This is a genomic window from Chryseobacterium sp. 2VB, from assembly GCF_005503635.1.
GTDB lineage: Bacteria > Bacteroidota > Bacteroidia > Flavobacteriales > Weeksellaceae > Chryseobacterium > Chryseobacterium cupriresistens.
Genome location: NZ_SCNC01000007.1, coordinates 1 through 57671 on the forward strand (window position 1 = coordinate 1; position 57671 = coordinate 57671).

Genomic DNA, 57671 nt, shown 5'->3' on the forward strand with positions numbered 1-57671 from the left:
GCTTTCTACAGTAGCAAAAACGATTTTATTTGTTTCCATAATTCTTGTTTTAAAGTGCCACCCTAAGATGGCACGGGGTTAATCTTTGTACTTTGGAGAGTTTTTAAGCCACTCGATAGCTTCTTCACGTTCAACAAGCATCCATTCAGCATAATTATAGGCCGTTTTAGCTAATTCTTTTTTAAAGTCAGCTAAATCATCTGAACTTATCTTATTCCCATATTCTCCATTCTTATCAAAAAAAGGTGACTTTTCTATTAAAGCTTGTAGCGCCTGTCCTGCAAATTGATCTAATAATTGTATGTCTTTTTCCATTTCTTTATTATTTATTGGTTAAAGTTGCTTTGTTGATCATAAAATCCTTTTTAATTTTTTCTCCAGTAAAGCCTTCTCTTGTTTATATGAATTATTTTTAGCTACTTGTAAATTATGATCAAATTCATCAATTATCTTAAACAGATCCTCTCTTTCTTGTTCTGTATAACTGTATAAATACAAAGTAACCTGCCCTTTACTTAAATCATTTGATGAAGACGGCGATTGACTCATAACATCAATATTATCATTCAAGTATTTTAATCTTTCAATTATTTCGTCTTTATTCATTGTTTTGTTTTTATAAGTGAGTGAAGGAATTTTATTAGTTCGGGGGATTGGTCTTTGAGATCTGTTTTTTTTAAGCTCCAAACATACCTTGCAGGATCTTCTTCTCTATAATCAATAAATACTCCTGCCGGATATATTTCTCCATTGTCAACTATGTTAAATACTTCAAAGTGACTGTTTTTTGAATAGTATTTTGAATGCCATTCCAACACATCGTTAATCTTGATTTCATAATCATTAATATGATTCACTACATATTTTGATAATTCATTATTACTGGTTGTCCCCATGAATATACCTCCCATAAAGATCCTCCAACAATTGTTCTTGCTGTCTTGCAGTCTTTCAGCCTTTATTGAGTTTTTCAGCCTCGGAAGCTTCTCCCGTATATCGGCTGTTAGTTCTTCTAGTTCTTTCATAGTGTCAAATATTCGTTGTCAAATAAGCTGTTAATAATGCGTTTAGGCTCTTTTCGCAGTACACATTCAAAAATTGTTTTTCCAGCTTCATAGTCTACAAGGTTTCTGCCTATCTTATCTATTCTCTGCTCGCCTTTGTATTGATAGAAATCATAATCATGGAATTCACAAAGCCTTCTCACCTCTTCTTTTCCTGACATTTTAAATTTTCTTTCACCTAATTCTGCAGGAAGATTAATATTTGACCAATACAGGTGTCTCCCTCGTTTTTGCGCATCTATTAAAGGCTCATAATATGGAATTACATTTTCAACAACATATTTTCCAGTTTTGAAGTAATGATGAAGAAAAATTATTTCCTGGTACAATACCATATCGGGATATACTGGTTCTGTAGTAGTGTCATAATTTGAAGCATTCCAATAACGCGCTCTTGAATGAGTTGGACACGGTGGTGAGCTCCATATAAAATCAAACTCTTTGTAATGATCTAATAAATACTGGTGAGCATCTTCTACTATTACAATATCATTTGGAAATCTTTCCTGATACAACCTTGCAAGTTCCGGATCTAATTCAACAGCTGTTACCTGCATTTCTATTCCTGCAGCATTGGCGACTTCATCCCACTTATACCGATTTCCACCTAAGCAAGCGTATAGATTAAGTATTTTCATGATATAAGATTTTCGGGATTAATGATTGAGGCTTTGTCAACTACAAAAGATTCAATATCCGACCTGCCTTCATTTAGATCTATCATTTTAATGTTTTCTGAAATAATTTTCTGCTGTTTCTCTTGGTGACTCATGATTCTTTATTTGGTATAACTATTAAACTTTGTTTCAAATATTCAGAAGTAAATATTATGTGATCTGAATTATCATGGTAATCTATAGTAGGATATTCCACGGGGTATTTAATGCAATTGTTAATTGCTTCAGTCATTTTTGATCTTTTTTCAAAAGTTGAAAACTGAAGAATAATTTCCCTGAATCTATTTTGTATTTTTATTGTAAACATTTATTATCTTTTTTTAAATTTGACATATGACGGGTGCATTCGCTGTTTTTTACGAACTGTTTTTGCACTGAAAATTGTCTTTGATTTTTCCCGGGAGAACGGTCCGGGTTCCGTTTATTTTAGTAGTTAAATAGGTTTATTTCCTCCGGTGAAGTACTACTTTGCTCGGTCTGTGTAAAATCAATATCTATTACTTCACACATGGGACTAACTCCATTCCAATCATTAAGATATACGCTTGTATCAATTCCGATAGGTAATTGCATTTCTAAACCAGTTTCTTTCAAGAACTTTGATAATTTAGAAGTTGGTTGTACTTCTTGGTAATTTCGCTCACCTGAATATTTGAAAGGCGTACTTTGTTGTGGCAAGATAAATGATCCTTCTTCAGCAATTTTTGAAGCAATATCAATGGTTAAGAATTCAAACTCACTACCTTTATACTTCAAATCAATATCTCCATACAATCCAGTCTTTATTTTTCCAAAAGGAGGGTTTGAAATTGCTTGCTGAAACTTTGGCAGATTATACTTCTGCAATTCCGTAATTGAATCATTGATCCAGCTTGCTTCCGGCAATACTTTTTTACCAACTCTTACATAATCAGGGTTTAATTCAATACAAGTAACTTTGCAATTTCTATAGTGATAAGCGAAGAAAGAAAGCATTCCAATTCCGGCACAAAGATCAACTATATTTGCTTTTTCGTAAATAACCAAACTGAAATCTTTAGCCAAATCAACTGGTGTAAAAAAAGCACCTGCAGAAGAATTTATATTTGTTGCTGCTTCATTCCAATTTTCAAGAACAAAAAGCTTTTCATCAAAAGTCAAAACATCTTTTTTAAGATATTCTTCAGCTTGATTATGTAACTTTATTTTTTCTTTTGAAAGCTTCATGATTCTGTTTTTAGTTTGGTTATAAGGGATTTTGTTTCTTTATAAACATCCTGTAGCCATTCATACGGTTTGTCAACTATTTCTCCATCAACTACATAATCTGTTTCAAAAGCATTGATTACTCTTTCCAGCATCTTCTTCATCTCATCCTCATAGTCTGGCTTTTCTTCTAACCAGTATTCAGACGTTTCTTTCCACCATTCTACATCAGCAGGATCTTCTGGGTCAAAGGAGAAAAACCCCGCAAAGTTTGTTTCTGGATCAATAACTGCAATGTATTCTCCTTTTTCAGATGGAAGCCTGTCAGAAGGCTTTATTTCTACGTATTTTGTCTTTTGCATAACTTTATTTTTGATTTTGGTTTTACTTCTTCTGGTGCGCGGGCCTGAATAATCCAAGAACCGCCCGTACGCGTATCATTTTCCACGTAATTTATATTCATTGAGGCTTTACCTCTATCTAATCCATTAGCCCCGCAAATGAGGTCTAAAATTTGATTCTCGTCCAAAAGGATCATTGATATCTTTGGTTTCATTTTAATTTTTGTTTTTTATTGTAACTCCTTGACTTAAATTCCCGGTTTTTCTGATACATGATTTTGAAGGAAGCCATACTTTCCGTATTTTTCAATTTATTATCTTCGTAGTGTGACTCCCTGGAGTTCAAGTACGTTATACGATTCATAGAATCTGTCATGCATTCGGTCTCCGTATCTTGTTTTAAATTCATGTAAAGTGCTTCTGACATCATCTCCATAGTAGTTTAAGGTTAAAATAGTTCTTGCCTGGTTTACATATCGTTCGCTTAATATTTTTTTCATAATATCAACGCTTCCGTAATTTTTTGCCATGTCCTCTGACAGAAGATCATCAAAAGCATTAAAACCACGTTCATATCTTTTGTAGAAAAGAGAAAGGTGATAATCTCTTTCAGCGTCTTTGCTGTGTCGGTTAGCTGCTTCGTAATGCTTTACAACTTCATCAACAGAATTATATTTGAAGCGCAAATCATATCTCCTTAATAACTGATCAGTGCCTTCAATGTCTTTCACTAAAAGAGGGTTTTCCGAACCGTATTTGAAAATTTCATAGAAAGTTCTCAAAATCGCTGTTTTTCCTATTCCAGGCTCTCCAAATATCGCAATGCCTTTATCAAAGCTTGGAACACTAATTTTATTTAGCAAAGGGCTATTGAAAAAAGATTTTCGCTTTAAAAAGTATGCTATCAAAGTGTAAACGAGCGCTTCAGCTTCTCCATTGTTAGCCTTTTCATCAAATTCTTTCCTGTTTACAATGGGAAAATTCACTTTGAATACATCATACAGGCTTTTAGCTTTCATTGGCTTCAGTTCAGGCAATACAACCTCCTGTTTCTTTGGCAGCGAATCAATCATTTTATCAAAATCATTTTCATACTTGATCAGTAATTCTTTGTATTTCTGAACATAAGGATGCTCCGGGTTTTTGATAAGCAAATATTCTATCGCCCTTGTCATAATCGGTCCTTCATTCTCCTTTGACAGTAAATCATTTTCTTTCTTGCCAGCCAAAAGATCTTTTATCGTCTTTACAAGCTCTGGACGCTCGTTATCTTTCGACTGACTGCCTAAGCCCGGTGCCGTTTGCTCTTGTTTTTGAGTTGTTCGGTTGTCCATTGTTACTTTTTTGTTTTTTCAAATACCACTCATATTCAAATCCCTGCCATCCGTAAACCCTGCAGGCCTTAATTGCTTCTGAAAATTGGAAATTATGCTTTTCACACTCAGTTACTACCAGATTAATTGCATCTTCAGTGAAAACTGCTCTTTTCTGTTTCCGTACCTCCATCCATTTTTCAGCATCTTCTTCATCGGCTCCCAGTTCGATTATCTTTTTTTTGAAATCATCTTTGGTGAAAATCTTTCTTTTTTTTTCCGCAACTTTTTTTTCTTTTTTATAATCTGGAGGAATAACAAATAATTCTTCTGAAATTTCTTTTGTTATATTTTCTTCTTTTGATTCTTTTTTAAAAAGAATATCATTTACATTCTCATTTTCTTTTTCTTTATCCTTTTCTTTTTCTTTTTCTTTAGGGGTTTTTTGGGTTTCAATTAAACCCACTGGGTTTTTTGGGTTTTGTTCGGTTTCTTTGGGTTTTTGTTTTTCCGACTGGGTTTTTTGGGATTTTGACGGTCTACCACCTTTTAACCCGTTTTGCCTATTCCTATCAACCACTTTTTCCTTATAGCTACTCTTCATGTTATCCAACTGTTTTTTCACGAAATTCCAAGTAGGAGATACAATTGGATTGTCACATTCTTGATCTTTTCCGTATTCATAATTCGTGAACAATTCCCAGAATACTATCTGATTTTCAGCAGACATAGGAGTGATTAAAAAAAGCCAGTCCTTTAGAAAAATTACACTGTTATCCTTGTCTTTCATCGTTTAGTTTTTTTACTGTTCTTTCTGGAAATATAGCTGGTAGAATTTCCCTTTTTCGTCTTCTCCCTGTTCAAGTAATTTTTTGTCTCCGTGGATATGGATTTGAAAGTTTTTATCAAGCTTAATGACAGATTTAAAATGACGTTTTACTTTTTTCACTGCAGCAGTATTGATTTCAAATTCTTCTGAGATATTGACCTGCATATCATGTTCGTAATCGGTCTTGAATTCGGCAAAGCTTTCAATAACTGATTCATCAGAAAAAACCTCGTTCGTAAATTCATCAAAATCAAACTGTTCTTTTTCCATGAAGTACGTCAGGGAGCTTTTCAGGAAATTAACCTGGTCGACTTTTGTTACTTCATATTCCTGAGGAAGTTGTTTTGTTACGTAGTCTTTGAAGACCATTAACAACTCGTTTGTGTGAAAATAATCATCCTCTCTTTGTTTGATGTGAAGGAAATCTTCAAACCAGTAGTACATGTCTCCGTTTTTGTTGTTGTCAACAGCTGAAATGACATACCCAGTTTCTTTTCCTGTATTGTATATAAGTGCTGCTTTATCGATTTTGTTAAGACTTACACCTTGGTCTTTTTCAATTTCCAAAACATCGTTAGCATAAGAGAATTTTAAAATTGATTCTCTCTTTTCTGTTTTGAAAATTCCTATTTGGTTGTTTTCCGGTTTTTCGCTTTCAAAAAGAACCACAAACAATTCACCCCCTGCAATCCGTGGGTTTTCAGCTGCATCAAATAGTGTTTTAGCTATTGACTCCGATTCAAACAAGAAGGTTTCCGGATTTTCAAAAATTGCAGAAATTGATCTGTAAACGTCATTGTTTGACAAGTATGAATCGCTGTAGAACTGATATGTTTCATCTGATTTTAAAGAACTTAAAAAGAAGTCCTTTAGCTCTTCTGTAGTTTGTTCGTTTAATTGCAATTCTCGCTGGGAAAGAAGCATTCCTTCACCGTTTATTTTATTTCCTATTCTATGTGTGATAACTTTCATTTTGATTGATTTTTGATGGTTTAAAATTTGTTAGCTTAGTTTGCTAAATCCTTGTGTGTAATTTTCCATGCTGAAAGAGAATTGAAAAATTTTGATTCGCCGCTTGGATTTACCCATTCACGGCCCTTTATATTTATTCCTACTCTTACTTGATCACCTGGTTTGAAATGATCCAAAAGATCAACTCTATCTGCAGTTATTTCTATCAGTAACGGTTGTGGATATTGTTCTTCAGTGACTAATACAAATTCCCTTTTCTGGAAGTTATTTCCAAATGTTTGTGTTTCAGAAATTTCTCTGATTGTTCCTATTAATTCCATATCTAAAACTTGTTTTACTTCAGTTCGTAACTTTTTCCAAATTCCTTTAATTCTTTAGTTCCTACCGATAAATCAAATAGTTTTTCACCTTCAACATCAACACCTTTGAAAACAATTTTCTGAGCCCAAAAACCCTTCATTCTAACTTTATTTTGACCTTTATAGGCATATGTAAAACCATTGATTATAATCTGCTGGTCTATCTTTAATTCATTTACTTTCATGATTATCTTTTGATTATTTTTTTCTTTCCTGAAATTTTACTGAGTTGATATTTTTCAGATAATTCAGAATTTCTTTCTAATTCTAAGTTGTGGAAATTGCAGCAGGGTTTCCAGGTAGAAGTATCAAGGTAATTTTTTCCCCATCTTCCGGCTGTATGTTCTACTGTATCGGCTCTATTATTACATCCTTCAATAAAACATCTTTGATTTCCCGGCTGTGCTAAAAACTGAAGGCGCTTGATCAAATATTCCCGGTTCTCTTTCGTTCTTTTGGCTGAATATTTAGGAATTGGTTTTCTTGGAACTTTTTCCTTGTGTTTATTTTTTTCAGCATTGACTTTTGCTCGATGTAATTTGTAATGAAAACTATTACACCTTCCTGCTGTTATTGGTTGGTCCGGTGTTCCCGGAGGACAATCACAACATTGACCGATTTTTTGCTTTATAGTACTATTTGTCATGCTGTTTGTTCTTGTGGTTTCCAGAATGACTGAAATCTTATCAAATCGGGGCTGTCAGGGGTTTTTAATAGTCCGTCTCCCATACCTGCCAATGTTTCTGCTCCTGCATCATCAATCACAACCCGGCTGTCAATTTCTTTTGGCACTCTGAAACAAATCATAAGGGAGTAGTTTACTTTAGCGTCTCCAGTGATGATTTTTGTTGAAGCTCTTTGCGTTGCATCAATTCCTCTGAATCCTACTGATCGGCCTTTCTGCTTGATGATTCGCATATTTTCCTCTAAACTCTTAAGCTCACCTGTTTTTTGTCTTTGCATTTTAGGAGGGCCGGGAACCGGGAATCCAAAAGCGTCTTTAGTTGGTTTATAGTTTCCAACCTGGACCATACTGTAAATGTCAAGGTCTTTACCTTTTCTGGATGCAGCAATAGCATCGGCGAATTCATCAAACACAATAAGAATTTTCTTTTTCTTTCCTGCTTTGATAAGAGAGTTCATTTCTCTGACTAAGCTTTCAACCTTGTTTTCAATATCTAAAATTTCATTGTAAACTTCTATTTTCTCGTGCGAAGCATAATCCATGAACTCAAACTTTGGATCAAGAATTACAATCTGTTCTACTTCAGGGATTAATTTTGCATATTCTACGATACTTATTAATTCAACAGATTTTCCGGAACCGGCAGCACCGCAAGCTAACACAAATGGGGTTGACTGATTATCTAAATCCCAGTAAAGCGTTCTTTCAAAATTGTCTTTACCAATGGGTATTTTTTGCCCCTTTAATTCAGATTCGCACCAGATTAAATCTCTATCTCTTTTTTTGGCTGTTTCAACCTGCAGATAAGATTTGCCTTCGTAAACTTTCAGATCCTTTGGGATTCTGACATTGGGAACATTTAGAGCGTTCGCAATATCAAGTTTATGCCCTTGGATTGATGCTATTTTAGTTCCGGCGGAAACTTCCAGAAGGAAAGTGTTTGAGGAATATCCATTGAAGGTGTGAGCTACCTGTGTGTGAATTCCGAATGTTTTTAATATATGTTCTACTTTTTGTTGTGGTTCCATGTCTAAAGTGCTTAAATCGTATTTAATGAAGGATGCAGCGTTTGATTTGAACTGCTTTATAATTTTAGGTGTGATCATTTTAGTAGAAGAATCACGTATTTTTCGATGTCGCTTCTTAATCATTTCTTGATTTACATCAGTGTAATCAATGTCGAATTCATCAATCTCAGTTATTCTAGTTTTAGCCCAGAATTCATAAAGTTCAGCACGATCTACAAGAGTATCACTGTCATTAATCAGATATACGTAATCAGGATTAGAAACAGCCTCAATAAGTCTTTTCACGTTTTCGTATAGTAAATCTTCATACAATGCTCTTGTGTCTTCAGTTAATAAAACTCTAAACATGTTTAATTGATCTTCACCTGATCTGTTTTGAGAATACTTATTTTCACAGAACCAAACTTCATCTACTACACGCCCCGTATACGCTTCATAAGCTTTTACGTATGTAATACCTTGTTTCCCAATTGATAGACGTAGCTCCTCTTCGGATGTAAAACTATTTTTACTTTTATGATCAATAATTATTACCTTTCCCTCATGATCTTCAATAACCTGATCAATTACTACATTACATGGCAAAGGAATATCAACACCGTTAATTGTTACATAAACAGTAATGACTAATTCAACATCTAGTATTTTCGCTATATGATCTTCGTACTTCGATTTTTCTTTATAAAAATTACTTAAGAGGGCCGTTGTAGTTTTGATTGCCTTTATCTTTGCCTCAGCTATTGTTGGAGTAGTTTTCTGTAACTTCCATTTATTTGCAGGAACTTCTTCAATGTATTTAAAGGCAATCTCTTGAAGTTCAGGAAGACTTAAAGTAAGTCCCTTTTGCTTTGCTTTCCAGTAATCACTTATTAAATGATATGCATTACCAGATACGCCAGAAGCAGCTGATTTGTTTTGATATCCATAAATGTAAATCATTTCAAATGCCTTCTCATTCCTTACATATTGATTTAGCTTGGAAAATGACCACGATTTGATGATGAAATTACTAAAGTGTTCCTCCAATTGATCTGGAGTATATGAATTATAAATACTCATGGCATAATGATTTTAGGTTCTGCTTTCTTGCGTCTTGATTTTTTCTCTTCAGGCTTAACAGTAGCATTGTTAATTGTTCTCGGTAAAACATTTTTATCAAAAATTAATTCTGATTTACCCGAAGCAATTCTTTTGCATTCTGTCAAAATTTGCTCACCTTTTAAAATATTTCCTGCTTCATCACATGGCGCTGGACATCCATTATCCATTTTACATTTTATCGTTATTTCGCCAAGTTCATAAGCTTCTTTATTAATACCCCAATGAACCGCAGCACGCTTAACGCTATCTGACGTTTCTCCTTTTGATGGGTCCGCAAAAGTTTCAGTTCCAGAATCTCCTTTCCAAATCCATTCATCACCAATCTTGATTCCTATCTTACAAAACTGTTTTCCCTTGCATTCAAAATAATCTTCCTGCCAGTTTTCAGGTCTAACCACCTGATCAAGCCTTTCATAAACCTGTCTTGCATCTATGTACCCAACAATTACCATATGTGTAGGATTTACATTATCCGGAAGCAGGCCCTTTACTCTCCACTTCAATTTAAATGGCTCTTTTAATCTGTACAATTGATTTCTTTCTGCTCCCATCTTTACATGAATTTTTTGATTACTTTTTCCATATCTTCATTTTCAATCAATCCTCCCATCCTTGCAAACCACTGTTGAAATTCTACTGCATCATTTATTTCTCTTGCATGTGGAAGATTATCTTTTTTATTGTCGATAACCATTTTCTTCCAGCTTCTTTTTCTATGTATTTTTTTCATGTCTTATAGGAGTTTTTAAGTAGTGAAGAAATTCTTTGTGATAGTATCTTAGAAATCCAAAAAACACATAAATGAAAAGTGGAAATACAAAGGTTGCCGGATCTTGATTTTCTGAACACATAAGAACATAAATCGTATTCAGAAACAAAATGATGTTTAATGCTGTTTTCATAGTGAAATTAGATTAGGTTAAAATATTTAGCTTCATCAGGCTTTAACATTGGCTTTATAACCTCAATGTCGTTCTCAGATAACTCGGATAGCTTTTTTTTCAATGTCTTTTCTAAGTCACTCCAAAACCTCCAAGCTCTCCTATCGTCTAATCTTTGATAGTCTGTGTCCATCGCATTGATGTTTCTGGCTATCTTCTCAGCTCGTTGCTGTGAAATTTTTTGCCCTTTTGTTTGGTTGATAGGGTTCATTTGTCTTACATTTGTTCTCATAATTCAAAACTTTTGATTTTAAGGCCGTCTGCTGGAACAGATGGCTTTTTTATTTGTATGATGCCATTATTCGGGCTCTTCTTTCTTCAAGTTGCGTTGACTTGTGTCCTTCCGGTTGCTTCGCTTCAATTGCCACATTTCTGCGAAGCGCTCTAATTTCAGCTTTAACACGAGCGATATCTCTTTGGACACCTTTCTCTATTTGTTCTAATTGCGACAAAAGTGCTGATGCTTGTTCTTCTGTCATGATTTATATTACTATTTTATAAGTTCCTTTCTATTTTTTATCACTTGTTCCAGGGCATCAACCACTTTAAAATGATTTTTTTGATAAACTCTGAAAAAGGATTTCTTAACTGAATCTGCTGGGAGAGATATCATTTCCTCAACTAATTTCCAGTCGCCATGTCGTTTTTCTGCTAAAAGCTTGATTAACTTTTCCAAATATTTCGCCTCCCTATTGTTTTTTGGAGTAAGTAAAAATTTACTCCGCATGGGGGTTTTTACGGTATTTACGGTTTCTCTCATGTTTATGTCCATTTTTTGTATTACTTTTGTCCTGATAACAATACAAATGTATTCCAAATATTTGGAATCACAAGCACAATATCTAAAATATTGTGTAATTTGTAATTGTTCTAAATTACACAATAATGACAGGTAGAGAAATTATCGCTTATAGAAAGCAATTTAACCTAACCCAGCAACAGTTTGCTGATATGGTAGGAGTTAGTAAAAATACTATATCTAACTATGAGGGTGGAGGAGTTATTCCAAAAAGTAAGATCCCAATACTTAAAAATGTACTTAATAGTATTCCAAATATTGGTATTTCAAAAGAGGTCGTAAGAAATGAAGTAAAGCCAAAGGTATACCCGACACATTTTGAGGTTAGGTTAGTTACTAATAAAGCAAGGGGAGGGTATACAGATAGTTATTATGCAGATGAATATTTAAAAGATTTACCGGTGGTATTGGTAGAAGCAGATAAGGAGTATAAGGGTAAGTATTTAGCTTTTGAAGTAGATGGAGATAGCATGGAGCCGGAATATTACGCTGGTGATATTGTAATATGCAGAGAGGTTAAAAGAGATTTATGGCAATATAAACTACACTACAAAGATTATGATTTTGTCATAGCACATGGGACTAAAGGAATTATGCTTAAAGAAATTACTGAACATAATACTGAAACCGGAGACATTACCTGTCATTCAATAAATAATTCAGATGGCAAACACGGAGATTTTACTTTAAACTTGAAAGAAGTATCTTTTTTGTACAATATAGTAGAACATCGAAGAAGCGGAAAAGCCAAAAGAAGACATAGATAAATAGTGAAATCAGGGGTAACATTACGGGTAACTTTTGATAAAAAAAATAGCAGATCTTTAAAATAATAATTTTGTAAGAGTCTATCTTTCAGTACTATTCAAAATTCATGATGTAGGGGGCTGTGCCTCATAATCAGGTGGTCCCTGGTTCGAGCCCAGGTGGGACCACGAAAGTGAAGAATAAATTTCTTCAAAAAATTACAAAGCCTCTATTTTAGGGGCTTTTTTTATGCTTTGTTTCGTCACCATTCGTCATGGTTCATCACAAAATCGTCCCCCTTTTCGCCCCCTCTCTCTTTTTGATAAATTGTACAAGTGCAAATAAATGATAATTAATTTTTTTGCATAAATCATGCTAATTAATCACATTAACGTGAAGTTAACAAATTTTAACTTGATTGTAACTAGTTGAAAATCAAATAATTAATTTGATAATTCAATATTTTTATCTATCTTAGCTGATTTTTTAATTGTTACCGATGTATGAATAAGGAATAACAATTAAAAATATCAAGATTATGAGAAAGCCACCGATGAAAGCAATTATTAGAACTGACAAAGCTGATAAAACTGGTGCATGTCCTATATGTATTCAGATTTTAATAAATGGTGACAAAAAGCGAATATCAATTGGTGAAAAGATAAATCCTATTAATTGGGATACAAGTCTAGGAAGAGCTAAAGGAAAAGGATTTAGTGATTTAAATGATATTATTGATAAAAGAAAAAGCACTTTAAATGAATTTTTTAGCCAATGCATATTTGCAGGGAAACCAATATCAAGTAATGATATTGATAATTTTCTAAAAGGCTTTAAGAATATTGACTTTTATGAGGTTTATGATTTAGTGCTTCGGCAAAAAACGAAGTTAAGTGAAGACACTCGTTATAAATATGGAGTTTTGAGGAGGAGGTTGAAAAAATTTCGTCCCAAAATTTCAGTTTCTGATATTGATAATGATTTTATTGTACAATTTGATCTTTTCTTGAAAGATTTGGGAATTGGAGAAGGTGGAATTTATAACCACCATAAATGTCTCAAGAGTATAATTAATTATGCTAAAATAAAAAAAACGATTAGCATAGAAAATCCATATCATTTTAAGTCAGTTATAGTAAAGTCACCTGAACATCGGAGTACTTTTTTAGATACAGACGAGGTAATTAAAATTACAAATTATAAATCTGAAGATGAAAATGATATTAATGCTAGAGATATGTTTTTGTTGTCATGTTATACGGGTTTAAGATATTCTGATCTGTTTACATTGAAACTTTCAGATATTAACTTCAAATCAGGAGTTTTAAGCAAGGTACAAGTTAAGACTAAAGAAAAACTAGAAGTTCCTTTAAGCCAGCAGGCGATAAACTTATTAAAAAGTTATTCCATAAATAAAGAAAACGGCGAAAAATTGTTTAAAGAGGTTAGTAATCAGGTAGGCAATAGGATTCTGAAAAAGATTGCAAAAGAATGTGCAATTAATAAGAATGTGAGTTTTCACGTAGCACGCCATACTTTTGCTTCGTACTTATCAAATGGAAATTATGCCTCGGTCATAAATATAAGTAAGCTTTTAGGTCATAAAAATATTGCTAATACTCTCGTTTATACAAACACCAGTATTAATAATTTAAAAAGCGTAATGAATAACGTTCATTTCGGATAAATTAATAAATTTGTAAAAGATAAAAATATAATTAACATAAAAGCGTAAGCTATCGTATTGGTTACAGAAAACCGCTAATCTTCTATAAACCCAAATTCGATAGGCTTACGCCCGTGTCATCTATTGGCGTGGGCGATAAGTCATATCTGGGTTTAGGGTTCTTAGCGGTACCTCTGTAACGGATTGGCTTAAAGTTCCACGCTTTTCTATGCATTAAATTGCCGTTTTGGAACTGGGCGGTTGACTATTAATCATGGGAAACTTTTCTTATCTGATTCAGAAAAAATTTCGAGACCTGAATTCAGAACAACAACGAATCTTTATCAACGAATTTGAAAGACGAAAGAAATCCGTAGGAGTAGCTTACCTGCTTTGGTTTCTTTTAGGATGGCATTACGCCTACCTTAAAAAATGGGGCTGGCTTATACTATATATTCTTACCGTGGGAGGATTTTTTATCTGGGCAATCATTGATCTCTTCAGAATTCCTAAAATCGTTGAACAATACAATAATGATCTTGCTTTAGAAACATTACGGGATATTTCAATAATGTTTCCTGATGAGGTTCGGGATTCAGGTGATAAAGATGTTAATAAAAAGGCTGTAAATGATCTTTACATCACTCAAAAAATGCAATCAGGAGAAAGTTATTCATTTTATATAATCGTTGGTATAATCATATTGTTTAGCGTTTCTGCTTTTTTCTTAAAGCCTGATCGGGCTAAAATGCAGAATGCTATTGTTGATAAAATCTTACTACAAAAACCTCAGATTTTTAAAACGATGAAAAACTTCTTTTTAGGAGAAGAAATGACGGAGAAATATTCCCAAAACTTTATTTCCAATACACTTTCTAAAAAAGGTTATTCCAATCTTGGGATATATGAGGAAGATTTTGTTTTGGCAAGAAAACTGGATTACCGCAACGAGGATTCCAAAGAAAACCTAATCACAGCTTACGGCTTTTTAGGTTTTACAAAAGTCTTTTATCTGGCAGAAGATAACTTCAGCAACAAACAAAATGAAAATATCAAAGATCACGATTCTCAAAGAACTGATATAACAAGGGTCGAAAGTTATAAACCCAGCACGGGATATAATTATTATGAAGAACAAGCTAAAATTAGAGAAAAAAATAAAGTATCCCAGCATTCCGAAGCTGAAACTAACGCTCCCAATCAGCAGGGAGATTCAATACAAATCAATTAATCATGAAAAAATTAATAACATTCATTTTATTCATTAATTATATTCTGATTTTTAGTCAGAAAAATATCAATGAGAAACTTGCGGAAGCTGAAAAGTTTGCCAATAAAATAATAGAAAATAATCCCGATAAAATTTTAAGCTATTATAAACTGAATAACGGCATTCTCAAAAAAGTAAACCCTAATAATGAGAATGAGGACGATGATAGTGAGATCATGATGTCATACAGAATCATAAAAAAAAATGATAAGATCATTTACATCAGCAAATCTGATAGTTTTTGGGGAATGGGAGACTGGAATAGTTCGCAGGATTTTTATTTTGATGAAAATGGAGTTTTGCTCGGAGCTGTAAAAAAGGAGGACTGGTTTTTAGAAAACAAATGTGCAAGGCAGATCAGATACCGTGGTATTTATAAAAATTATGGAAAACCGAAATTACAAAGGATTGATAAGTTTTATAACGAAAATGATAAAGAGATCGATTTAGATTCCCCCAATTGTAAAAAAAGTAAAAAGGAGGCATTAGAAAATGCTGAAAGAACTGATAAAATCACCTTCAGAAATTTGGCGGGATTTATGAAAGCTGAGAGAATCAAATACTATAAATAAGATTCTAAGAAAAATAAAACAAGTCGAAAGCAAATAAAAGCATAATACTTTGGCACTATAATAATCAAGTAAAAACATGAGTCAGAATACAAGAAGAAGCAAGTAATGGGTATATGAAAAGGTTCTATGAAGTCCGAAAGAGGAAAAGCTCTAATACAAGGGAAAATTGCGATTTTTAAGCCTGTTAGAGATTAGGCAATACAAGTGAAATATTTTAAAAATGCTGAAAATCCAATTTAAAATAATTTTGTATAAAATATATTCATTCTATTTTCGGAAAACAAATTTATGTTACGACATCTTTTGTCGCTTCGACGAAATAGATTTGTAAAAGAAATAAATTAATTCAAAATATAGGGAAAATACCAATGAGCGAATCGCTGATTTTTCCGAAATTGCGTATCTTAAATTTAAGTGTAATTTGTTGTTAGTACAAAAACAAATGATGATTTTAAATAATGAAAATTAAGTTTACTGTTTTGATTTTTATTCTCTTTGGGATAAGAGGAGTTGCACAAATACCAGACTTTCTTGGTATCCCAAATCCTACTCCTTCTGTAAATAAAAATCCTGCTCCCAAATCTTCAAGTTCTGTAATTGTTAATTCCACTGTTCTACCTACGGAAAAACCCTCTTTTGATGTAAAATCTTCCCGTCGTGAAAATATTCATTCCCAAACTGAAAAAATGATTGCGGAAGATATGAGACAAATGACGAAAGATGAAGGGATAAGAATACAAAAGGAGAACTACGAAAAAGCAGAAGAAAAAGAAAACGCTATCTATAACTTTCCTTCGCTTTCAGGGAAAGCTGGTGCAAAATCCTATTATGAAGCATTCGATAAGCTTTCTTCTTTAGATAATAATAATTATTCTGTCGGAGAGGCAAACTTTATTGTAGAGAATGCCTATTTTGATAATAAAAAAAGTTTTGCGAAATTCCTTTCCCAGACCAAAGAAACTGTAAAACTGTTGAAACGGAAAATGAAAGAGCTGAAGTTCGATACATTGAGCAATAGCTCTAAAAATCTGATGCTTTTTAAGTTTCTTTCCGAAGACATGAATATTAAAGGGAAATCTCATAAAGCCCTGAAATATGATTTCGAAGATTATATGGGAAGGAAAGACTGGACGAAAACGTTTGTTCATAAGCTCATTGAAAAAGGTAGTGGACAATGCCATTCAATGCCTTTGTATTATTTAATTCTTGCCGAAGAATTGGGAGCCGAAGCCTATATGTCCTACGCCCCCAACCATAGTTATATCCGTTTTATGGATGAAGAGGAGCAATGGATCGATGTAGAGCTTACTAACGGAATGTTTACTGGAAGCTCTTTGATTTTGGAATCGGGTTATATAAAATCCGAAGCCCTTCAAAACAAAATCTATATGAATAACCTTAGTAAAAAAGAATTGTTATCCCAGTTTTATACCGATTTAGCAAATGGATATATTCATAAATACGGTTATGATAACTTCGTATTTAAAACAATAAATAAAGCTCTGGAACTTTCTCCCAATAATATATTTGCGAATATGATCAGAGCTAATTATGATATTTCCCGATTTGAACTCGCCATGAAAAATCTGGGAATTAATCCCAGAGATAAAGAAGAACTTCAAAACATCAGAAATTATCCTAAAGCTGTTTTTCTTTTGAATAATGCGAACGAAAGGCAGGACAAAATAGAAAATCTGGGATATGAATTTATGCCTGAAGAAGCCTATGAGAGTTGGCTAAGCAACATGAAAAAAGAGGATAATAAACAAAAAAGTGAAGAAATGGCTGAGAGGATGAAAATAATTAATGCTCAAAAACAAAAAGAAAGAGCCGAAGCCTTAAAGAAATCTCCTCCTGTTAAGAAAGAAGAAAAACCTAAAACCCATGCAATTCCTAAAGAATGGCTTTAATAATGATGAAAAATAAAAATTATCTACTACAACTAAGTTTTCTGATAAGCTTATTCCTTTGTAATCTTATTTATGCTCAGGACGTAAAGAATGTTTTCTTGGAAAATACCGATAAAGAAAACCGATTTTACGAAGATACGTATCAGAATATTGATAATATGTTGAATGATAGACAGCAATACAGCTTTAAAAATGCTGTATTTGGTGTAGAAAACGCCTATTATCAGGGAAAGCTAGATATACCCCAACTTGAAAGAGAAATAAACTTTTTGAAAGCCTTTTCTGGTTCGATAATGAAAAGCCGTGAATTGAACTATTCTGAGAGTGATAAAGACAATGTAAGTAAATATGCTGCTGTTTTTTCGATTATGTGCCAATCACTCCCTGTAATGATAAAAGATACCGTTGTCCAGTACAAACCTTTTAATTATGACTTTGAGGATGTATTTGGGCATAAAGATATTTCTAACCTTTTTGTATCAAAATTATTATTGACGAAAAAAGGAAACTGTAATTCCATGCCGTATTTGTATAAAATCCTAGCCGAAGAATTGGGTGTAGATGCTAACCTTGCGCTAGCTCCAAACCATGTTTATATTAAGCACCGAATAAAAACGGTGGGATGGTATAATACTGAGCTTACAAGCGGAATTTTCCCTGAAGATGGTTGGTTAATGGCTTCGGGATATATTCATTTGGACGCTATAAAAAATGGAGTTTTCATGAAAGCTTTGAATAATAAAGAAAGTTTGGCGCTTTGCCTTTTCGATTTAGCTCAGGCTTACAATAAAAGCTTTCCCGAAAACGACGGAAGTTTTGTTTTGAAATGCACCAAAAGAGCGGTTGAGGTTTATCCTTACTTTGCAAAAGCTTTGATATTGAAAGCTGAAACCCATAAGAAAATGTTTGAAAAGGTAATGAGGGAAGAAAACCTGAGTACTGATAATCCTGAGAATATAAAACTTGCTCTGAGAAACCCTAAAGCAAAAGAATTGTTTGAAATCATGAAAAAAGAATATGGCTATATCTATGAAATAGGATACAGACAAATGCCCGAAGAAATGTACTTGGATTGGTTGGTATCATTAAAAACAGAAAGAAGTAAATACGAGAATAAAAAATTAAATAACTTTGTAAAATAACCACAAAATGAATATGAAAAGAAGTTTACAGATTACTCTTTTATTGTTAGTTACGCTAGGGATAAACGAAGCTTTTGCCCAGAAAAAGAGGCTTTCCCGAACAAAAGCTGAAAAAACTTATGTAAATCCCGTGAAGCTTACAAAAGAAGAAAGAGCCAGACCTTACATGGATGAGGTTTTAAAAAGCCATGATCCGCTTACTCCTGAAGAGGCTGAAAGAAGAAGAAAAAACATTGAAGCGGGAAATCCATTTAAGAAATACGGTTATTATCCGAAAGTAGCAACTTTGAGTAAAGGAAAATATTTAGAATTCCACGATATGGATAGTATTGTAAGTATAGGTTCTATCCGTTACAATAAAAAAACGAAAGATATTGTAGAGTTCAGGGAAATAGATTTGAGTGATCCCGATGCTCAGCCTTATTTAGATACGGCAGGAAGATGGTTTTCTCCTGACCCTTTGAGTGAGGAGTTTAGTAATTGGTCGCCTTATAATTTTGTATTTAATAATCCCATAAGCAATGTTGACCCTGATGGTAGAGCACCACTTACAGATTTTAAGTTGCTAAAAGATGGAACTGTTACTAGAGTTGATCCTAATGACGGTAGTGAAAAAAGAAGTGATGACAGATTATTTGCAACCGATAAAAAAGGAAATGTAGATAACAAAGTAAGTCCTGTAGTTGTAGATAAGGCGAAACCAACAGACGGTACTGTTATTAGTAGTTTAGCAACTAATTACGGTTTGAATGATACGGGATTTCCTAAAGGAATTAATTTCGGAAGAACTACAGATGCTTCGGATGCTGCGAATGTATTTACATTTGCTGCAAAAAATTCTGACGTAGAATGGGGACTAGATGCTTATAAAGTAGGAAAAGGAATATCATATACAATATATACTGGGCATAATGATGGTTTTACACCTCCCGATTTTCAAAATCAATCAATGTCTAAACTATTATTTGAAATACACTCACATAAAAATGTAAATGGTCCTTCACCAGTTAATGGTATGACTGACGGTGATTATGGTGTAGCAAGAGAAGGAGATAGAGTTTATTATAACAGAACCAAAAGTACTAATTATCCAGGGCATTATCTTTTTTATGCTCCTAATGGAGGTAAAAATACTCTGTGGAAATACTATTGGCATAATAACTCTAAAGTAAATGTAGGTTCTACAATTAATTTAAAATCGTTAAAATGAAAAAAATAATAATTCTCTATTCTTTGCTTTTATGCCTATTCAGTTGTAAAAAGGAAAATGAATATTTTACATCAGATCAAATTTATAATACCGTTATTGAAAGTGTAGATAAAATACATGATGGTATTTCTAAAACAGATAGTGTGTTTTATGTTTTTAATAGATATGATACATTAATTGTTATGTCTTCTGAAAGCGAAAATATACTTCGCCCAACATATAATGTGAAAAAAGTAGGTTATTTTAAATATAAAAAAAATAAAATCATTGTTGTTGAACCCTATAAATCAAAATTTGAATTAATCGTTAAAGAAAATAAACTAGGTTTTGTAGATAATAATCTAAAGCCACCATATTATCATGGGAATGATTATCAAAAAGGTTTTGTTTATAAAATAAAAGATTTACAAAATTTAGAATTGGTTGATAAAGGAAATTTAATGAAATATTTCCAGCCAAATGCGGAGTATGAATATCTTCCACCTCTACCTCCTACAAAATGATATTTAATGAATATATGATCCTTGTAGACGGCTTTTAAGCCGTCTATTTTCGCATGTTTTAACTTTTCTTAGAAAAACTTTAACAAAAAATTAACGCAATTTTCATCATTTTACTTTTGTTTCCCTGCTATGATATAAGAAACCATTCAAAATGAAATTACTGAAAGAAAGACGGTTTCTATTTTTACTGAACCGTACTAACAAGCTTAAAAAAAGAATAGCAGTACTAGAGTCTTTAGCATTAGAGAACATTAAATCAAAAGAAATTTTGACTGTAGAAGAGACGTTGGAGTTATTCAATATGAGTCGATCAACATTTGATCGATTAAGAAAAAAAGGTTTTAGAGTTTCTCAGCCCAATAGGAACGGGAAGATTTATGTTAATAGAGCAGAACTGGAAAAATTTTTACAAAAAAAGTAGTATGGTAGATTTAATTAAATTTTATCTTGAAAATGTATTGCTAAGCGATTATATCTTAGCAACAAAATTTATAAAAATAAGAGAGGAAGGTGGATTTGAAATTTTTAAAGCTGACCCTGATGTGATTTCTTTTTTGTCCCAAAAGGTAAAAGCTGAAAACTGTAAACCAAAGTCTGAAATTGTAGTTCAACAAGAAAATATTATCAAAAAGCTGTCATACAAGAATAAGTTTATCAGTTTTAAAAGAAAATTGAACGCAAAAGAAGGAAGATTGTCGGTTTGTCAAAACATAAGAAAAGACTTTATCCGCATCAAAAATTTAAATCCATTTACTGACCTCAATTATTTGAATTTTGTTGAAATAATCGAAATGTATGCGCAAGAGTTCGGGATTGAAAAAGAAAAATTCTGGAAGGCAAAAATTACTCAGGTGGAATTGGGGGTAAATATCAGATTTAATATGAATATAGCTTCTATTATGAGTAGTGTTTCAAGAATGAAAGGTATGGAAAATACGCTGCGAATAGGAAATACTGTTAACTTTAAAAATCAGAAATATGAAGTCTCTGTATATGATAAATTAGAAAGAGAATCTCAACAAAATGAAGTTTTCAAAAACGCAAGCAAGGTAAGAAGAAAGCATTTGGTGAAAAAAATCTCAAAGAATAATAGCTTTGTTAGGATTGAGTTGAGAGTGAAGCGGGTTAGTCAATTTAATCGAGCTTCCATAAAAAATAAAATACAGACTCTGGAATCTATCAGGAAAAATTTTCATTCGTTGGGTAACGAATTATACAAACTTTTTGTTAATATCTCCTTTGTAAATGAAATTTCGCCAGATATTGCTCAGGGTCTTTTAAAGTCTCAGTTAAATAGCAAGAGCGCAAAAACTTTTGATGAATATCTGAAATTTCTAGGATTGAAATATTTTGGAGTTAAAAAGTTTATTGAGTTCGCATCTCCGATCTTGAATACAAATAATAGAAATAAATATCTTGCAAGTTTGGAAGATATTTACAATCAATATAAAAGAGATAATGATTTTGTGAAAAAAGAGTTTCATCGAAAATTGTCAGCAAGGATCAATAAACTCGCCGTGCCTGCTATTTCAAGTAGTAACTAAGGTTAATATATCTCTAAAAACTATTACTACTAATATACAAGGTATACAGGAAGGTGTAAATGATGGCAAGTAAAAAGCATCTGATGAATCCAAGAAAAATATAATAAGCTTATTCTTTTGGTGTTCCTTACGAACTAATGGTTTCTTACTAAGAAAAATGTCGGAGAATCGTGGAAATGTACCGTTTCATGCCTTTTAATATTTAACGTGAGTTTATCTTCGATTCTGATGGTTAAAGATAATTTAATGCTTGGAATGAATGTAAAATTCAATCTAAGAATATCGAAGGATAGTTATCAAGCTCAAAATTTATTGTACAATTCATTATATGTTAGTAAAATATTGACAATCATTTAATATTAAAGCAAAACGATTTATATATTTGTATAATTAACTTGAAAAATAAATGCAAATCTTGGAACTAGATAATGAAAGCGAATTTCAACAATCCTCTTTATATAAAGAATTACAATTCAATAGTATTAAATATTTAATTGATAAAGATCTTTTTTTACTGGTAACTGCTACTGATCTTGAAACTGAAAATCTTCACAAATTTTTATTACCGTTCCCAGATTTTGATAAGATAATTAAGTGTTATCAGGGTAATCTAACTTATTATTTTGGAGTATTTGGAAAATATAAAGTTGTTCATGTTCAGTGCACTATGGGCTCAATTGCTCCATCGAGTTCAATAGCTACTGTAAACGAAGCTTTGAGTGTTTTTTCCTCAAAAGCTGTGATTATGATTGGAATTGCTTTTGGAATAGATAATAAAAAACAAAATATAGGAGATGTATTGGTGGCGGAATCAATTTTACCATATAATTCTAAAAGAGTAGGTAGCGATCATGAGATACACAGAGGAAGTGAAATTCTTTCTGGGCCAATTCTTTTGAATAGATTTAGAAGTGTGAAGGATTGGCAGTACTTACTTAAAGATAGTGTTAAGGCAGAGATTCTTTTTTCAAAAATAATGTCGGGAGAGGAGTTAATTGACAATTTTGAGCATCGAGAAAAGCTTAAGAGTACATATCCTGATTCTAAAGGTGGTGAAATGGAAGGAGCGGGGTTGTATTCTGCTTGTCACTCAAAAAAAGTAGAATGTATCTTAGTAAAAGGAATTTGTGATTTTGCAGATGGAGAAAAAGGAAAGAATAAAAAGAATAATCAGGATTCGGCTATGTTATCAGCAATTAGCCTATGCCTAAATTTATTCAATTCAGAAACTGCCTTTTCTAGTCTCGGTATAGAGCCTTATAAAGAGAAAAGAGCTGAAATACTTGAGGTGAAAGATGTTTTATTTGAATTTTACGATCAAAAGCATGAAAGATTTTATGTAGAAAGAGATAATGACTTGAAGTTTGCTGCTATTCTGAGTCAATTTGGAGCTTGGATTTGTGGACCTAGTGGATGTGGTAAATCAAATCTAATAATCAGAAATCTGATAAAGCATAATAAAGATTTTGTACAAGTCGATCTAAGTCCAAGAATTGGCGCAAGTATTGAGAAATTTTTTGAAGAAATTTTACATGTAATACTTCAAAAAAATGGTAAAGATCTTCAGATGCCAATTAGTTTTGATGATTGTCTTAAACGTATAATTTCTATATTAGAGGAATGCTATTCAAATAAAGAGGTAATAATTTTTATTGAAGAAATACCCATCAGTGAAGATTTGGAACAACAAGAATTTGCGCAGAAATTATTTGCTTTGCTTATTTCAAAAAATTTAAAAGAAAATTTATCAGGAGTTAAATTTTTTCTATCAAGTATAGATAATCCTAAAAAATTTATCACTCCTTTTCAGAAAAAAATTCATCAGCAAATTTCTTTTTTAGAACTTGAATATTGGGATGGAAAGGATATGCTTTTATTAATAGATGTTTTATTTACTGCTCTAAATATAAATTTAGAACAAAGTTTAATAGATGAGATTTTACTTCGTTCAAAAGGTTCTCCAAGATTTGTTAAAAAATTTGTAAGAACTATTCTTGCAATTGATAAATATGATGCAGAGACAGTGAAATTTTATTTAGGTGAAGTTGAAAGAGAATTTTAAAAATGGAAAAAGTATTAAAACCTTATACGATTGTTCCAGATCACTTATATGTTCAGCGTGATGCAGATAAACAGGTTGCAACGATTATTTCAGATATGGGTAGACCTGGCTATGTTTTAGTCTCACGGCAAATGGGTAAAACTAATTTGCTACTAAATGCTAAATCAAAATTAGAAAAACCCGAAGATGCTTTTATATATGTAGATTTATCTAATGTATTTGAAACACCTAGAGCTTGTTTTGAAAATATTATTGATACAGCATTAGATTCACATTCAGAAAAATTTCTGCATTCTGCAAAAAAAATTATCGAACAACGAAATTTAATAGGTGATTTGCCTCCTCATAGACAGCATATTAACGAACTTAAAATTCTAATAGATTCTTTGAATGGAGGTAAGTTAGTTATTATTTTGGATGAAATTGATGCTTTGACAAAAACTGATTATTCTGATCAAATATTTTCTCAGATAAGAAGTATGTACTTTTCAGCCCGTGTTAACAACAAAATTTTTAATAATTTAACTTATTTATTATCTGGAGTTGTTGAGCCCACAGAAATAATAAAGGATCCAAAGGTATCGCCATTTAATATTGGTGAAAAAATATATCTAAATGATTTTTCAAAAGATGAGTTTTTAGATTTTTTGGATATTGCAAATCTTAAATTAGATAGTGATTCAATCGATAGAATATATTATTGGACTCATGGACATCCTAGAATGTCTTGGGATGTTTGTTCTGAAGTTGAAAATGCTTTAGCAAATGAAAAATGTTCTGTTGAGCTTATCGATAAACTTGTACATAATTTATATCTTAAATCTTTTGATAAAGCACCAATTGATAACATTCGAGAGATAGTAACAAAGGATAAAGAGTTAAGAAACTCTATCGTTGAGATATCATATGGAAATGGAAAAGTTATTTCGGATAAGCTAAAAAGCAAACTGTATTTATCAGGTATAATTAACTACGATGATAAAAATGTTATTATTAAAAATCAAATAATTGCAGAATCCTTAAATTTAGATTGGATTAGATTAATTGATGAGAAAGAAAAAGGATTTGTTAAGGCAGCGGTAGAATATATTGATCAAGAAAATTATCATGAAGCACTAATAGCTTTTGAAAAATACCTAGAAGATAATGAATTTAGCAAAGATGAAAGCTCTATGTACTACTATTATATTGGGATGGCAGCGTATAGAACTAATAATTTTCAGAAAGCATCTCACTATTTAAGTAAATCTGAATTTGATAAAGTAGAAGAAAATAAATGGTATTATAATCTTCATCTTCTAAGAGGCATAGTATATTATTATCGTAAGATGATTGATGAGAGTTTGAATGAGCTTAAAGTAGTAATTGATGGTAAAAAGAATGATGAGGTATTTATGCGAGCTCTCCTAAATTATGGAAGTTTTTCGCTATCATCTGATAATGATGAGCAAAAATTAGAAGCTAGGGAAATTTTCACAGCAATTATTGAAGAAGATCTACCTGAAAAGATTAGAGATAACGAAAACTTTGTAAACCAGTTAAAAAGTGTTGCTTATTTTAATTTGGGAATAATCGCTAGACAAAACGGGGAAGAAGTACTTGCAAGAGAAAATTATTATAAAGCTTATGAGATTAATAACAAACAAAGACCGAGTATTATTATAGCATTAATAAAACTAGTTGAAGATAGTAATGAGAAATTGAAGCTTGCAGATGAGTTAGTAAATTTGATTATTGAAGGAAAAATAAAACCTTCTGCTGTTAACCCTGAAATGCCTTTAGAATTTAATTATGATGATTTTAAAGAATTGATTTTAGAAACTTTTTCACTTTCTGCAAAAGATCTTTATAATAAGTTAGTTCCGTATAGCACATTGTTAGGTAAGGATTCTGTTGCTGAAAATTTGTATAATATTGCGCTAGATCTTATGCAAAATAATCAGGATAGGGATATTTCTATAGAATTGTTATTAGATATTTATGAAAACAGAGAAAATATAGCATATAATCTTCAAGAAAAAACGAAAATTGAAATTATCAAGATTTTAGCTTATGTTCTTGATTATAGGAAATATAATTATTTATTCACTGATTATGAAACTTTTATAAAGAATAACCTTATCACTGATTTTAATTTTTTTGATTTTGGGATTTTTCATAAAATACTTCATGAGTTAATTGAAGATAAAGCTTATGATAAAGCGTTGGAATTAGTAGAAAAGATAAAATCTATTAAGAAAGATGTAAATGAAGACTTCCATGAATATTATTTATTGATATACCATCATGAGTTAAATATTTTATCTTATATAGATAAAACTGACAAGGCTGTAAATACGGCCAAAGAAATCTTATTACAAGCGAAACTTTTTGCAGATAAGCCTAGTTTAGATTTATTATTGAATACATCAAATAGGAATATAATTAAAAGAAATGCTGAAAAATTCTTATTTGTCAAAACCAATCATGTTGAAATTAGATCACCAAAAAGGAAGTATGGCAGGAATGATAGAGTTAAAGTTTTATATAGGAACGGACATACTGAGTTTATAAAATTTAAAAAAATAGAATTTCTTTTGCAAAAGGGTGAATGTATAATTATTGATTAAAATTTAAAAATCCCCTAAAACGCCCCCTTTGAAAATTGCAATGCTTGAAAGTACTATAAATAAAAGGAAAAATAAAAAATATTCGAGCCCAGGTGGGACCACAGAAAAACAACCGCTTACGTTACGTGAGCGGTTGTTTATTTTTTACAAAATTCAAATTTATTTTTTCAGAGAATGGGTTCTGTTTGTTTTATAAAGACGGAATAAGTGATCATAAACCACCATCTCAAATAATCTTTGATGGGAGATAAACAATCGGTTAATATGCATATGAAAAACACTTTTGAAGAAATCTTTTGGTTTTATTTTTAATACATTGTCATTTTCCAATTTTGAAAGTTCTTCAGGCTTTAATTCAATTTCAATGATATTACTTTTTATTAAATTTCTGATTTCTTCATATTCCTTAGAGGTAATAAATTCAAAGTAATGAGGATAAAACTCATTATACTTTTTCTTTAACTGATTATTTAAGTTCTTATCTGCATTGAATTCTGATTTGAAAGCATTTTCAGAACGCTTTGCAAACTCTATTTTCTCTTCAGGAGACAGGTTGAATGCTGATAAAATTTGATCTATATAAAATAAAGAAGTAATGATCTTTTCTTCATCACTGTATTCCAGAAAGTTTAAAATCAATTGACTGCTTTTAAAAAAGAGGTCTTCCGCGTATTCTATCGTGTTTTCACCGTAACGTTCAAGCTCTCTTGAGTAGGTATCCATAATGATAGAAGCGACTTCTCCCGATTCCAGATAGTCCTTAAATAAGGAATTGATCATTCCCAGGATCATACTACAGGCAGTTATATTTTTAAGGTTTAATCTTATTCTCAGGTGGGGTTTAGGATCGTTATATCGTATAAAAAACCACTGATCAATAAGGTTTTGAATTTGTAATTGTTCAACTAATGGTTCTATAACTTCCTGTAAAATAGTATCTGAAGTTTTGATGCCGGTGTAAACTTTGAAATAAAGCCATTCACTTCCCGGATGAAATTTTCTGGTTATCATCTTATTTATAGATCTTTATAAAGAGAGAAAACGAATTGATGAATATAATCTGACTGATCATTATACAGGAACTCCTCAATAAAAATTAGTTTCTCATTTTTTACGGATGATAAAAACATTTGAATTAAATCGTAATTTTTCAGGTCGACCGCCAGTGTATTATCTCCTTTTACCCACTGTATCCATTGTGGAATTTGTTTTAATTTTCTCCACTCTTCAATATTTTGAAACAGAAGATCTTTTTTACCAGATTGAAGAATGGAATCAAAATAATGAATTTGTTCAGGATCAATTTTCCACTGTGCTTTAGACAAAATGATATTTTGATATTCAACTCTTGGCAGGAAATCATAGATTTGTGATAAACCACCCCAGCTAAATGATAAATAAGGTTTTACATTCTGGTTATTATAATCGCATAAAAAATGGTAGACAGGTAAAGAGTTGTTTAAATAATTATGGGCATTCGTAAGATGAGGAATAATTTCTTTATTGTGCTTCTTTGACCTTAGAAATAACTGGCTATTCTTTATGGACAGGTACAAGTCTTCCACAAAAATTTGATTGTCTTTTTCTAATGCAGAGCCCGCCAGATAAGGAATTTCATATTCCCTTATAGAAGGTCTTCTGATCACATTTCCAATTCTGGATTCGGGTAAGTGTACAATTTCTGCTAAAATTTTGTCCGGATTAAGTTCCTGTTCTTTTTCAGCAATGGCTTTCACCAAATCTTTTATAGATGATTTTTCTGAACAGAATCTGCCCAATAATTTTCCGGCATTTCCACCGGCAGATTTTAAAAATAATTTTTCCTGCTGATTTTCTGAAATGATTTCAGCCATAACGGACAATGTATCTGGCAGTTGATTCCACTGTTCCTCAAAACCATTAAAATCATCATCAGTTAAATGTATTACATGATCTTTATTCCAATAAGCTTTTTGTAATTTACGATTGAGAATAATTTGTACCGGATTAAGATTTACCTGAATTTCTTTTTTCTGATTAGAATAGGGCAGGATTAAATCTTCAATATAAGGATGAACTCCTTTGGCCAGAATATCTTGTAAATAGCCAATTCCTATTTCCGGATCTAAAGCATAAGATAATGGAACTTCTTCATTATCAAATCTTTCATAAAAGGCTTTTTTGAATTTTTCTAAAGCAGATTCTTTGTAAGGAACAGCAATTTTATTCAGAAAAGAGATTCCTTTCTTCAGTTCTTTTTTCCATTGATAGGATAAATTTGTTTCATCCTCAAAATAAAGATCTGTCTGAAAAAGATATTTCTTTTCATATTGTACATTCAGCTTTTTGATGAGTTCCTCAATTTCAGAATATGCTTCTGCCGTATTTCCAAAATGTAAATCAAGTTCACTGATCTTGTTTTTAATAGCCACTAAAATATCTTTTTCCTGATATCTGCCAATTTTGTTTAGCATGTAAATTAATCGTTCCAGAAAATCTCCTCCCGAAACTGTAGGATTAATTTCACTTATCAAAACCTGATTTCCGATAAGCTCATCAATAAATTCCCGGGCTTCTTCAAAAGATATATCTTCATGAACGAGAAAGGTGGCAAGCTGGTCAATTGTTTTACCGGTTTCTGAAAATTGTAGTATAAGTTCCAACTCTTTGGAAAATGGAGCGGAAGAAATAATGTAATCTCTTTTTCCTCCTGTATTTTCATATTCTACAAAGCGAATTTTATTTCCAACCCTATGAATACTGTTGTTAGGAAAAAAAGAGATGCTATTTTTAATGGCCGGAATTAAAAGAAGCTGCTCTGATAGCGCTACTAAAAAATGCATATCCAGCTTTGTATCTCTTACTTTTGTAGGCTCTGAGAATATCGGAAATAGAGTCTCTTTTTCAAATTTTCCAGTACTTACTCCTGAAAATAAACCAAATGGGGTACAGCGGGTACTTGAGCGGTTATAATATTTTAATAATGAAATCTTTGTTTTTTCATTTGGCAAATTAGACGTTGTATGTTCACGATCCATCAATTTCTCTATCTCATCATATAAGGAAAGAGAAGCTAAATAAATAGCTTCTCTAAAAATTGTATGGTTGCAATATTTTTCTAAAGATCCCTTGGTGATGTTTTCACCAGAGAAATGATCCTGAAATTCTTTGTAGGAAAAAATTGGAGATCTGACAACAAATGTGTCAAAAAACTGAAATGGAAAACGTGGCATTAATTAATTGAAATAGGAATTTCTATAAAACTGTTATTGTAAAATTTTATTTCCATAGGAACTGCAGCATCCTTGATGGTTTCTTCGCTTACTTCTTTTCCTGTTCCATAATTGATCTGCATAAGCGGATTTTTTATAGCTCCTAATACTAAAACCAGTTTACTTCCTTTTTCCATTTTTTTACTTACAAATTCATTGTTGGTAACAGTGATACTTGTTTCTTTGTTCTCACGCAGCAATTTTCTTTTCTCTGAGCTTTTAGCATAGCTTGCTCTTCCATAATAGGTGGATAACAGAAAATATTTACCTTCTTTGGTCTTTTCATAAAGTTTCATATATACATCAACATCCTTTTTATTAACAGATAATTTCAGATTACCCACAAAATTTCCTGTAAATTCTACCGGTTTTTCAAATGGCTCTGATGAAAATACAACGGCGTCTGGACTGTAAATTTTACTATCCAGCACGTTATCTTTTTGCTTAAAAAGCTCATCTGCATTGGTACGATCTTTTAAATCTACCGTAAGCGGTGTGAAGTCTTTATCTCTATCTTTTGCTGAAGAAAGCTGATGTTGGCTTGTGATATAGAATTTTAATTTATTTTTATCAAAATTATCAATGCTTGAGGTACTTCTCCATTCATTGGTTCCCATTACCTGATAATTAATTTTATCTTTTAAGAAAGCTGGTTTTAATTTACCCTTCAGAATATAATCAAACCATTCCATTGTTATATTTGCGATATCCATATTGGCTTCAGAATCAATAGTATATCCTTTTAGATTATTTTTGATATAACCCTGAGCTCCCGAATGATCATAGGGCCCGATAATCAAATAATGATTAGCATTTTTGTTGTATTTATAGTGATTTCTGAAATAGTATAACGCTCCCAGCTGATCAGAATCATAATATCCTGTAATGGTTAAAACCGGGATGTTGATATTAGAGTATTCCTTGTTATAAGGAATCATTTTCTGCCAATAGCTGTCGAATGCCGGATGCTTTAACCAGCGCTGAAATATGATATTTTTTTTACCGGCAATAGAATCCAACTTGTTAAATGCCTCACCACCTTCATACCATTTTTTAAAAACAGAATTCCAATGATCTTCGTCTTTGAATCCCGCATCAAGCATTTTATTATTGGTAACATAGTTAATCCAACGAAGAGAATAAGAGGCAAAGATGTTATTATTCATGGGGAAATCTACTACGCCAATTCCTACAGAGGCCTGTGGAATAATAGTTTTTAGAGCCGGATGAACATTTTTAGCTGCTGCCCATTGGCTGAATCCCAGATAACTGCCTCCGATCATTCCTACTTTGCCATTGCTCCAGGGCTGTTTTGTAATCCAGTCAATGACCTTATTAATATCTTCCTGCTCATGCTCAAAAGGTTCTATGGCAGCGTTACTCGTATATTTTCCTCTGGGATATATGTAAACAGAATGATAACCATAGCTTGCCTGTACTTTTTGATCATTCGCATCTTCTGCATCAGGATAGATGGAATTGACCAGGATGGTAGATTCCGGACTAGCTAATTTTTTATTTAAAACAACCCTTATACTAATTTCATTATTGATTAATAAACTGTCTTTTACCTCAAAGTTCCTGGAGTCGAGTTCTTTTAAATAATTTTTAGCAATATCAAATGTAGGTCCTGTTATATATGAGTTATAACTTCTGCATAATTGTAAAGCTTTTTTCAGATCTACGCTGTCTTTGTTCTCAAAATCATTTTTAAGAGTAGCCAGAATTTCCTTTTTTGTTTTCTCGGTATCACCATTGAAATAGCGGGGAAGTATGATCTGTGTTTTTATAGGCAGACTTTCATATTTTTTGAGAAATTCTTCTTTATATTTTTCCTGAAAATTTTTGTGCGAATTTTTATTTTTTTGAGCATTTATGTAAATTTCATACTGTGTTCCCATGGCGTAAGAAATAATGGGATTACTTTTTCTGTAAACACTACGTACTGAATCTAGCTGACTTAAAGCAGTATCATAGTTTTGTGCTGCCATACTTACTCTGAAAAGATTATCATACTTTACCGCCTTGTCTTTTTCTTTATAATTCTTTTGTATTTCAGAATTTAAATAAGAAATTAAAGGCTGCAGTTTTTCAATATTGTATTCATTAAAATGTTTAATACTTATTTTCTGAGAAAAAGAAATATTGAATGTAATGAAAAAAGATAGGGCTAACAGGTACTTCATAAAAATAAAAAATCAGTAATTTTTCTCAAAATTACTGATAAAATGTTAAAATTGTCATTAATTTTTTACTGTCACATCTAGAGTATCTAATGTTTTGTCTAAGACCGTATCATTACCACCATTCAAAAGCATTTGATCACCTCCTCCGGAGCTAATCCCTCCTTTTATTTTAGACATTTGAACTTTGTTTAGGGATAATCTTTTTTCTGTTTTTTTAATTTTTTTCACTGCTGAAGTAATTTTAAGATTTTTAAATAAATTGAAGTACAAAGGAAATTCTATTCCTGTAAATAAAGAATTTATATATACCGAAATTGATAAATTTCGGTGAGATTTACATGTAAAATATTAATTTTTAACAGTTTGTAATTTTGTTTTAATTGAGTGCTTTTATATAATAAGAAGGAAGTGTTCCTGTTATTTTTTTAAAGGCATTCGTGAAAGACTCAGCATTGTTGTAGCCAATATCATCAGCAATAGCAGCAATGGTATGCTTTCTTATTTTTTCGTTAGATTTTAATTCTTCAACAATATAGTTGATCCTAAGCTCGTTCAGATATTGGGAAAAGTTTTTACCCTTTAATTCATTGACTAGCTTTGAGAGATAATCTCTGTTTGTATCAAATTCTTTTGACAGAGAATCTAAAGTAATATTTTTATTGAGAAAACTATTAGTCTTTTCAAACTGTTCTATTTTATCAATGAGTATTTTAAATTTTGGATTAGAAGAAAGGTCACTTTTCGTAGCTTTTTCCTTTCTTTCAATGATAATGGAAGGATCATTTGTAATGGGAGTTTCATTCTTTTGCTCTTTTTCCAGCACAGGGGTGCTCAAAGGTTTTTCTGATAATACTTTTGCCTGCTTTTCGTATTCTTTTATTTTCTTCCTGTTTTTCCTGATTACGAATATGAAAGCTAAAGTAATCATAAGCAAACACGCTATCAGCCAGGCATTCTGATGGTTCAGTCTTTCAATTACACTTACCTTTTCTTTCATAAGCAAAGGGGTGTCATATTTTTTCAGAATTTCTTTTGAAAGATTTTTTCGGTTCACAGCTATTATACTGTCACTATACATCAGGTTGTCAATGTATTTTAGTTGGTTTTTTAAATCGCCTTTCTTTTTATAAAAGTCTATCAGAATTTCATATCCCTCTCTTTTTATAGGTTCAAAACTGTTGAAAGTAAAAGAAATTGAATCTGCCTTTTTAAAAAATTCTATAGCTTCGTTTTCACTGCGGGTTGCATATTTTATTTTTCCCAGATAGTAATATAAAACTCCTAGATTACTATAATCTTTATTTGTTATCAATCCTTTTTGTACTTCCAGCAGGATTTTATAAGACAGCGAATAATCTTTTACATAAAAGAGGCTAATCCCTTTTATCATAAGCAGATAGCTGTAATAAGAATAATTATTGTATTTCTTACATTCTGTAAGCCCCAGATCGGCAAATTCAATACCTTTTTTATAGTCCTTACATTTGGTATAAATATTAGCTAAAGAAAAAATAGAAGCAATATAGTTTTTAGCATCTACATTGTTGTTTTTTATTTTATCTTTTTCATACTTATAGTATTTCAAAAAGAGAGGAAGTGCTTCCTGATATTCTTCTGTGGCTGTTTTTAGGATAGCAATGAGCTTGTTTATATAAAAAAACTGTTCTTTATTTTCAGCTTTGTTGTGATTAATAGCTATAGTATATTCATCTAAAGCCTCTTTGTATTTCCCTTCATTGTTGAATAAAATACCTTTTAATATATAAGATTTTGCCGGGTAATCGTAGTTATTAACGTTTTTTGAGGCAGAGATGAGTGAATCTGCAAAGGGATGCCCGTTTTCATTCTTCAGATTTTTTACCCGCGCTATATTATAATATCCATCAAACAGGATGTCTCTATTATTTTCTTTCTTTCCTTTTAATAGAATGTAATTGGCTAAAAGCTCAGCTTTATCGTTGTCAACCTGGAATACTTTATTGTAAGCATCATTAATATACTTATAACTTTTATTCTTTAACGAGTCTGGAATTTTTAGTCCCTTTATGCTTTGAGAAAAGAAAAAAACAGGGAAAACAGTTAAAATAATTAAATGAAACTTCTTCATATTTCTAAATACACTGCAAATTTATGAATTATCATCGAATTTTTATCAATGAAATATAAGTATTTGTTTATCAGTTGTATATTGATCTCTATGAGTCGGGAATTTGTAAATTTTTGGAAAAGGATATACCGGTATTGATCAATTTTGGATTACTAATCTTGTAGACTTTGAGTATAATCATGATGTTTGCATCAGAAATATTGAAAGTAAATGAGGAAAATATTAATATGTGTAAGTGTTCTGCTTCCCTTGTTGGGTTTCTCTCAAGAGAAGAAAGATTCCATTAAAACAGTTATAGAAAAACAAATTGCAGAAATAAAAGTGAATGGTAAAAAACCTTTTTTTGAACAAAAGGATGACCGTTTTGTTTTTAATGTTGAAAATAGCGATTTGGTTGTAGGAAATCACATATCCGAAGTTCTCTCTCAAACACCATTGTTAAAAGTAGATGATAATAAAATAACTCTTCTGGGAACAAACGCCTCTGTTTACATCAATGACAGAAAATCAATTCTTAAAGGCAAAGATTTAATACAATATCTTAATGCTATGCCGGCTTCTAATCTGGTAAAGATAGAGCTGATTACCAATCCTTCCTCAAAATATGATCTGGAGGATGCAATGATTATTAATCTGAAGCTGAAGAAACTGGAAACAGATGGACTGAAAGGAAGTTTTACCATTACAGATAAACAAAACAGAAAAAACAGTCAGCAGGCGAATATTGCTTTAAATTATCATAAAAACAGATTTTCAAATAATACCATGCTGTTTTTTGAAAATAATAATGACCTGCAAAGAAACAGTATTGATAATTATAGCTCAAAATTCAGCAGAAATCAGATTATAGGAAGTACGCTGATTAAAGAAACCAACTTTGGAGGAAATACAGGTTTTGATTACGAGCTTAATGAAAGAAGCAGCATAGGAGGTATTCTGGAATATTATCACAAAACACCTGAATCTTCACTTGAAAACAGGAATATATACTATGATACTACAGGAGGAATTTTTGAAAACAGAACGGTAAATACACAAAATGATAAGCTGAACCTTTTCGGAGGAAATGTTTATTACAGCTTTAATGATGATAAAAAATCCAAGCGATTGGATATCAACTTTGATTATTACACCCATCACAGAGATAATACAACAGAGTTTTTCAATTTGACCAGCCCATATTCAAACTTAATATATAATGATTATAAGAAGGACAATTATACGGTAAGAGTAGATTATTCCAAGACTTTCGAAAAATTAAAACTTAGTTTCGAAGCAGGAGGAAAACTTAATTGGCTTTCTACGGATAATCCTTATACCTATTATAATACAGACGGTACATTAAATACCCTATTTTCTAATAATTTTACGTATCATGAAAATATCAACGCCTTATATACCAATGTTAAGAAAAAACTGTTTTCGGCATTGGATGTAAACCTGGGGCTTCGTTATGAAAACACAAACATCAACGCAAAACAAAATACGGTTAGTGAGAACTTTTCCAGAAGTTACAACAATATTGTACCCAGCATCAACCTTTCTTATATGATCAATAAGAACAACAGAGTTTCTCTGGGATATAGAACTGCATTATGGAGACCTTATGTAGATGATTTGAACCCATTTATTTATAAGAATAATGAAACCTGGTGGGAAACCGGAAATCCTGATCTTAATGTGGCAAAGATGTATTTATTTAATGCGAGCTACAGCATAAAAAGAACCTGGGTGTTTGTAAGTAATTTCGGAATTGTAAAAAATCCTATTCTTCCTTATACAGAGGTTGTAGATAATGTTTCTGTTACAAGGCCCAAAAACTTTGAAGGTAATGTAAAGCGTCTTTATGTGGGATTGAACTATAACAAACCATTGTTTGAAAACAAATGGATGTTTAATCTTTCAACAGGAATGTATTACATCAATAATGCAGATATCTATGATGTTCATCCTAGTTCTTGGTATAATAACTCTTCCGTTACAATTAGTGGAAATAATCTTTGGAATAAAGGCTGGAACATAAGCTATAACTTTGGTTACACCTCTCCATATACATTAGTTAATAAGAAAAACGGTTATTTTATCAATAATCAGCTTGAGGTTTCAAAGAGTTATAAAGATTTTAAATTCAAGCTTTCTGTAAAAGATCTGTTGAATCTTTCAAACTCCCGCAATACATTATATAATAATGACGGATATATTGAAACTCTTTCGCAATCAAATTTAAGATCCATATCACTCAGCATATCCAAAACATTTGGCAACAACAAAGTAAAAAAGGTGAATACCGGAGATATAGACAAGGGGAGAACTCAAAATGAAAACCCCCGGCTGTAATCCTGTTCTTTTACTACAAAACTAATACACTAAAGGATAAAACTAATAACCATGAAAAACAAAAAGCTTGAAGAGTTATCCAAAAAGATAACTCAGGGTAAGCTCAAAAAACTACACAAACATGAAGTTCTCACTATCTACGCAGGGAAAGACTTTACTGTTGATGATTGCATTAGACATCCCGATTGTAATTCCTATTGCGGAATCTGCTCAACGAATACCCCCAATTGCTGGAGCTTTTCATAAAGACTTTTATTGAGCCTTCTCTGAAGCCTGTACTTTTCAGCAAACTATTAACCATGAAAATTTATTGTGATGAAAAACAAAAAACTGTTTGAATTGTCTAAAAAAAATTACTGAGAACAAAATCCCAGGAATGAAAAGAGAATCAGTTGAAGTTATTAAGGGGGAATACAAAAAGAGATTATATCAGACTGTGCATGTTTCGGTGCAAATGCATGTTGGGGTTATGGAACCAGCTCATGTGCATTAAACAGTTGTTGGGCTTATTTTGACCAATAATTCGTCTACATAGGCTTGATTAATTTTTATAGAGTTAAGATTCGTAATAAACATAAAAAACTTACTTCTATGAAAAACAAAAAGCTTAAAGCGATTTCTCAGGAAATCACAAATGTCAAAATGAAAAAACTGCAAAAAGAGGGCCTTGTATTTATTACCGGTGGCTTACTCGCTTACCATTGTAGCCAATGTACCTGTAGTTGGTGCAGGCCGGATCTGCACGTAGATCCTAATTGCTGGAGCTTTTCATAAAGAAATTTGTGTTCTGTATAGCCCTGTGTGGAATTAAAACTGTTCAGGGAAATTATTAACCATGAAAATTTATTGTCATGAAAAACAAAAAATTGTTTGAATTGTCTAAGAAAATTACTGAAAACAAGCTACAGGGAATGAGCGAAAATTCAGTAAAGACAATCAAAGGAGGTAGACTTCCTTTGGAATTAGCAGCAGACTGTACAAGTCAGAACAGCTGCTGGGGATTCGGAGGTACAGCTACTTGCAGTGGTAACAGCTGCTGGAGTTATAACTAATAGAACTCTGATTCCACAAATTTATGTTCTGCAGGGTCTTGTGTGGAATTAAAACTTTACAAGAGAAAAAATTAACCTAAGATTTATTGTGATGAAAAACAAAAAATTGTTTGAACTGTCTAAAAAAATCACTGAAAACAAGCTACAGGGAATGAGCGAAAGTTCAGTAAAGACAATCAAAGGAGGTAAGTTACCTTTAGAACTAGCGGCAACGTGCACAAGTCAGAATGACTGCTGGGGATTCGGAGGTACACAAACTTGCAGTGGTAACGAATGTTGGAGTTACAACTAAAGTAAAAAGTAGAGTAGCATTCGTGCTACTCTATTTAATATTAAAATAAAATAATTATGAAATACAAATTATCAAGATATATCCATACCATAGAAAACGAGGAAATTTTAGATGATCATGTCATTCTTTTTTCTACCCGTTCCGGAACATCCATTGAAGTGAAAAAAGGATTATATGAAAAAATATGTAATCTTGAAACCACTCAGATTCCCGAAGAAATTTTTATCAACCTGATAAAAAATGAATTTTATGTACCTGAGTTTGAAGATGAGTTAAGAGAAATTCTTTCAGACAACATCATGTCTGTAGATCATCAGGATCTGAAAACACTTTCTTATGTGATTCAGCCTTCAGGAAACTGCCAGCTGGGATGTCACTATTGCGGTCAGTTGCATACTAACAAAAGTATGTCAAAAGAAGTTTTAGATCTTACCTATGACAGAATTATTACTAAAATGGAAAGTTTGTCAAACGATCTGGAACATTTGAGTATTACATGGTATGGAGGAGAGCCGTTAACAGGTCTTTCGGCTATCTCTAATTTATCCACCCGTTTAATCAGCCTTTGTGAAGAGAAAAATTTAAAATATTCTTCAAGAATTATTACAAATGCTTTAAGCCTTAAATATTCTCTTTTTGAAAAACTGGTAAAAAATTACAGGGTTACAGAATATCAGATCACAATTGACGGAACTCAGGAATTCCATGATAAGAGAAGATATCTGAAAAATGGTTCTAACAGTTTTGATATTATCATTAAAAATATCAAAGAAATTGTTAATTCCGAATTATATCAAAAAGAAGCAAGTTTCAATATCAGATGTAATGTGGATAAAGAAAACAGCTACAATGTGATAGATTTTATTGATTATCTGGAAGCAGAAGGAATCCTTCAGCACGTAAGTTTCTATCTTGCTCCCATCCACGACTGGGGTGATAACAAAGCTACTATTAAAGGCGTGTCAAAAGAAGAATTTGCTGAGCTTGAAATAGAAGTTTATATGAAGCTTCTGCAATCAAAAGCGAAATTTAAAACACAGATTATTCCTGAAAGAGTTACTAAACCTTGTATGGTAGTAAGCCAGACCTCAGAAGTATTTGACGCTTTCGGAAATGTCTCCACATGTTGGGAAATTCCGTACACTCCAAAATATGATAACTCTGAGTTTTATGCCGGAAACATTGTGAAAGATAAAGATGTAGACAGCAAAAATGTTGTCATGAGAAACTGGTTTAATGAAATACCGGACAACAACTCATGGTGCAAAAGCTGTAAATTCCTTCCTCTGTGTGGCGGAGCATGTCCGAAAAACTGGTATGATAATATCCCGGCGTGTCCTTCCTTCAAATTTAATATTGACGACAGAATTCTTCTTCAAAGATATATTAATGAACAAGCTGTGCTTTCTTAATAGATGATGTATGGAAACAATAATTTTAGACAAAATAAAAACAGTAGAATTCAGGGAATATGAGGTGAAAAAACCAAGACATATTTTCGAAAATCTGATTGAAGAATTTAGAAAAGATATTCCGGAAGATATCCAGGCAGGATTGTTTTACTATATGAACCTGTCTGAAAAATCACTTTCTGCTTTTCGTACAGGGAATACTACCTTAGGAAATTACCTTTATTCAAAAATGCAAAGTATGAATACCTATTTCATAGAACCTATTCATCAGGGGATGATAAGCTTAGACTATGCTTTGCTTGCGTATAAAAATTACGTGGAAAATGATTTTGTACTGGCAGAGGAAAATATTGACAGGGCTATTGAAAGTGCTTTAGTTCAGAGTAACACGTTTCCTTATTTTGCCATAATTATTGGAGAACAATCACTTAATAAAATCAGAATTTTTGCACGTACTCAAAATGAAGAGCGGTACAAGACAGAAGTCATGAAGATTTTGGCTTTTTTCATGTTTAACCAACATGAAAATGAGAGCTGCAAAAATCTGGCTGAAGACCTTCCCCTTATTGATAAGCAGGGGATGGTAAAACATATTATTAACAACTCTTATATCGCCATTCTTAAATCTTCGCAGGATGAGAAAAAAACAAGACTGATATTTCAGCAGATCTTTAATGCTCTGCTAAAGCAAAATGAATTTTCAGGCGATCAGGAAAATTTACTGATAGCCATGCGCTGTATCGACAAAATTGAAGATGAAGATTTTTTAGATTATCTGAACGAGAATTTTTCTCATATCAAAAGTTCTCCGCAAAAATTAGTGAAAATTATAATAGAAAATTATTTAGATAAAATATCCAATAACCAGCAATTAGTTAATGACGAAGAATTTACTAAAAAGCTAAAAACACTAGGCATAACAATTTAACTTATTATTGTGTTCAACAAATTCCCCTTTTATTCCCAAATAGAACAGATGGATTGCGGTCCGGTTTGCCTTAAGATTATTCTAAAATATTACGGTAAAGATTGTGACCTGGTATATCTGAGAAACCTTACTGAAGTTACCCGCTCCGGGGTTACTCTGGCAGATATTAATGATGCCGGTAAAAAGCTGTATTTTCATACAACTCCCTTTAAGGTTCCTTTGTCTACACTGAACGAGGATGTTCATTTACCCTGCATTTTACATTGGGAGCAGGAGCATTTTGTTGTACTCTATAAAATCAAAAATAATTTTTATTATATCTCAGATCCCAAATATGGCAGACTAAAGCTTAAAAAAGAGCAGTTTGTAAAGCTTTGGATTTCGTCCGCAGATAACGAAGGGATTGGATTACAATTAATCCCGAAAGAAGAGTTTGTTGAGTTTAAACCTCCTTTTGAACAGCAGGATTTAAAAATTTTCAAAAGCTATATTCGTTCAGTTTTAGAAAAACAAAATTTCAAAATTGGACTGCTGATTTTTTTAATTACGATAAGTTCCGTTATTTCCTATATCTTTCCTCAGCTGATTCAGAAGATGTTTGACGAAGGAATGAAGTCGAAAGAAGGAAAAGTAATCATTGGAATTTTCGGATTTCAGATGCTTTTGTATGGAGGGCAGATACTCATCAATATCCTTCAGAATTTTGTAGGAGTACACTTTAGCTCACAGGTAAGCATTAAAATGCTGAATGACTTGCTGCAGAAAACAGTCAGACTTCCCGTCTCTTTTTTTGAAAACAGATTATATACAGACCTATTACAGAAAATAGAAGAACAGTCAAAAATAGAACAGTTATTAACCAGGCAATTGTTATCGAATATTTTATCAGTTTTTTTACTGATTGTACTTATAATAAGGCTTTTAATATATAATCAGTATATAGCATTGGGGTTTCTGGGAATTGCCGTTTTTTCCACTGTATGGATTTACTTGTTTCATAATAAAAGAAGGATTATAGATTATTATGCCTTTAAATTAAATTCAGAAAGCAAAAATCATCTTGTTGAGATGATTACCGGGATGGTTTCCGTTAAAATTAGTAATGCTCACATTTCAAGAATATCAAAGTGGGAAGAGCTGCAGAAAAAGATATATAAGACCAAAGTAAAAAGTCTTATCCTGGATATTTATCAAACCAATGTTACCAGCATTATTAAACAGTTATTTATATTTTCAACTACCTTTTTTTGCGTGTATTGGGTATCACTTGGGAAAATGACGGTTGGTGAGATGCTGAGTATAGGATATATTATAGGCATTGCTTCCGCACCCATAGAAAATCTGGTTGCGTTTTTCCGCTCATTTCAGGATTCAAGTTTAGTGTATAAAAGAGTTCAGGAAATTTTACAGCAAACCGATGAAAACCTGAATTTAAAAGACGGAGATCAGGCTCTGCTGAGTAAGGATATTAGTTTAAATAATGTTTGGTTCAAGTATCCGGGGGGACATCAGCCCTATGTTTTAAAAAATATCAATTTTAAAATTCCTAACGGCAAAGTTCTTGCCATTGTTGGAGAAAGCGGAAGTGGGAAAACCACATTATCCAAACTTCTTCTGGGATTTTATCCTTCTTCAGAAGGAGATCTGAACATCGGGCAGGAAGAGCTGTTTCAGATCAATCATGATTGGTGGAGAAGCAATTGTGGAGTTGTTCTTCAGGACTCATACATATTCAGCGGAACCATAAGAGAGAATATTGCCATGCAGGAAGACGCAGATGAAAAATTATTGATCAGTGCCTGTAAATTAGCCAATATATACGAAATGATTCAAAGTCTTCCTTTAGGATTTGACACCAAAATAGGAGCCGCAGGAGATGATTTGAGCGGAGGACAGAAACAACGTATTCTTATTGCAAGGGCTGTATACAAAAATCCGGATTTTATTTTCTTTGATGAAGCTACTTCTGCACTGGATGCAGAAAATGAAAAAATTATACATGATAATTTACAGGAGTTTTTTAAGGGAAGAACCGTTGTTATCATTGCACACCGTTTATCCACAGTAAAAAGTGCAGACAATATTATTGTTTTGAAAAAGGGAGAAGTTGTAGAGCAGGGTAACCACCAGGAATTAGTATCCAAAAAAGGAGAATATTTTAATTTGGTCAGAAACCAGCTTGAATTAGGAGAATAAAAGAAGACCTTAAATAATATATTTGATGAAAACAAGTTTTCTTCTATAGAACTTGTTGAAAAAGGAAGCCGGAAAGGTTTCCTTTTTGTGTTTGCTCATTACAGCAATACGTTTCATAACAAATTTCCTATGCATAACATTAAACATTTGTTTAAAAAATTATAAAATATATTTAAAACACAGTTAACAGCCGTCTTCTCCGGATACCGTTGCTTTGCAAAAAAAGTAATGATGGAAAACAACAACCCACTCAACAGAAGAAGATTTCTTAAAAATTCACTATTGGCTGCCGGAGGAATTTTCTTAGCTCCTCTAATTGAAAGCTGCAGCGATGATTTTACTGAAAACGGGAATGCCCCCGATGATCTTAAAAACGGAGGTTTTGAATCTGGGGTAGCAAGTTTTGATCCCAGCGCAACAGGAATTATTATCTGGACCCGGTATTCAAAAGGAACAGATGCAGAGATTACATGGGAAATCAGTAAAAACAGTAACTTTTCAGAAGTAGTAAGAAGAGGGCAGGCGAATGCCACAGGTGTAAATGATTTTACTGTAGCGGTAGATGTACAGAATATCTCTTCCAACACAAAATATTATTATAGATTCTATAACAGTACAACTAAAGAAGTCAGCGTAACAGGGGAAACCCTTACTTTACCTTCAAAATCAGATGCTGTAAGTGAAGTGAAAATGGCTGTTGTATCTTGTTCCAACTTTCCTGCAGGACTTTTCAATGTGTATGATGCGATTGCAAAATCTGACGCAGATGTTGTCGTACACCTTGGAGACTATATTTATGAATATGCTCCCGGACAATACGGAACAAACCCCTACACCAATCAGTTGGGAAGAGCGCATCAGCCGGCAAAGGAAATTCTTACCCTCAATGATTACAGGGAACGATACAGGCAGTACAGAGGAGATAAAAACCTTCAGCTTCTTCACCAGAAAAAGCCTTTCATCTGTGTCTGGGACGATCATGAGTTTGCCAATGATACCTATAAAACAGGAGCAGAAAACCATCAGCCGAACGAAGGAGATTTTCAGGCAAGAAAAATGGCTGCATTTCAGGCTTACAGCGAATACATTCCTCTTAAAACAGGGAAAGATATGAGAATTTACAGAAGTTTCAGCTTCGGGAATATCGTCTCCCTTTACATGATGGATACAAGGGTGATTGCAAGGGATAAACAAATGGAATATTCGGATTATCTTGATAATACAGGAAGTTTTAATCAGATACAGTTTAAAACAGATTTCTTAAGCACCAGCAGAAAACTGATCGGAAACGAGCAGATGTCATGGCTGAATGCTCAGATCAATGGTGATACAGCCAAATGGAAAGTGCTTGGACAACAGATTTTAATGACGAAAATGATGGTTCCTGCAGAGCTTTTGATGCTGCTGAATCAGATTCTTGCGGAAATTAAACAGTATGGAAGTGCACAGCCGGCTACTATGCAGGCGCTTCAGAATACCATCACTCAGTTGATTATTCTTAAAACAAGACATCAACAACAGGATCCTACATTGACACCGCAGGAAATTGCAAGAATCACAACGACTTTACCGTACAATCTGGATGCATGGGATGGATATTTCATGGAAAGAGAACAGCTTTATTCTGTTCTTGCAGGAAAAAATGTAGTGGTACTGGCCGGAGATACTCACAATGCATGGTTAGGAAAGCTTACCGATGCGCAGGGTAAATTTATCGGGACAGAGCTTGCCTGCAGTTCCGTTTCTTCTCCTGGCCTTGAAGGATATCTGGGAATCACTTCGGATCCTGCAAAAGCAATAGAACTGGCTCAGGCATTTTCACTATTGATTGATGACCTGGAATATGCCAATCTTTATAAAAGAGGATATCTGCATGTGAAATTTACCACCGGAAGTTCTACTGCAGAGTGGAGGTTTGTAGACAATGTGATTTCCGATACCTACAATACCACTACAGAAAAGACCTATACGATTTCATAGTTTCAATTTAATTATATCTTATTTTCAATTTGGTAAAAAGAGTCATGGTGCTGCTGTGGCTCTTTTGTATTATTTAATCTGATTAAGTAGTTTGGAAACCGGAAGCAGTAAGAAGAAAGATATTGAGATCATAAAAAACTTCTCAATTTATCATTTTTTATAGGAATTTCATGGATTTAACAATAACTGCAGAAATTATCAGAGTAACAGTAACCTCCTGCCTCCCTCTTCCAGCTTCCATCTTTACTTGAGGTTATTTACTTTTTTCGTATCTTGAGGGTATGCAAGAGGATACAAGAAAAGATTTTTTGCCATTAACATCTGAAACATGGTGGTTGATGACCTGGATAACCAGAACTTTTGGGGTACTTTTATTGTTGGTGGCATTCCTGCTGGCATTGGGATTGCCGGTTGTGATGAGTGATAAACCGGTCATATTTATTGTTGTCGCAATACTATACTATCCGGCTCTTGCTTTTGGTTTATACCGTTTTTTTCTTTACCAGCGGAGAATCAGAAAAAGAGTAGTCCGAAAGATACAGGTTGATGATCAGGGAATTCATTACGAAAGAGCCGATGGAACGATAGATCAAATTCTTTATCATGATCTGGAAAAATATAACCTTTCCGATGTATATGATGTAAGTACCAGCCCACGAAACAAGATGTATATATTAAATGTAAAGTACAATGGTTCGGCAGCAGACGTAGATTTTGACGGAACTGATGCCGGTTACAGCTATTATATCGGAAATTTAAAAGCTTTACGACGAAGATATATCCAGGGAATTGTACATTTTAGGCCGGATTTGCGCATAGATACTTTGGTATATGACGTCTATTATATCAACCCCAGTGATTTTACTTTCGATAAAAAAAAGTATTGGACAGAATTTGTGCAGACTTTTGCTTTAATGATGATAGGTTGCATAGTGTTAGGAATCTTTGTACTTGGACTGGTTAAATGGATTTTTTAAGAATAGTTTTCATTAAATCATAAAGAATTAAAATTTCAACATCCTTTATTTTCACATCTCAGAATCTTATGCTTATATTTATTTTATAGTAAAGTTTCACACCCAATAAGATAAAGAGCATACCTTTAGAAACCGGGATGGATTTAAAATAAAATAAATGAAAAGTTTAAAAAAGCAGCTGGGACAGTTTCCCGATGAAAAAAGAAAAGAATATTTCAGTACACTGCCCAATTATCTTAACGGCCGGTTTCAGAATATATTAACAACTCCGGCACTGTTAGAAGGAGAGAGTATGACTAAATTACTCCTTCAAAGCCTGTGCAAAATAGAAAATACATCACCCAAAACAGCACTCCCTTTTGTAGTGACTGATCTTAAAAATCTTCAACCGGATGAAAATGTGCTGATATGGTTTGGGCACAGCTCCTATTTCATACAGGTCGATGGAAAAAGATTTCTTATAGATCCTGTTTTCAGTGGAAATGCCTCTCCGATGCCGGGTTCAATAAAAGCTTTTCAGGGATCCGATTATTACAAACCGGAACATATGCCGGAGATCGACTTCCTTCTTATTTCGCATGATCATTGGGATCATCTGGATTATAAAACCGTTCAGCAATTAAAGGGTAAAGTAGGAAAAGTCATTTGCGGACTGGGAACCGGACAGCATTTTGAATATTGGGGATGGACATTTGATACAATTATTGAAAAGAACTGGTGGGAAAGTATAGATATTGCAGAAGGCTTCAGAATCACGCTTACTCCGGCAAGACACTTTTCAGGAAGATTATTGAACCGTAATATCTCGCTCTGGACCTCCTTCGTTTTAAAAACACCTTCCAAAAATCTGTTTTTAGGTGGTGACAGCGGCTATGGGAATCATTTTACAGAAATCGGTGAGAAATTCGGGCCATTTGATCTGGCAGTAATGGAAAATGGGCAGTATAACGAAAAGTGGCCTTATATTCATACATTGCCGGACCAGCTGATGAAAGAAATAAAAGAATTAAAAGCCCAAAACTTTATCCCGGTACACAATTCCAAATTCAAGCTTGCACAGCATATCTGGTACGAACCTTTAGAGCTGGCTTCAAAACATGCTGAAGAAAGCAATATCCCGGTTACCCTTCCGATGATCGGGGAAAAAGTAAATCTGGATCAGCTGGGAAAAGTAAACTGGAAAAAATGGTGGGAAGAATACAAATGATAAGTTACTAACGGAACATTCTTTTAATTAAAACATATAAAAACCTGCCCGTTACTGAGCAGGTTCTTCCTTATTATAAAAAAAATAATCATTACAAAGGTTCCTTATGGTTGACCTTTGTATGGATAATATCGTAAAATACAGCTGGGTTAGCCGCATCTGGGGTAATTCTGTAAGTAAATGTTGTTTCGTTCAGAAGCAGAATATCCACAACACGCGTAAAAGTTGGAGTCGTAAGCGTTCTCTTTTTTCCGTCAGGAGAAATAGACCATGTTCCTTCAGATCGCAGTATATCATTTAAACCGAAAATTTTAAAAGTTCCGTTAGCTTTGAAGTAAGAATATCCTACATATCCGGCTACACTGGCATCAGTAAGAGCAACATTATTTCCGCTTTTATCCCTGGCACCTGTTGTTTCCCATGGAGTAGAAGCTAAAGTAAGCTGCCCGTTCGTTGGCTCAGCGTGAGAAGTTTTCGTATGGATAATGTCATAATACACAGACGGATCACTGGAATTAGGACGGATTCTGTAGGTGAATTCATTTCTGTTCAACACAATAATTTCAACATCACGGGTGAAAATAGTGGTTCCATCAGGGTTTAAGGCAGCAATAGTTCTTGTTTTACCCTGAGCATCTACAGACCATGTTCCCATAGATCTCAATACATCTGTAAGGCTGTAGATCGCAAACTTTCCGTCTGTCTTGAAATAAGCAAACCCTACATATCCGGCTACACTGGCATCAGTAAGGGCAACATTATTCCCGTTTTTATCTTTAGCTCCGGTAGTTTCCCATGGCGTAGAAGACAGTACTTGTGAGGGAGTCTGCTGTTCAATAATGATTTCATTATCATCACTTGAGCATGAAACGAAAGATGCTGATAACAGCACTGCTGCAGACAGATAACATAATTTTTTCAGTGTATTCATAAAGGTATTTTTTAAGTCTTTGCAAACTTATTCCTAATAAATATCACGGCGTTGTACAAAATATCTCTTTTGTTGTAGAAAATATAACAGATCCCAATTCAGAATGAGAAAAATGATATCATTGACAAATTTAACAATCAAAGGTGTGAAATTCCCATCCTTTGGAGGGGTGTCAAAAATTCAAAGAATTTTTGACGGGGTGGTTTCTAACATCCACCAAAAACTTTATTTTTGAACATGAATAACAGAAACCGTGGAAAAAATACTGGCGATGATACCTTATTCGGTTCAGAGAAACAGATCAGTAAGCTGAAACTTGCCGTTGAAGACATGCAGTACCTGCTGAGCAGAGATTACCCGGAAAAAGCGGCTTCGGATCTCGTTGGTAACAGGTACCGCCTGAAATCCCGACAGATACAAGCTTTGAGAGGAATGTCGGCATCCGATGTACAGCTTCACAACAGACATTTGAAGCATGTTGATATTTCAGAGTTAAAAGAGAAAACAATATATCTTGATGGTTTCAATGTTATTATTTTATTGGAAAGTCTGCTTTCTGAAGCTTATGTTTTTGAAGGATTGGATGGCTGTATCCGTGACCTTTCAGGCGTGCATGGAACTTATAAAAGAGTTAATCAAACCTTAAGAGCTATTGAGTTGATTGCTTCTTTTTACAGGAAAAATCATATTCAGAAACTTGTATGGATTTTTGATCAACCGGTTTCCAACAGTGGAAGAATCAAACAGCTTGTTCTTGAATATGCTGAGCAGAATCGACTCAACTGGGAAGCTGATCTTCAGTTTAATCCTGATAAATTTCTGGCAGAAAGTTCGGGAATCATTATTTCTTCCGATGCCTGGATTCTCGATCACTGCAAAGAATGGTTCAATCTTATTGGTTATCTGATCAGTGAAGAAAATCTTTCTGTTAATCTTATCAAAACAAAGTAAGTATGAATATGTTTGAACCTTATATTCCACTGTTTTCAGAAGTATGGAAGGGTAAATACAAAGCCCTTTTAGCAGAAGAGCACCTGGAAACTCTGGAGGAAAATATTCATAGGTTTAAGCAGAATACTTTAGAATGGCAGCTGCCTTATTTTAATGAAGAAATAATTATTGACAGGCAGGAAAGCTTTGGAAAATTCATTCCCATTCTGGAAAGTAACGATTCTGATGAGGTAAAAGCAGCATCGCTGGAAGCAATTCCTTTTGAACATTGGCTGAATATTTTAGGACAAAGATTAACCTCTGCAAGCATCCGCGATGAAAATGGCATTCCACCGTTGAAAACCATGCTGCTCAATGCCTGTCAGGAACCTTTCAATAACGAAATTACCATTGCACAAAGAGCCTGGGAAAAACACATTGGAAGAATGGATGATGATTTCTGGGGCGAAATAAAAGGGAACAATCAGCAGAAACAGGAGAAGGTCATGGCAAAAATCCATGAAATTCTTGACAATAAAACCTGGTGGAATGTCTTCTTTCATTACAAACATGAGCTGGTCTTTGAAGTCCGGGAAAAAGAAGGTCATGGAATCCGCTGGAGTCACGGCGGAACAAAGCTGATCGGTTTTCTTGAAAAATTTATCAACGAATAGAGTATCCACAAACATCTGTGAAATCCGTGGAAAATAAAAACTCCCGCAGATAAGCAGATTTTTTAATCATAAAGTATTTTGTCTTTTTACTTTTCTTCTTTTTAACTGCGTAAAAAGATTGCGTACCATACGTCTAGTTTTGCAGATATAAAACAGAAGCTGCGAATCAATCAGTTTCCAATTTATATTTAGAAATTAACATCAAATAAAAAGTAAAAAATAGATGAACACTTATATTGATATTGGCATTAATCTGACCAATAAACAGTTCTATAAAGAACACGAAGAAATTATCAACCGAGCATTAGATCATGGTGTTGAACATATGATTCTCACCGGAACCAGCATACGTGGAAGCAGAGAGTCTGCGGAAATCGCAGAAGAATATCCCGAAATTTTATTTTCAACAGCCGGAATTCATCCCCATGATGCCCAATCTTTTAATGGACAAAGTATTAGTGAACTCAGGCAATTATTAAAGCAGGATCATGTGGTTTCCGTAGGAGAGTGCGGACTGGATTTTGACCGTGATTTCTCTCCCAGACCTATTCAGGAAAAATGTTATCGGGCACAACTTGAGCTCGCCATAGAAGTTAATAAACCCCTTTTTCTTCATGAAAGATCCGCATTTAAAAGATTTAATGACATTACAGATCACTATCTTTCAAAGTTACCTGAAGCCGTAGTACACTGTTTTACCGGAACCTTGAACGAGGCAAAAACTTATCTTGATAAAGGATTTTATTTAGGATTTACCGGAGCCATAAGTGATGCCAAAAGATTTAAACATCTGGAAGACGTCATAAAATATGTACCTCTCGATAGAATGATGATTGAAACGGATGCGCCATTTATGCTTCCGAAGAATATGCCGAGAATACAGAACAGACGGAATGAACCCTCATTCTTACCTTATGTAGCACAAACCATTGCCCATCTGAAGAAGATCAGCATTTCTGAAGTGGCAGACGAGACTACAGAAACTGCCAGAAATTTTTTCAGACTATAAAAAAGAGCTCTACTGATAAAGTAAAGCTCTTTTTCTATAATGAATTTAGTTCTTACAAACTCTTTATAGCCGATTCCAAAGCCAGTTCCATCATAGGATTCAAAGCTGTTTCTCTTTCATCAGCAGAGATTTTTTCGTGGGTAGGAATAATATCCGTTACCGTAAGAATAGTCGCTGCATTTTTTCCTAAATGCTGAGCATTGGCAAATAAACCAAAAGCTTCCATTTCTACTGCAGGACAGTTGTATTTTGTTGCAATTTCCGGAGTAGCAGGATCTTTTCTGTAGAAAATATCACTACTGTGGATATTGATGGCTTTAGCATTTAATGATAAATCTTTAGCCGTTTCGTTGATGGTATTAAAGATATTCCCCTGGTGAGAAAGGATTTCTTCTTCAATTCCCCATGCATATTTGGCGTACGTACTTTCGCTGGCAGCTTTGTCAATATTTAAAATATCAAAAAGTTGAAGATCAGTATTGTAAGCACCACAAGTCCCGATTCTGATGATCGTATCTACTTCATACTCTGTGAACAGTTCAAAAGAATAGATTCCGATACTTGGAAAACCCATTCCACTTGCTCCTACAGTGATTTCCTTCCCTTTATAAAGACCTGTATAATAAAAAATTCCTCTGGTTTTGCTTACCAGTTTAGCATTTTCTAAATAATTTTCAGCAATATACTGTGCACGAAGCGGATCCCCCGGCTGCAATACTACTTTGGCAATTTCTCCTTTTTTTGCACTGATGTGAATACTCATAATGTTATTTTGAATGGGACAAAGATAATAACTTTTAGTTTGTTTCTGTAATTACGAAAATGGAAACAATGAAACGACGTCTTATTAATAAAATGTATAAGATGTTATTAATAAATGCTTTAAATAATATTTTTTAATAAAGACCTTCGTATAATCCAAAACCTAACCTGGTAAATACAGGACAATAAAAGAATAATGTGGAGCGGGTATCGTTAAAGGCCAGCGGCTACTTTTGCAATAGTCAAACCGTAAAAATTGAAATTATGACAATTGAACATATCGCTGTTTGGGTGAAAGATCTGGAAATATCCAGAGCGTTTTATCAGAAATATTTCGGAGCCGTTTCCAATGAAAAGTATCACAATCCTGTTAAAAATTTTCAATCCTATTTTTTAAGTTTTGAGAGCGGCTGTCGCCTTGAAATTATGACCAGACCGGATATCAGAGAAACTGAAAACTCTTATGAATCCCAGCAGTATGGAATTATTCATCTCGCATTTTCTGTAGACAATAAACAAAAAGTAGACGAACTTACAGAAATACTGAGAAAAGATGGATATAAAGTGGCTGGAGAACCGCGTACCACCGGGGACGGCTATTATGAAAGCGTCATCCTTGATCCTGAAAATAATATCATTGAAATTGTATCACAGTAGTCATTGCGAGTCGCTTTAGCGACGAAACAATCTTTATAGTAATGAATATGTAATTTCAAACCTTATAGGTTTAGATGGTAAGATTTACCTTGCTGAAAATCTTTGATTTTCTTGCGCCTTAAAAACAGCATAATGCTTATAACTTTTTGCGCCTTTGCGCTTTCCAACCTTATAATTACTTCAAAGAATCCATATTTAACATGAATCTTCCCCACAAAAATTTTATTCTCAACGAAATAATTTTATTTTTGTTAGATCATGGAAACCAAGTCACCGTTTTTAGACACGATCTTTTTGCTTCGTAAGGAAGAATGTATTACTCTTTTTTCAAGCTTACAGCAAATCTCCCCTCAGGAAGAGGCGGAAGCAGGAGATTATTTTGAAACAGAATTCGAAAAAGAAAGACTTGAATTTTTATCAGACCGTTTAATCTGTAACAAACAGACAGCCGTATGGGCCGCCAAGATTCTCTATCACAGTGCACAGCTTTATCTCATCAGAGAAAATACCGAAAAGGATATTGAAAATCTTATTCCCGGATTCAAAGGAACACGGGATATTCCTTCCATCTTATCCGCAGATATGTCACTCAGATTTTTGCCACAGGTAATGGCTGCTTTACATACTGTGGATCCCGAAGATGCTTTAATCCCTATGCTGGAAAATATTCTGACACAGTTTCACTATTCCGGAATAGGATATGATCTTGATCTGAAAAACGTAAATTGGCCTGAAGAACTGAAAGACAATACCTACAGAAAGCTATATCTGGAAAGAATTGTTGAAAAAAAAGATGATAAACTGGCAGAAATTCCGTTTATCAATAAACAACTGATTGCCGAATTTGGAATGCATAAAGACGCATTCTGGCGAGAACTAAAAACTATAACCGAAGACAATAATGAAAACATATGAGAAAGTATTTGAATTTTTAGCGGACCCCACCAAAGAAACGTTCCTGAAATGCCGTAAGCTGGTAATCAATGATCCTGAATATGATCCGTATTCAGAAGATATTGAAAACATGCAGGATTTACTCAATGAAGGAAAATTTGAAGAGGTTATACAATATGTAAACGTCAATATTTTGCTGAGTCCGAGAGCTCATATTTATAAATATTTTGCATACAAAGAACTGGACGAAGATAAAGGACGAAGTATTGAAATGACAATAGCACAGCTCATTTTTGAATGCCTTGAAAAAACAGGGGACGGAACCAAAGCTTCTCCCTATATTATTACAAGAATTTCCGACGAAAGGGATCTGATCAGGCATCATTTCAATAAACAGGATGTTTCACAAAGTCTGGTCAGGGATGGAAATAAGATCATGGATGCACTTACTCTTGATGACGGATCTCAATTGTACTTTGATATCAAAGATCCTTATCAGAGAATGGCCTTTTCATTCAGCAAAAGAAATGAACAGGCAGAAAGCAAAGAAGAACAGAAACCCCAAAAGAAAAAATGGTGGAAATTTTAATTTTTTAAGTCAATGAACCAGAATATAAATCAGCTTAATACAGTTCTAAACTACGTAAAAGAAACTTTTGTAGGCAAAAATGATGTCGTAGATCTGTTGGGGATCTGCCTTTTGGCAAGAGAAAATGCCTTTTTATACGGTCCTCCGGGTACTGCAAAATCAGCCATTGTCAGAACCCTGGCAAAAACAGTGAAAGACGGGAAAAACTTTGAATATTTATTAACCCGTTTTACAGAACCGAACGAGATTTTCGGCCCTTTTGATATCAGAAAACTGAAAGAAGGGGAACTTCTTACCAATACGGAAGGAATGATGCCCGAGGCTTCCATGGTTTTCCTGGATGAGATCTTCAATGCCAATTCTGCTATTCTGAACTCCCTTTTGATGGCACTCAATGAGAAGATTTTTAAAAGAGGAAAAGAAACAAAGCACTTACCTGCACTGATGTTTGTGGGAGCAAGTAACGTTCTTCCGGAAGATGAAGCATTGAATGCATTATTTGACCGTTTTCTGGTAAGAATCAGTGTAGATTATGTGAATCCTGAACTTTTGCAGCAAGTTCTTCTGGCAGGGAGAAAGCTGGAAAATGAAGAAGAAACGGAAATTCCGGAAATTCATGCTGATGCGATCAGACAACTTCAGAAGCTGTGCAGAATAATAGATCTGAAACCCATCTATGAAGTCTATCTGAATACCATTATGAACCTTAGAAATACAGGTATTGCCATTTCCGACCGTAGAGCGGTGAAACTTCAGAATCTGATCGCTGCAAGTGCACTGATCTGTGGAAGAAAAGAAGCTGTACTTTCCGATCTATGGGTTTTGAAACATATCTGGGATACAGAAGAACAGATTGAAATTCTGGAAGGAATTATCAACAGAACGATTGAGAAAGATAATCATCCGGATTCTCATCCTCAGGCTATGCAGAACAAAACTCCCAATCCTGAAGAAGTCATGAAAGACGTAAAAATTCTGGTGGAGAAATGGGATGGCGGAATGCTGAGCTTTGAAGAGCAAAATGTGATTAAAGATAAACTGAGATATCTGCAGACCCGTTGCGACTGGATCAGAAATCCGGAACAGAAACAATATATTCAGCAGGAAATTGAAAGCTTATGGCAGAAGATTCTTCAAAGCGTTTAAAAGAATTCCGGGCAGAACTCCCCCGTTCTGATGAAGATTTTCTGGGTTCCCTCAGAGACTGGAAAAATATTCTGATTGCCATGGATGGAGATACGGTCTGGCTGAAAGGCTTTACCGATGAACAGGCAGCAGCTCCGGAGCTACAACAATTGCCGGACTTTATTCTGTATGAACTTCGTGATGGGCTTTTATTCAGAAAAGAGGCTTTGGTTCCGAGTAAAAAAATACGGACAGCTTTGCTCTGGATTCCGATAGACAAAGCATTGCAGCTTAGTTTTCCACCTTCAAACCAAAACTATTTTGGGATTCATGAACAGGTTCGGATACAACTAAAAGAAAGCAATGAAGAACATCCGGTTATCGCTTTGCTGAGCAACATTGCCGATATTAAAGAAAGTATCGCTGCGTTACCGAAGTTTAAGCTTGAAAAAATAAAATGGACAGTTCTGGGCGATAAAGCCCTGTTTATGGGAACTCCATTATTAAGCTTTCCCGGAAAGACCTACTGGACGAAGGACAGACATTTATTGCCTGCAGGTCTGGATTTTGAATTTAAAAACCTAAGCACACTGTTGCAGCAAAAATATAATCAAGAGGAAGGATGGCTGCTGTGGGATGGAAATGGGAATTATCTTTCAATAAAAGAAACAGATTTTCGTCCATTATCCGTAAGCTCATTCCGCCTTACTGAAAAATCAAGAGAATGGAATTAAAGGCTTATTTCCAGTCCTATGAAAATTATTTTTGGGAATGGAAAACTGATGAAGATGTTCCCGGTGATTCCGGTTATCATGAAAACAATCTCCTCTCCATTCCCGGAGTAGGAGCCATAGCTTACAGGCCTTATCTAATGGAGATACTGAAAGAGCTTCAGCCACAGGGATGGCCTCCGTTCGGGGCATTGCTTATGGTTTTGTATGCGATGCAGGATGGATATACGGACTTTGCAGGCCCGTTAAGACGTACAGCTGAGTTTTATAGCGGTGAAGATTTTGAGTTCAACGCGGAAAAGCCAATTGAATTCCTTGAAAAAATAAAATCACTACCCAAAGTTTATAAGGAGAAACAGAACAGAATTGTATTGCTCCAGACTTTGTTCAGCAATAGTCATAACAGGGTGGGCTCTCTTCATGCGGATATTTATTTAAAGATCTATTATAAACGACCGCAGGAACTAGCGATCAGTGCAGAAAAACAAGACGAAGGTTCAATAGCTTTCAACAAAGATCTGAGCGCCTTAAATCTGAATGAAAAATTTCCTACAGTACAGTCTGTCATTGACGCCATGAAAGGCCTGGTTGATGAGCCGGAACTGGATGATGAGGTAGTAGAAGAAGAAACAACAGCAGATACAGATAAAGATTTTATCAAAGAATTGACTGATGAGCCAAAGACCTTTCAGATAGGAAGCCTGATCAAAAGAATATGGAGCGGGCTGAAAATTCCAATGCGCCATCTTTCTCCCGGTGAACAGCCTATCGGAGGAATTTCTGATATGACCAACAAAGGTGATTTTCACCGGATGCTTCTTTCCGAATTTGCCAACGAAGATGATGTCTTTATGAATCGTGTTGCGAATAGCGAGGCATTGTATATGCAAAGAGAAATTCCGCCTGAAGAAAATATTTTTGAAAGAATTATCCTTATTGACACTTCCCTCAGAAACTGGGGAACTCCAAAAGTATTAGCGTATGCCTCAGCAATAGCGGTTATAAAACATCCCAAAGCCCATTCTGAATGTAAAATCTTCGCTTTAGGACAGGCAGCTACTCCCATTGCGCTGAACAAAGTGGAAGAAGTAGTGGAAAATCTTAATCAGGTAAGTGCTGTTCTGGAAGTTTCAGAAGCACTGGAGAAGTTTTTTAATGAAAATCACTCAGAAAAGGATATTGAAGTTTTCTTCATTACCCATCAGGATAACATGGCTGATGAGAAGATTCAACGGGTTGTACATCAGAACAGGGACCAGCTGAAGTTTTTGGTAACGACAGCCTCGGATGGTGAAATCAATTTTTACAAACATCACAAAGGAGCAAGAAAGCATATCCAGAAAATAAAACTTCCATTGCAGGAACTGTGGGCCAATCCGCCGCAGCAAAAACAATCCGTTCAAAATTTTAACGGAAAGAAAACAGATCTTCCGCAAAACTATCCGATCTTGTTCCCGGCACCGGTTAATAAGATTGCTAAGTTTCTATATGACGGAGAGTTTTTCATTCTGAGTTCAAAAAAACAATTGCTGAAGACTTATCTTTCTGATAACTATTATGACAGACATTCCTATGATTATTATAAAACCCATCATGGCTGCGAAGTGTTGTTTGATAAAATTTCCATAAAACCCAAGGGACAGTTTGCCTTGTCAAAAAACAGGCAGCAGCACTTTATTTTGTGTCAGTATCAGTCTGATCAGAAACTGATTTCAAAGTTAAATCTTAATACAGGAGAGTATTCCGACCAAAACCTTACAGGAATGAATATTCCGGAATATTTTCAGCTGATTTACTTCGGACGGAATTTTTATCTCCATCATCCTGATAATGTTACCCATTACAAAATTAATATTGATGGAAATATTTCCGTAGAACCTATTACCGGAAAAGAGAAAGAATTTGAAAAAAATAATATAAAAGCCGAAGCCGAAGTCGCCAAGCTTAAAGGAAGCGGATTGAAGATCATCAATAATTTCAATAAAATCGGAATTAATCAGCATGAAAATCTGGTCGTTTCCGGAAATGAATTATACAGTGCTTCTGAAAATACGCTGAACTTTTCTAAGAATAAATATGATATCAGAATCTTTGCAGAGCAGAATAAAAATAAATTTACATTTCCTGATGGAAGCGAAATTATTACCGATTCACGGGGAATGCTGACTTTCCGAAGCAGTAACAAGAGTATTGAAGAATTCTTCATTCCTTCTACATTGGGAGGATTTCTCTCGTTGGCTACCTATACAGAATTTGGAGGATCAGAATATTATCTTCCGGAACATGCTCTGTTGAAAGTAAGAACAATGGATGATATGTGTGACAGGTTTTTAAAACCGTTTATAGAACAGATTGTGGATTATGGAGCTTAGAATAAAACCTTTCCCGAAAAACAGCTATCCTAAAAAAGGACTTCTGATCAGAGGCTCTTCGCCAGTGGTGTGGCTTCAGGAAATGGAAACGCTGGGAATTCATTTAAATCAGGTACAGTCTTTTGCTGTTCCGGCTGATCATCCCAATGTGCTGTATGGGTGTTTTCTTGTTTTTAAAGATCATGCCCCACAGGAAATAGGCAGAAACGCGTACTTTCAAAGTGTGGACGACAGACTTTTCATTCCGGAAAATACCATCTTTTATCCTAAAATAAACACCGAAGACTGGGCTCAGCTTGATTCCCGGTTTCTGATTATGCACCCTGAATTCGGACTGGTAAAACTGTCTGAAGAAATCGACTGGCTTTCTCTGATTCAACATCCGGAAAGGATCAAAGAAACCATTAGAAAACCATTGAATGGCGTTTCAATCCCTCAAAAAATAGAAAGCTATACGGTTGAAGTGGATGATGAACAGGTTATGGAAGCATTACAGCCCAAACAAACCGAAGAAGAATGGATGAAGAACCTGCCGTTTGACCT

Annotated in this window: 59 protein-coding genes (1 of these 59 running past the window's edge); 33 read left to right on the forward strand and 26 right to left on the reverse strand. The window is 33.7% G+C overall.

What is annotated here, in order from left to right; all coding sequences use genetic code 11:
- Positions 1-78: 78 nt before the first annotated feature.
- The 19 genes from FFS26_RS08540 to FFS26_RS08625 all read right to left on the reverse strand — a co-directional run bounded on the left by FFS26_RS08540 (position 79) and on the right by FFS26_RS08625 (position 11255).
- A complete protein-coding gene (locus FFS26_RS08540) occupies positions 79-315 on the reverse strand; it encodes a hypothetical protein (RefSeq protein WP_137904824.1) in 237 nt (78 codons plus the stop codon).
- 36 nt (positions 316-351) lie between these two features.
- The gene (locus FFS26_RS08545; protein WP_137904825.1) at positions 352-606 is read right to left on the reverse strand and encodes a hypothetical protein; all 255 of its coding nucleotides are present in this window, start codon (positions 604-606) and stop codon (positions 352-354) included.
- Positions 603-1025, reverse strand: coding sequence for a hypothetical protein (locus FFS26_RS08550; protein WP_137904826.1), 423 nt, complete (start codon positions 1023-1025; stop codon positions 603-605). The genes FFS26_RS08545 and FFS26_RS08550 overlap by 4 nt, the downstream gene beginning before the upstream one ends.
- The gene (locus FFS26_RS08555; RefSeq protein WP_137904827.1) at positions 1022-1702 is read right to left on the reverse strand and encodes a DNA cytosine methyltransferase; all 681 of its coding nucleotides are present in this window, start codon (positions 1700-1702) and stop codon (positions 1022-1024) included. The genes FFS26_RS08550 and FFS26_RS08555 overlap by 4 nt, the downstream gene beginning before the upstream one ends.
- 465 nt (positions 1703-2167) lie before the next feature.
- A complete protein-coding gene (locus tag FFS26_RS08560) occupies positions 2168-2947 on the reverse strand; it encodes a methyltransferase (RefSeq protein ID WP_137904828.1) in 780 nt (259 codons plus the stop codon).
- The gene (locus FFS26_RS08565; RefSeq protein WP_137904829.1) at positions 2944-3288 is read right to left on the reverse strand and encodes a hypothetical protein; all 345 of its coding nucleotides are present in this window, start codon (positions 3286-3288) and stop codon (positions 2944-2946) included. Before FFS26_RS08565 ends, FFS26_RS08560 begins: the two co-directional genes overlap by 4 nt.
- On the reverse strand, positions 3267-3482 hold the full coding sequence (locus tag FFS26_RS08570; RefSeq protein ID WP_137904830.1) for a hypothetical protein: 216 nt from the start codon (positions 3480-3482) through the stop codon (positions 3267-3269). Before FFS26_RS08570 ends, FFS26_RS08565 begins: the two co-directional genes overlap by 22 nt.
- A gap of 99 nt (positions 3483-3581) precedes the next feature.
- Positions 3582-4601, reverse strand: a complete 1020-nt coding sequence (locus tag FFS26_RS08575) for a hypothetical protein (protein ID WP_137904831.1) — start codon at positions 4599-4601, stop codon at positions 3582-3584.
- Positions 4534-5370, reverse strand: coding sequence for a DUF6291 domain-containing protein (locus tag FFS26_RS08580; RefSeq protein WP_137904832.1), 837 nt, complete (start codon positions 5368-5370; stop codon positions 4534-4536). The genes FFS26_RS08575 and FFS26_RS08580 overlap by 68 nt, the downstream gene beginning before the upstream one ends.
- 12 nt (positions 5371-5382) lie before the next feature.
- Positions 5383-6387 carry a nucleoid-associated protein gene (locus tag FFS26_RS08585; protein WP_137904833.1) on the reverse strand — a complete coding sequence of 335 codons (1005 nt, stop codon included), beginning with the start codon at positions 6385-6387 and terminating at the stop codon, positions 5383-5385.
- Positions 6388-6416: 29 nt separating this feature from the next.
- Positions 6417-6701, reverse strand: a complete 285-nt coding sequence (locus tag FFS26_RS08590) for a DUF3127 domain-containing protein (protein WP_137904834.1) — start codon at positions 6699-6701, stop codon at positions 6417-6419.
- A gap of 14 nt (positions 6702-6715) precedes the next feature.
- Positions 6716-6925 (reverse strand): hypothetical protein, encoded by a 210-nt coding sequence (locus FFS26_RS08595; protein WP_137904835.1) that lies wholly within the window; start codon positions 6923-6925, stop codon positions 6716-6718.
- Between the two features lie 2 nt (positions 6926-6927).
- Positions 6928-7386 carry a hypothetical protein gene (locus FFS26_RS22765; RefSeq protein ID WP_228449413.1) on the reverse strand — a complete coding sequence of 153 codons (459 nt, stop codon included), beginning with the start codon at positions 7384-7386 and terminating at the stop codon, positions 6928-6930.
- Complete coding sequence (locus tag FFS26_RS08605; RefSeq protein ID WP_137904836.1) at positions 7383-9512, reverse strand: DNA translocase FtsK; 2130 nt, start codon at positions 9510-9512, stop codon at positions 7383-7385. Before FFS26_RS08605 ends, FFS26_RS22765 begins: the two co-directional genes overlap by 4 nt.
- Entirely contained in the window at positions 9509-10105 is a 597-nt protein-coding gene (locus FFS26_RS08610; RefSeq protein WP_137904837.1) for a Rad52/Rad22 family DNA repair protein, read from the reverse strand. The genes FFS26_RS08605 and FFS26_RS08610 overlap by 4 nt, the downstream gene beginning before the upstream one ends.
- 2 nt (positions 10106-10107) lie before the next feature.
- Positions 10108-10284 (reverse strand): hypothetical protein, encoded by a 177-nt coding sequence (locus tag FFS26_RS22455; RefSeq protein ID WP_171006270.1) that lies wholly within the window; start codon positions 10282-10284, stop codon positions 10108-10110.
- A 179-nt stretch (positions 10285-10463) separates the two neighbouring features.
- Positions 10464-10727 (reverse strand): hypothetical protein, encoded by a 264-nt coding sequence (locus FFS26_RS08615; RefSeq protein ID WP_228449414.1) that lies wholly within the window; start codon positions 10725-10727, stop codon positions 10464-10466.
- Positions 10728-10776: 49 nt separating this feature from the next.
- Complete coding sequence (locus tag FFS26_RS08620; protein ID WP_137904838.1) at positions 10777-10974, reverse strand: hypothetical protein; 198 nt, start codon at positions 10972-10974, stop codon at positions 10777-10779.
- A gap of 11 nt (positions 10975-10985) precedes the next feature.
- A complete protein-coding gene (locus tag FFS26_RS08625; RefSeq protein ID WP_137904839.1) occupies positions 10986-11255 on the reverse strand; it encodes a hypothetical protein in 270 nt (89 codons plus the stop codon).
- Positions 11256-11380: 125 nt separating this feature from the next.
- On the opposite strand from FFS26_RS08625, the gene FFS26_RS08630 reads away from it, so the two are divergent.
- The 12 genes from FFS26_RS08630 to FFS26_RS08685 all read left to right on the forward strand — a co-directional run bounded on the left by FFS26_RS08630 (position 11381) and on the right by FFS26_RS08685 (position 26529).
- A complete protein-coding gene (locus FFS26_RS08630) occupies positions 11381-12061 on the forward strand; it encodes a helix-turn-helix domain-containing protein (protein WP_137904840.1) in 681 nt (226 codons plus the stop codon).
- Between the two features lie 518 nt (positions 12062-12579).
- On the forward strand, positions 12580-13728 hold the full coding sequence (locus FFS26_RS08635) for a site-specific integrase (RefSeq protein WP_137904841.1): 1149 nt from the start codon (positions 12580-12582) through the stop codon (positions 13726-13728).
- 253 nt (positions 13729-13981) lie between these two features.
- Positions 13982-14938, forward strand: coding sequence for a TM2 domain-containing protein (locus tag FFS26_RS08640; RefSeq protein WP_228449415.1), 957 nt, complete (start codon positions 13982-13984; stop codon positions 14936-14938).
- Between the two features lie 2 nt (positions 14939-14940).
- Positions 14941-15549, forward strand: coding sequence for a hypothetical protein (locus FFS26_RS08645; protein WP_137904842.1), 609 nt, complete (start codon positions 14941-14943; stop codon positions 15547-15549).
- A 458-nt stretch (positions 15550-16007) separates the two neighbouring features.
- Positions 16008-17459 (forward strand): hypothetical protein, encoded by a 1452-nt coding sequence (locus FFS26_RS08650; protein WP_137904843.1) that lies wholly within the window; start codon positions 16008-16010, stop codon positions 17457-17459.
- Between the two features lie 2 nt (positions 17460-17461).
- Positions 17462-18601 (forward strand): hypothetical protein, encoded by a 1140-nt coding sequence (locus FFS26_RS08655; RefSeq protein WP_228449416.1) that lies wholly within the window; start codon positions 17462-17464, stop codon positions 18599-18601.
- A 13-nt stretch (positions 18602-18614) separates the two neighbouring features.
- Entirely contained in the window at positions 18615-19811 is a 1197-nt protein-coding gene (locus tag FFS26_RS22460) for a JAB-like toxin 1 domain-containing protein (RefSeq protein ID WP_171006271.1), read from the forward strand.
- Positions 19808-20314, forward strand: coding sequence for a hypothetical protein (locus tag FFS26_RS08665; protein ID WP_137904844.1), 507 nt, complete (start codon positions 19808-19810; stop codon positions 20312-20314). The genes FFS26_RS22460 and FFS26_RS08665 overlap by 4 nt, the downstream gene beginning before the upstream one ends.
- Before the next feature lie 151 nt (positions 20315-20465).
- Complete coding sequence (locus FFS26_RS08670; RefSeq protein WP_137904845.1) at positions 20466-20735, forward strand: helix-turn-helix transcriptional regulator; 270 nt, start codon at positions 20466-20468, stop codon at positions 20733-20735.
- Position 20736: 1 nt separating this feature from the next.
- Positions 20737-21858 carry a hypothetical protein gene (locus FFS26_RS08675; RefSeq protein ID WP_137904846.1) on the forward strand — a complete coding sequence of 374 codons (1122 nt, stop codon included), beginning with the start codon at positions 20737-20739 and terminating at the stop codon, positions 21856-21858.
- Positions 21859-22273: 415 nt separating this feature from the next.
- A complete protein-coding gene (locus tag FFS26_RS08680; RefSeq protein WP_171006272.1) occupies positions 22274-23920 on the forward strand; it encodes a hypothetical protein in 1647 nt (548 codons plus the stop codon).
- Between the two features lie 2 nt (positions 23921-23922).
- On the forward strand, positions 23923-26529 hold the full coding sequence (locus FFS26_RS08685) for an AAA-like domain-containing protein (RefSeq protein ID WP_137904848.1): 2607 nt from the start codon (positions 23923-23925) through the stop codon (positions 26527-26529).
- A gap of 159 nt (positions 26530-26688) precedes the next feature.
- On the opposite strand, the gene FFS26_RS08690 is transcribed toward FFS26_RS08685, so the two are convergent.
- The 5 genes from FFS26_RS08690 to FFS26_RS08705 form a co-directional block, all read right to left on the reverse strand.
- Entirely contained in the window at positions 26689-27540 is an 852-nt protein-coding gene (locus FFS26_RS08690) for a thiopeptide-type bacteriocin biosynthesis protein (protein ID WP_137904849.1), read from the reverse strand.
- 5 nt (positions 27541-27545) lie between these two features.
- Complete coding sequence (locus FFS26_RS08695; protein WP_137904850.1) at positions 27546-29741, reverse strand: lantibiotic dehydratase family protein; 2196 nt, start codon at positions 29739-29741, stop codon at positions 27546-27548.
- The gene (locus FFS26_RS08700) at positions 29741-31966 is read right to left on the reverse strand and encodes a CocE/NonD family hydrolase (protein WP_110009613.1); all 2226 of its coding nucleotides are present in this window, start codon (positions 31964-31966) and stop codon (positions 29741-29743) included. Before FFS26_RS08700 ends, FFS26_RS08695 begins: the two co-directional genes overlap by 1 nt.
- Before the next feature lie 57 nt (positions 31967-32023).
- Positions 32024-32194, reverse strand: coding sequence for a hypothetical protein (locus FFS26_RS22465; protein WP_171006273.1), 171 nt, complete (start codon positions 32192-32194; stop codon positions 32024-32026).
- A 148-nt stretch (positions 32195-32342) separates the two neighbouring features.
- Entirely contained in the window at positions 32343-34073 is a 1731-nt protein-coding gene (locus FFS26_RS08705; protein ID WP_137904851.1) for a helix-turn-helix domain-containing protein, read from the reverse strand.
- Between the two features lie 210 nt (positions 34074-34283).
- Here FFS26_RS08705 and FFS26_RS08710 point away from each other — a divergent pair, with 210 nt between their 5' ends.
- From FFS26_RS08710 to FFS26_RS08755, 11 genes are all read left to right on the forward strand, one after another.
- Positions 34284-36410 (forward strand): outer membrane beta-barrel family protein, encoded by a 2127-nt coding sequence (locus FFS26_RS08710; RefSeq protein ID WP_110009610.1) that lies wholly within the window; start codon positions 34284-34286, stop codon positions 36408-36410.
- Between the two features lie 121 nt (positions 36411-36531).
- Positions 36532-36669 carry a hypothetical protein gene (locus FFS26_RS22470; RefSeq protein ID WP_171006274.1) on the forward strand — a complete coding sequence of 46 codons (138 nt, stop codon included), beginning with the start codon at positions 36532-36534 and terminating at the stop codon, positions 36667-36669.
- Between the two features lie 332 nt (positions 36670-37001).
- On the forward strand, positions 37002-37184 hold the full coding sequence (locus FFS26_RS08715) for a hypothetical protein (protein ID WP_137904852.1): 183 nt from the start codon (positions 37002-37004) through the stop codon (positions 37182-37184).
- Positions 37185-37261: 77 nt separating this feature from the next.
- Positions 37262-37462, forward strand: a complete 201-nt coding sequence (locus FFS26_RS08720; protein ID WP_002983500.1) for a hypothetical protein — start codon at positions 37262-37264, stop codon at positions 37460-37462.
- Between the two features lie 151 nt (positions 37463-37613).
- A complete protein-coding gene (locus FFS26_RS22770; RefSeq protein ID WP_228449417.1) occupies positions 37614-37754 on the forward strand; it encodes a hypothetical protein in 141 nt (46 codons plus the stop codon).
- A gap of 56 nt (positions 37755-37810) precedes the next feature.
- Entirely contained in the window at positions 37811-39166 is a 1356-nt protein-coding gene (locus FFS26_RS08730) for a radical SAM/SPASM domain-containing protein (protein WP_002983497.1), read from the forward strand.
- A gap of 10 nt (positions 39167-39176) precedes the next feature.
- Positions 39177-40094 carry a hypothetical protein gene (locus tag FFS26_RS08735; RefSeq protein ID WP_110009609.1) on the forward strand — a complete coding sequence of 306 codons (918 nt, stop codon included), beginning with the start codon at positions 39177-39179 and terminating at the stop codon, positions 40092-40094.
- A gap of 9 nt (positions 40095-40103) precedes the next feature.
- Positions 40104-42290: a peptidase domain-containing ABC transporter gene (locus FFS26_RS08740; protein ID WP_228406479.1), complete on the forward strand. Its 2187-nt coding sequence runs from the start codon at positions 40104-40106 to the stop codon at positions 42288-42290.
- Between the two features lie 228 nt (positions 42291-42518).
- On the forward strand, positions 42519-44270 hold the full coding sequence (locus FFS26_RS08745; protein WP_110009607.1) for an alkaline phosphatase D family protein: 1752 nt from the start codon (positions 42519-42521) through the stop codon (positions 44268-44270).
- A gap of 338 nt (positions 44271-44608) precedes the next feature.
- On the forward strand, positions 44609-45247 hold the full coding sequence (locus tag FFS26_RS08750) for a hypothetical protein (RefSeq protein ID WP_137904853.1): 639 nt from the start codon (positions 44609-44611) through the stop codon (positions 45245-45247).
- Positions 45248-45404: 157 nt separating this feature from the next.
- On the forward strand, positions 45405-46454 hold the full coding sequence (locus FFS26_RS08755) for an MBL fold metallo-hydrolase (RefSeq protein WP_137904854.1): 1050 nt from the start codon (positions 45405-45407) through the stop codon (positions 46452-46454).
- Positions 46455-46545: 91 nt separating this feature from the next.
- Here the strand turns inward: FFS26_RS08755 and FFS26_RS08760 are convergent, their stop codons facing one another.
- Positions 46546-47385 (reverse strand): DUF4822 domain-containing protein, encoded by an 840-nt coding sequence (locus FFS26_RS08760; protein WP_137904855.1) that lies wholly within the window; start codon positions 47383-47385, stop codon positions 46546-46548.
- 237 nt (positions 47386-47622) lie between these two features.
- On the opposite strand from FFS26_RS08760, the gene FFS26_RS08765 reads away from it, so the two are divergent.
- The 3 genes from FFS26_RS08765 to FFS26_RS08775 all read left to right on the forward strand — a co-directional run bounded on the left by FFS26_RS08765 (position 47623) and on the right by FFS26_RS08775 (position 49998).
- The gene (locus FFS26_RS08765; protein WP_171006275.1) at positions 47623-48336 is read left to right on the forward strand and encodes a DUF434 domain-containing protein; all 714 of its coding nucleotides are present in this window, start codon (positions 47623-47625) and stop codon (positions 48334-48336) included.
- A 2-nt stretch (positions 48337-48338) separates the two neighbouring features.
- The gene (locus FFS26_RS08770; RefSeq protein ID WP_137904856.1) at positions 48339-48989 is read left to right on the forward strand and encodes a hypothetical protein; all 651 of its coding nucleotides are present in this window, start codon (positions 48339-48341) and stop codon (positions 48987-48989) included.
- A gap of 223 nt (positions 48990-49212) precedes the next feature.
- Positions 49213-49998 (forward strand): TatD family hydrolase, encoded by a 786-nt coding sequence (locus FFS26_RS08775; RefSeq protein WP_137904857.1) that lies wholly within the window; start codon positions 49213-49215, stop codon positions 49996-49998.
- A 52-nt stretch (positions 49999-50050) separates the two neighbouring features.
- Here FFS26_RS08775 and deoD read toward each other — a convergent pair whose 3' ends face one another.
- On the reverse strand, positions 50051-50761 hold the full coding sequence (gene deoD / locus FFS26_RS08780) for a purine-nucleoside phosphorylase (RefSeq protein ID WP_110009601.1): 711 nt from the start codon (positions 50759-50761) through the stop codon (positions 50051-50053).
- Between the two features lie 263 nt (positions 50762-51024).
- Here deoD and FFS26_RS08785 point away from each other — a divergent pair, with 263 nt between their 5' ends.
- The 7 genes from FFS26_RS08785 to FFS26_RS08815 form a co-directional block, all read left to right on the forward strand.
- Complete coding sequence (locus tag FFS26_RS08785) at positions 51025-51417, forward strand: VOC family protein (protein WP_110009600.1); 393 nt, start codon at positions 51025-51027, stop codon at positions 51415-51417.
- 258 nt (positions 51418-51675) lie between these two features.
- Positions 51676-52332 (forward strand): hypothetical protein, encoded by a 657-nt coding sequence (locus tag FFS26_RS08790; RefSeq protein ID WP_171006276.1) that lies wholly within the window; start codon positions 51676-51678, stop codon positions 52330-52332.
- Positions 52319-52900: a DUF4919 domain-containing protein gene (locus FFS26_RS08795; protein WP_137904858.1), complete on the forward strand. Its 582-nt coding sequence runs from the start codon at positions 52319-52321 to the stop codon at positions 52898-52900. Before FFS26_RS08790 ends, FFS26_RS08795 begins: the two co-directional genes overlap by 14 nt.
- Positions 52901-52912: 12 nt before the next feature.
- The gene (locus FFS26_RS08800; RefSeq protein WP_110009598.1) at positions 52913-54046 is read left to right on the forward strand and encodes an AAA family ATPase; all 1134 of its coding nucleotides are present in this window, start codon (positions 52913-52915) and stop codon (positions 54044-54046) included.
- Positions 54019-54759: a hypothetical protein gene (locus FFS26_RS08805; protein WP_110009597.1), complete on the forward strand. Its 741-nt coding sequence runs from the start codon at positions 54019-54021 to the stop codon at positions 54757-54759. The genes FFS26_RS08800 and FFS26_RS08805 overlap by 28 nt, the downstream gene beginning before the upstream one ends.
- Positions 54750-57128, forward strand: coding sequence for a hypothetical protein (locus FFS26_RS08810; RefSeq protein WP_110009596.1), 2379 nt, complete (start codon positions 54750-54752; stop codon positions 57126-57128). Before FFS26_RS08805 ends, FFS26_RS08810 begins: the two co-directional genes overlap by 10 nt.
- Positions 57118-57671, forward strand: the 5' end (the start) of a protein-coding gene (locus tag FFS26_RS08815) for an APC family permease (RefSeq protein WP_137904859.1). The gene runs 1144 nt beyond the window's last position; 554 of the gene's 1698 nt are visible here — the first part of the coding sequence; its start codon is at positions 57118-57120; its stop codon lies off the right edge, out of view. Before FFS26_RS08810 ends, FFS26_RS08815 begins: the two co-directional genes overlap by 11 nt.

Excerpts from the sequence above, each read along its gene's own strand:
- FFS26_RS08770 (WP_137904856.1), top strand. The coding sequence starts at position 48,339 with ATGAATATGTTTGAACCTTATATTCCACTGTTTTCAGAAGTATGGAAG.
- FFS26_RS08635 (WP_137904841.1), top strand. The coding sequence starts at position 12,580 with ATGAGAAAGCCACCGATGAAAGCAATTATTAGAACTGACAAAGCTGAT.
- FFS26_RS22765 (WP_228449413.1), bottom strand. The coding sequence starts at position 7,386 with ATGACAAATAGTACTATAAAGCAAAAAATCGGTCAATGTTGTGATTGT.
- FFS26_RS08775 (WP_137904857.1), top strand. The coding sequence starts at position 49,213 with ATGAACACTTATATTGATATTGGCATTAATCTGACCAATAAACAGTTC.
- deoD (WP_110009601.1), bottom strand. The coding sequence starts at position 50,761 with ATGAGTATTCACATCAGTGCAAAAAAAGGAGAAATTGCCAAAGTAGTA.
- FFS26_RS08810 (WP_110009596.1), top strand. The coding sequence starts at position 54,750 with ATGGAATTAAAGGCTTATTTCCAGTCCTATGAAAATTATTTTTGGGAA.
- FFS26_RS08675 (WP_137904846.1), top strand. The coding sequence starts at position 20,737 with ATGGTAGATTTAATTAAATTTTATCTTGAAAATGTATTGCTAAGCGAT.
- FFS26_RS08730 (WP_002983497.1), top strand. The coding sequence starts at position 37,811 with ATGAAATACAAATTATCAAGATATATCCATACCATAGAAAACGAGGAA.
- FFS26_RS08745 (WP_110009607.1), top strand. The coding sequence starts at position 42,519 with ATGATGGAAAACAACAACCCACTCAACAGAAGAAGATTTCTTAAAAAT.
- FFS26_RS08575 (WP_137904831.1), bottom strand. The coding sequence starts at position 4,601 with ATGGACAACCGAACAACTCAAAAACAAGAGCAAACGGCACCGGGCTTA.
- FFS26_RS08545 (WP_137904825.1), bottom strand. The coding sequence starts at position 606 with ATGAATAAAGACGAAATAATTGAAAGATTAAAATACTTGAATGATAAT.
- FFS26_RS08550 (WP_137904826.1), bottom strand. The coding sequence starts at position 1,025 with ATGAAAGAACTAGAAGAACTAACAGCCGATATACGGGAGAAGCTTCCG.
- FFS26_RS08615 (WP_228449414.1), bottom strand. The coding sequence starts at position 10,727 with ATGAGAACAAATGTAAGACAAATGAACCCTATCAACCAAACAAAAGGG.
- FFS26_RS08695 (WP_137904850.1), bottom strand. The coding sequence starts at position 29,741 with ATGCCACGTTTTCCATTTCAGTTTTTTGACACATTTGTTGTCAGATCT.
- FFS26_RS08645 (WP_137904842.1), top strand. The coding sequence starts at position 14,941 with ATGAAAAAATTAATAACATTCATTTTATTCATTAATTATATTCTGATT.
- FFS26_RS08685 (WP_137904848.1), top strand. The coding sequence starts at position 23,923 with ATGGAAAAAGTATTAAAACCTTATACGATTGTTCCAGATCACTTATAT.
- FFS26_RS08710 (WP_110009610.1), top strand. The coding sequence starts at position 34,284 with ATGAGGAAAATATTAATATGTGTAAGTGTTCTGCTTCCCTTGTTGGGT.
- FFS26_RS08750 (WP_137904853.1), top strand. The coding sequence starts at position 44,609 with ATGACCTGGATAACCAGAACTTTTGGGGTACTTTTATTGTTGGTGGCA.
- FFS26_RS08650 (WP_137904843.1), top strand. The coding sequence starts at position 16,008 with ATGAAAATTAAGTTTACTGTTTTGATTTTTATTCTCTTTGGGATAAGA.
- FFS26_RS08590 (WP_137904834.1), bottom strand. The coding sequence starts at position 6,701 with ATGGAATTAATAGGAACAATCAGAGAAATTTCTGAAACACAAACATTT.
- FFS26_RS08565 (WP_137904829.1), bottom strand. The coding sequence starts at position 3,288 with ATGCAAAAGACAAAATACGTAGAAATAAAGCCTTCTGACAGGCTTCCA.
- FFS26_RS22455 (WP_171006270.1), bottom strand. The coding sequence starts at position 10,284 with ATGAAAAAAATACATAGAAAAAGAAGCTGGAAGAAAATGGTTATCGAC.
- FFS26_RS22770 (WP_228449417.1), top strand. The coding sequence starts at position 37,614 with ATGAGCGAAAGTTCAGTAAAGACAATCAAAGGAGGTAAGTTACCTTTA.
- FFS26_RS08760 (WP_137904855.1), bottom strand. The coding sequence starts at position 47,385 with ATGAATACACTGAAAAAATTATGTTATCTGTCTGCAGCAGTGCTGTTA.
- FFS26_RS08670 (WP_137904845.1), top strand. The coding sequence starts at position 20,466 with ATGAAATTACTGAAAGAAAGACGGTTTCTATTTTTACTGAACCGTACT.
- FFS26_RS08595 (WP_137904835.1), bottom strand. The coding sequence starts at position 6,925 with ATGAAAGTAAATGAATTAAAGATAGACCAGCAGATTATAATCAATGGT.
- FFS26_RS08640 (WP_228449415.1), top strand. The coding sequence starts at position 13,982 with ATGGGAAACTTTTCTTATCTGATTCAGAAAAAATTTCGAGACCTGAAT.
- FFS26_RS08560 (WP_137904828.1), bottom strand. The coding sequence starts at position 2,947 with ATGAAGCTTTCAAAAGAAAAAATAAAGTTACATAATCAAGCTGAAGAA.
- FFS26_RS08700 (WP_110009613.1), bottom strand. The coding sequence starts at position 31,966 with ATGAAGTACCTGTTAGCCCTATCTTTTTTCATTACATTCAATATTTCT.
- FFS26_RS08735 (WP_110009609.1), top strand. The coding sequence starts at position 39,177 with ATGGAAACAATAATTTTAGACAAAATAAAAACAGTAGAATTCAGGGAA.
- FFS26_RS08620 (WP_137904838.1), bottom strand. The coding sequence starts at position 10,974 with ATGACAGAAGAACAAGCATCAGCACTTTTGTCGCAATTAGAACAAATA.
- FFS26_RS08630 (WP_137904840.1), top strand. The coding sequence starts at position 11,381 with ATGACAGGTAGAGAAATTATCGCTTATAGAAAGCAATTTAACCTAACC.
- FFS26_RS08785 (WP_110009600.1), top strand. The coding sequence starts at position 51,025 with ATGACAATTGAACATATCGCTGTTTGGGTGAAAGATCTGGAAATATCC.
- FFS26_RS08715 (WP_137904852.1), top strand. The coding sequence starts at position 37,002 with ATGAAAAACAAAAAGCTTAAAGCGATTTCTCAGGAAATCACAAATGTC.
- FFS26_RS08755 (WP_137904854.1), top strand. The coding sequence starts at position 45,405 with ATGAAAAGTTTAAAAAAGCAGCTGGGACAGTTTCCCGATGAAAAAAGA.
- FFS26_RS08690 (WP_137904849.1), bottom strand. The coding sequence starts at position 27,540 with ATGATAACCAGAAAATTTCATCCGGGAAGTGAATGGCTTTATTTCAAA.
- FFS26_RS08795 (WP_137904858.1), top strand. The coding sequence starts at position 52,319 with ATGAAAACATATGAGAAAGTATTTGAATTTTTAGCGGACCCCACCAAA.
- FFS26_RS08625 (WP_137904839.1), bottom strand. The coding sequence starts at position 11,255 with ATGAGAGAAACCGTAAATACCGTAAAAACCCCCATGCGGAGTAAATTT.
- FFS26_RS08765 (WP_171006275.1), top strand. The coding sequence starts at position 47,623 with ATGAATAACAGAAACCGTGGAAAAAATACTGGCGATGATACCTTATTC.
- FFS26_RS08790 (WP_171006276.1), top strand. The coding sequence starts at position 51,676 with ATGGAAACCAAGTCACCGTTTTTAGACACGATCTTTTTGCTTCGTAAG.
- FFS26_RS22470 (WP_171006274.1), top strand. The coding sequence starts at position 36,532 with ATGAAGTTCTCACTATCTACGCAGGGAAAGACTTTACTGTTGATGATT.
- FFS26_RS08605 (WP_137904836.1), bottom strand. The coding sequence starts at position 9,512 with ATGAGTATTTATAATTCATATACTCCAGATCAATTGGAGGAACACTTT.
- FFS26_RS08540 (WP_137904824.1), bottom strand. The coding sequence starts at position 315 with ATGGAAAAAGACATACAATTATTAGATCAATTTGCAGGACAGGCGCTA.
- FFS26_RS08665 (WP_137904844.1), top strand. The coding sequence starts at position 19,808 with ATGAAAAAAATAATAATTCTCTATTCTTTGCTTTTATGCCTATTCAGT.
- FFS26_RS08705 (WP_137904851.1), bottom strand. The coding sequence starts at position 34,073 with ATGAAGAAGTTTCATTTAATTATTTTAACTGTTTTCCCTGTTTTTTTC.
- FFS26_RS08800 (WP_110009598.1), top strand. The coding sequence starts at position 52,913 with ATGAACCAGAATATAAATCAGCTTAATACAGTTCTAAACTACGTAAAA.
- FFS26_RS22460 (WP_171006271.1), top strand. The coding sequence starts at position 18,615 with ATGAAAAGAAGTTTACAGATTACTCTTTTATTGTTAGTTACGCTAGGG.
- FFS26_RS08555 (WP_137904827.1), bottom strand. The coding sequence starts at position 1,702 with ATGAAAATACTTAATCTATACGCTTGCTTAGGTGGAAATCGGTATAAG.
- FFS26_RS08580 (WP_137904832.1), bottom strand. The coding sequence starts at position 5,370 with ATGAAAGACAAGGATAACAGTGTAATTTTTCTAAAGGACTGGCTTTTT.
- FFS26_RS08610 (WP_137904837.1), bottom strand. The coding sequence starts at position 10,105 with ATGGGAGCAGAAAGAAATCAATTGTACAGATTAAAAGAGCCATTTAAA.
- FFS26_RS08570 (WP_137904830.1), bottom strand. The coding sequence starts at position 3,482 with ATGAAACCAAAGATATCAATGATCCTTTTGGACGAGAATCAAATTTTA.
- FFS26_RS08805 (WP_110009597.1), top strand. The coding sequence starts at position 54,019 with ATGGCAGAAGATTCTTCAAAGCGTTTAAAAGAATTCCGGGCAGAACTC.
- FFS26_RS08655 (WP_228449416.1), top strand. The coding sequence starts at position 17,462 with ATGATGAAAAATAAAAATTATCTACTACAACTAAGTTTTCTGATAAGC.
- FFS26_RS08720 (WP_002983500.1), top strand. The coding sequence starts at position 37,262 with ATGAAAAACAAAAAATTGTTTGAATTGTCTAAGAAAATTACTGAAAAC.